We start from the raw sequence: 55069 nt of genomic DNA on the forward strand, positions 1-55069 counted from the left end.
GCGGCCGTCCAGCAGGCCGGCCTCCGCGAGGAGGATGGCTCCGGTGCAGACGGAGACGAGGCGCTCCGCGCGCGGGCCGTGCTCGCGGAGCCAGTCGGCCAGCCGGGGGTCACGCGCCGGACGGCGGGTGCCCTGGCCGCCCGGCACGAGAAGGGTGTGCGGGGCGGGCGCGTCCGCGAGGTCCTGGTCCGGTACGAGGGTCAGGCCGCTGGAGGTGCGGACGGGCGCTGCGCCAAGGGAGGCCGTGCGGATGCGGTAGGTGCCCGGAGTATGCAGCTCGGCGCCCGCGAAGACCTCCAGGGGACCGGTGACATCGAGGCTCTGAACGCCGTCGAAGAGGACGAGCAGGACGGTTCGCTGCGGCATAGCGACGATTCTTGGTGGAAGCGAGGATGGCCGCAATGACGAGTTCCCCACCTTTCCTGCCATCCGGCGCAGGGCACTGGAGGCCGTACCGACCAGTCGGTAACCTGCTCGTCATGACTACTGCCGCCCTCGATCCGCACGCCGGTCGCCGCTGCCACAACGCGCTCAACTCCCTGCACGCGACGTACTACTTCTCGCCCGACCTGGGCAGGGAACTGGGCGCTCTCGGCATCACCCACCCCAGAGCCGTCAACCTCGCCGCGCGGGCGGCCGCGCTGGGACCGGTCGGGCCGGGCACGGTGGCGGCGACGTTCTACAACTACAAGTACGAGCTCGTGGCCCGGTATGTACCCGCCGTGTGGGAGACCGCCGCGCCCGGGCAGATCCTGGCCGCACGCGCGCGTGCCGTCGATGCGACCCTGCGCCGGCTGCTGGGCGAGGACACCGTGGCGTCCGAGGAGATGGCCGAGGCGGCGCGGCTGGCGCTGCGGGCCGCCGAGGCCTGTTCGCGCGCGGCCCGGCCGCTGTACTCCGCGTACGCCGACCTGCCGGTGCCCGAGGAGCCGCATCTGGCGTACTTCCACGCCACCACACTGCTGCGCGAGCACCGGGGCGACGGTCATCTCGCCGTCCTGATGACCTCGGAGCTGGACGGTCTGGAGGCCGTGGTGACCCACACCGCGACCGGCAAGGGCATGACACCCAAGTGGGTGTTCGGCAGCCGCGGCTGGAAGCAGGAGGACTGGGACGCGGCCTGCGGGCGGCTGCGGGAGCGCGGGCTGCTGGAGGAGGCGGGCGAGCTGACGGAGCGGGGCCTCGCGCTACGGGCGGAGATCGAGGCGGAGACCGACCGGCTGGACCGGGCGCCGTACGCGCATCTGGGGGCGGAGGGAGTCGCCCGCCTGACGGAGCTGGGGGCCACCTTCGCGAAGGCCGCACTCCTCGCGGGGGCCTACCCGGCGGATCTGATCGGCAAGCACTGACGAAACCCGGGTACCCGGACCTCGCCCGGCCGCCGCGGCCGGGCGAGAAACAGGGAAAGGGGAATCTCGTGTTCCGCGCCATTGCAGACGTGCTGCGGCAGATCGGCGGCGCAATCGCCACCGTCGTCACACTGCCCTTCCGGGCTCTGGCCCGGCTCTTCGGCGGGGCCTCCGGTTCCGCGCGGGGGCACGGGGCCTGAATCCACCGTCCCGCCTCGCCGGTGGCCGCCCTGATCCCCGACTGTCGGTGCCGCCTGCCACAATTGCGGCGCAACCTCAGTGAGAAGGCGGTACGGGATCGTGACGACACCCGGGTCCAGCGCAGTCGGGACCATCGAAGGCAGGATCGCCGAGGAGCTCGGCGTACGGGAGCGGCAGGTGAAGGCTGCCGTGGAACTGCTGGACGGCGGTTCGACGGTGCCTTTCATCGCCCGCTACCGCAAGGAAGCGACCGAGATGCTCGACGACGCGCAGCTGCGCACGCTCGAGGAACGGCTGCGCTATCTGCGGGAGCTGGAGGAGCGGCGGACCGCGATCCTGGAGTCGGTGCGCGAGCAGGGCAAGCTGACCGCGGAGCTGGAGGCGCAGATCCGCGGTGCCGAGACCAAGGCGCGGCTCGAGGACATCTACCTGCCGTACAAGCCCAAGCGCCGCACCAAGGCGCAGATCGCGCGTGAGGCCGGTCTCGAACCGCTGGCCGAGGGGCTGCTCGGCGACCCGGGCGTCGAACCCCTCGCGGCCGCCGCCGCGTTCGTCGACGCCGACAAGGGTGTCGCCGACCCGCAGGCCGCACTGGACGGCGCCCGCGCGATCCTCACCGAGCGGTTCTCCGAGGACGCCGACCTGATCGGCGAGCTGCGCGAGCGCATGTGGGTGCGCGGGCGGCTGGCCGCCAAGGTGCGGGAGGGCAAGGAGGAGGCGGGCGCCAAGTTCGCCGACTACTTCGACTTCGCCGAGCCCTTCACCGAGCTGCCCTCGCACCGCATCCTCGCCATGCTGCGCGGCGAGAAGGAGGAGGTCCTCGACCTCGTCCTGGAGCCGGAGGAGCCCACGGACGGCCCCTCGTCGTACGAGGGGATCGTGGCCGGGAGGTTCCAGATCGCCGACCGCGGCCGTCCCGGCGACAAGTGGCTCAAGGACACGGTCCGTTGGGCCTGGCGCACCCGCATCCTGGTGCACCTCGGCATCGACCTGAGGCTGCGCCTGCGCACGGCCGCCGAGGACGAGGCGGTACAGGTGTTCGCGGCGAACCTGCGCGACCTGCTGCTCGCCGCCCCGGCCGGCACGCGCGCGACCCTGGGCCTGGACCCCGGTTTCCGTACGGGTGTGAAGGTCGCCGTCATCGACGCCACCGGCAAGGTGGTGGCCACGGACGTCATCTACCCGCACGTCCCGGCGAACAAGTGGGATCAGGCGATCGCCAAGCTGGCCCACCTCGCGAAGGAGCACGCGGTCGAGCTGGTCGCGATCGGCAACGGCACGGCGTCCCGCGAGACCGACAAGCTCGCCGGTGAACTCATCGCCAAGCACCCCGAGTTGAACCTCACCAAGGTGATGGTCTCCGAGGCGGGCGCGTCCGTGTACTCGGCGTCCGCGTTCGCCTCGCAGGAACTGCCCGACATGGACGTGTCACTGCGCGGCGCCGTCTCCATCGCGCGCCGGCTCCAGGACCCCCTCGCCGAGCTGGTGAAGATCGACCCCAAGTCGATCGGCGTCGGCCAGTACCAGCACGACCTGTCCGAGGTGAAGCTGTCGCGCTCGCTGGACACGGTGGTCGAGGACTGTGTGAACGGCGTGGGCGTGGACGTCAACACGGCGTCGGCACCGCTGCTCGCCCGTGTCTCCGGCATCACCTCCGGTCTGGCCGAGAACATCGTGGCGCACCGCGACGCCAACGGCCCGTTCAAATCCCGCACCCAGCTGAAGGGCGTGGCGCGGCTCGGCCCGAAGGCGTACGAGCAGTGCGCGGGCTTCCTGCGCATCCGCGGCGGCGACGACCCGCTGGACGCGTCCAGCGTGCACCCGGAGGCGTACCCGGTCGTCCGGCGCATGGTGAAGACGTCCGGGCAGGAGGTGGCGTCGCTCATCGGCAACACGGGTGTGCTGCGTTCGCTGAAACCGGGTGAGTTCGTGGACGAGACGTTCGGTCTGCCGACCGTGACCGACATCCTCAAGGAGCTGGAGAAGCCCGGGCGCGACCCGCGGCCCGCGTTCAAGACGGCCACCTTCAAGGAGGGCGTCGAGAAGATCTCCGACCTGTCGTCCGGGATGGTCCTGGAGGGGGTGGTCACGAATGTGGCGGCCTTCGGGGCGTTCATCGACGTCGGTGTCCACCAGGACGGGCTGGCGCACGTCTCCGCGCTGTCCAAGACGTTCGTGAAGGACCCGCGGGATGTGGTGAAGCCGGGGGACATCGTCAAGGTGAAGGTGCTGGACGTCGACATTCCGCGCAAGCGGATCTCGCTGACGCTGCGGCTGGACGACGAAGCGGCGCCGCAGGGTGACGGCGGCGGCGACCGTCGGCAGCGGGGGGCGCGTCCGCCTCAGCAGCGGCAGCAGCAGCGCCAGGGCGGCGGCCGGGGTGGACAGGGCGGCGGCCGTGGCGGGCAGGGCGGCGGTTCGCGTCAGGCTCCGGCGCCGGCCAACAGTGCGATGGCCGATGCTCTGCGCAAGGCCGGGTTGCTGGATCCGAAGGGTAAGCGGTGAGCTGAGGGGGCAGGTCGTGGGGAATCTGCGGGCCGGTTGTGGCTGGTCGCGCAGTTCCCCGCGCCCCTGTTGGACCTAGGGTGGCTGCCATGGTTGCTGCGCACGCCGTCACCTGGGAAGTACTGGAGAGCCGCGGGTACGAGACCGCCTGGGTCGAGTTCGCCGGTGGCTCCCTGCGGGCCCGTGGCCGGGCCGTCGGGGCCGTTCCGGAGCCGTACTGGATCTCTTACGAGCTTGAGACCGGTGAAGGGTTCGTGACCCGGCGGCTGGTGGTCACCTCGGAGACCGAGACCAGTACCCGCACTCTCGATCTGCGGCGCGACGACGCCGGGCGGTGGACCGCGGACGGCGAACCGATGCCCGGCGTGGAGGGTGCGCTCGACTGCGATCTGGGCCTGTGCCCGCTCACCAACACCATGCCGGTGCTGCGGCACGACCTCCATCGGGCACCCGGCGAGCAGGAGTTCCTGATGGCGTGGGTCTCGGTGCCGGGCCTGGTGGTACGGCCGTCGCAGCAGACCTACACCCATCTCGGGCGCACCGACGGCGGCGGCCATGTCCGGTTCTCGTCCGGCGAGTTCCGCAGTGACCTGGAGTTCGACGCGGACGGCTGCGTCGTCGACTATCCCGGGCTGGCGACGCGCCTGCGCTGAAGCGGCGCTTTCAGCCGTTCCAGCGGGGGTTCCGCCCGCTGACGGCGAGTGCCCGCTCGAAGGCGGGGGCGTCGGACGGCAACGGCACGGGCGGGCCGTAGCTGCCATTGGCACGTGCCTGCCCGGCGAGCTCCTCGACCACGCCGAGCGCCGTCCGGGCGGTGTCCGGGCCGAGGTCGAACGCGCGGCCGGTGGCGCGTGCCAGGTCCCAGCCGTGCAGGGCGAGTTCGTTCAGGGTGATCGACGCGGCGAGCGAGGCCGGCATCTCCCCCGGGCCGAACTCGGTGGTGCCTTCGTAGGACGCCGGATCCGCCCAGGCCGCCGCGGCCCGGCCCACGGCATCGGACAGTTCCTGCGGTGTCATGGCCAGGGCGGTGGCGTCCTCGCCGGGCTGCGCCTCCTTGCGGGCGGCGCGTGCGGCGGACAGGAGGGTCCCGCCCAGGTGGTCGACGAGCTGGGCGACGGTGAACTTCTCGCAGGGGGTGCGGTCCTGGAGCTGTTCGTCACGGATGCCGGAGGCCGTCACGGCGACGGCCTCGGCGCACTCGCGGATGGCGGGGTGCAGTGTGCTGTGCTGGGTGGCGTTCACGGGTTCTCTCCCTGTAGGGGTTCTCTGGCGGACCGGCCGGCATACGGCTGCGGTACGGCTGCGCTCACCCGGTGAAGAAGGGCGCGCTCTCACCGGTCTCGGCGTACTTCTTGAGCTGCACGAACTTGGTCGCCCAGCCTTAGGTGAAGTCGCGGTAGGCGTCGTCGACGGCGGGGAAACCGCCATGGGTGAAGCGCAGGGTGACACCGCCCTCCGGGCGGGCCAGGATCTCGTAGACCTGCTCGGTTCCGGTCCACGGGCCGTTCTCGCCCGCCAGGACCAGCCGCTTGCCGGGCTCCGCCTCGGTGACGCGCAGCCCCCACGCCCCGGGCACGCCCGGAAACTCCAGCTCGTGCAGGCTTCCCACACCCTCGCCGGCAGCGGCCGTGCTGGTGAACCAGCCCTGGATCCCCTCGGCCGTGGAGATCGCCGTGTACACGGTCTCCGGGTCGGACTCGATGGTCAGTTGCATCGCGATGTCGGGCATGACCTGTGTCCTTCCGTGGGCGCTCAGGGCATGGAGCCCGGACACCCGTCCTTCGATTTAGCCACTACTAAAATGTAGCTGCAGGGCTCCCCCGAATTCAAGTGGCGACTAAAATGAACTCCATGGATGCCGTACAGGTGGTCGCCGAGCCCCGGCGACGCGAGATCCTCCGCCTGGTGTGGGACGAGGAGCGGTCGGCGGGCGAGATCGCCGACCGGTTCGACGTCACGTTCGGAGCGGTCTCCCAGCACCTCAGGGTGCTCAGGGACGCCGGTCTGGTCACGCTGCGCCAGGACGGCAAGAAGCGCTTCTACCGGGCCGACCGCGAAGCCCTGGGTCCGCTGGCCGCGTATCTGCAGTCCATGTGGGCGGACAGGCTGGACACGCTCGCCGAGCTGTCGGAGGCTGCGGAACGCGCGGAGCGCGGCGAAGGGACGGACACGTGAGCGTCGATGCGGTCACCCTGGAGCGGCTGATCGCCGCCCGCCCCGAGACGGTGTTCTCCTTCTTCACCGACCGGGACAAGTGGCTGTCCTGGATGGGCGCGGACGGCACTTTCAGCTTCGAGCCCGGTGGCGGGTACCGGACGCGGGTCAACGGCGACAACGTCGCGGAGGGCCGTTTCGTCGAGATCGACCCGCCGAAGCGGGTGGTGTTCACCTGGGGCTGGGTCGACGGCGCGATGTCCGTGCCGCCCGGCTCCACCACGGTCGAGATCACCCTGGAACCGGTCGCCGAGGGCACCCTGCTCCGCCTGGTCCACCGCGGCCTGCCGTCCCCCGAGGCGTGTGCCGCGCACCAGGAGGGCTGGACGCACTACACCGGCCGTCTCGCGACGGTGGCGGCAGGCGGCGACCCCGGTCCGGACGACTGGATGTGAGGCGCGGCCTGTCCGACCCGCTCAGCTCTGCCCGGGAGGCGGAGCCGTGCCGCCGTTCATCCGGGCGCGGTTCTCCGCGAGCAGTTCCTGAACGCGCCGCTCGACCTCCGCGGGGTCCACACCGAGGGAACGGCCGATGTGAGCGGCCCACACCTCCGAGCGCACATTGGTCTCGAAGTCGAGATCGGCGCGGACGTTCTCGCGGGCGGCCTGGCGGTTCTGGCTCACCATCACGAAGGTGGACAGGAAGATCGCTTCCAGGCTGACGATCATGGTGAGCAGCCCGAAGGGGTACGGGTCCCAGACCGGCCCCTTGCCGAAGACCCCCTCGTTGCACACGATCCACACCGCGAACCACAGGGCGTGCAGATAGACGAACGCCATGGTGCCGGCGAACGCGGTGATCGCGTCCGCGATCCGGTCCTGGGTCCCGCGCATCCGTGCAACGACGTCCTGCTCGTGCACGATCCGCACCGTCGGCCGCTTCGCCGCAGCGCCCATGGTCTCCCCTTTGCTCGGCGGAATGTGCCGCGATGTGCCGTTGATCACCTGTGGCACCGTCGTGACGGGTCGCGCCCCGCGGCGGAGCCGCTGAGGCGACAGCCCCGCGCCCCCTTTGGGGCGCTGCGCTGAGCCGTAGCGGAATTCATCCGCCCTGCTCAGCGCTCCATGACTTTTCCGTCCGCCACCTCCAGGCGGCGGTTCACGTGGACCGCGTCCAGCATGCGTCGGTCGTGGGTGACCAGGAGGAGGGTGCCCTGGTAGGCGTCGAGGGCCGACTCCAGCTGCTCGATGGCCGGCAGGTCGAGGTGGTTGGTCGGCTCGTCGAGGACGAGGAGGTTGACGCCCCTGCCCTGCAGCAAGGCCAGGGCGGCGCGCGTGCGCTCGCCCGGGGACAGGGTCGCCGCCGGGCGCAGCACATGGTCGGACCTCAGGCCGAACTTGGCCAGCAGCGTGCGTACCTCGCCCGGCTCGGTGTCCGGTACGGCGGCGCAGAACGCGTCGAGCAGCGCCTCGGTGCCGTGGAACAGCTTGCGGGCCTGGTCGACCTCGCCGACCAGGACGCCGGGGCCGAGGCCCGCGTGGCCCGCGTCGAGGGGGATCCGGCCGAGCAGGGCGCCCAGCAGGGTCGACTTGCCGGCGCCGTTCGCCCCGGTCACCGCCACCCGGTCCGCCCAGTCGATCTGCAGTGAGACCGGGCCGAAAGTGAAGTCGCCGCGCCGCACCTCGGCGTCCCGCAGGGTGGCCACGACGGCACCCGAGCGCGGGGCCGACGCGATCTCCATGCGCAGCTCCCACTCCTTGCGGGGCTCCTCGACCACGTCGAGCCGCTCGATCATGCGCTGGGTCTGCCGGGCCTTCGCGGCCTGCTTCTCGCTGGCCTCGCTGCGGAACTTGCGGCCGATCTTGTCGTTGTCGTTGTTCGCCTTGCGGCGGGCGTTCTTGACGCCCTTGTCCATCCAGGAGCGCTGCATCTGGGCCCGGTCCTGGAGGGCGGAGCGCTTGTCGGCGTACTCCTCGTAGTCCTCGCGGGCGTGCCGGCGGGCGACGTCCCGTTCCTCCAGATAGGCCTCGTAACCTCCGCCGTAGAGCGTGATCTGCTGCTGGGCCAGGTCGAGTTCGAGGACCTTGGTGACGGTGCGGGTGAGGAACTCGCGGTCGTGGCTGACGACGACGGTGCCGGCGCGCAAGCCCTTCACGAACCGCTCCAGACGCTCCAGACCGTCCAGATCCAGGTCGTTGGTCGGCTCGTCGAGGAGGAAGACGTCATAGCGGGAGAGCAGCAGGGAGGCGAGGCCTGCGCGTGCCGCCTGGCCGCCGGACAGGGATGTCATCGGCTGGTCAAGGTCCACCGCGAGGCCCAGGGAGTCGGCGACCTCCTCGGACCGCTCCTCCAGGTCGGCGCCGCCCAGGTCGAGCCAGCGCTCCAGGCTGGTCGCGTACGCGTCGTCGGCGCCGGGTGCGCCGTCGACCAGGGCCTGCGTGGCCTCGTCCATCACGCGCTGCGCCTCGGCGACGCCGGTACGGCGGGCCAGGAAGTCCCGGACGGTCTCGCCGGGGCGTCGCTCCGGTTCCTGCGGGAGGTGGCCGACGGTCGCGGTCGGCGGGGAGAGCCGCAGCTCCCCCAGCTCCGGGGCGAGCAGCCCCGCGAGCATTCTGAGCAGGGTGGACTTGCCCGCGCCGTTGGCACCGACCAGCCCGATCACGTCTCCGGGCGCGACGACGAGGTCGAGCCCGGAGAAGAGGGAGCGGTCGCCGTGGCCGGCGGCGAGGTTCTTGGCGACGAGGGTGGCAGTCATCAGGGCGCCGATTTTAGCCGCCGCGCGCCCCGCCCTCAGCGCGCCATCGCCTCGACCAGCACGCTCCCCGCCGTCCGTGCCACCACGAACGACTCCCCCTTCACCGCCCTGGCGTCCAGGGCGATGCGGTGGCGGCCCGGTTCGAGGACGCCGTCGAAGACCTCGTGGGTGTGGGTCCGGTAGAGGCGGTCGAGACGGTACGCGGTGAGGCGGACCCGGCAGGGCGAGGTGACCTCGACACCCGCCTCGCCGTCTGCCGCCACCAGGTGGGTCAGGCGGCGCTGCTCCGCGGGACTGCGGTCCAGGGCATGTTCGATCTGGGCGACGAGGAGCGGGACGATCGGGGCGAGGCCCTCGACGTACACCACGTCGACGCCCGCCTGTTCGAAGGAGTGGCGTACGGCGGCGCGTTCCTCCCGGGTGATCGCGCGGCCGAAGGCGACGGCGCCGTAGGCGCGCAGTTCGTCGCCGGGGACGCCGCCCACGTCGTGGGCGATGTCGGCGCCGATGCCGATGGTGCGCAGGGCGGCGGCGAGCTTGGCGAGCAGGGCGACTCGGGCGCCGATGAGGAGGACGCGGCGGCGGGTGCCCGGGGGCTCCCCGGCGAGGAGGCCGGCGAGCGCGTCCCGGTACTCCGCGCCGTGGAAGCGGAAGGGCCCGATGCCGTGGTAACCGTTGAGTTCGAGGTCGGCGTGTTCGTCGGTCTGCCAGGCGAAGTCCCGCCAGACGTAGTCCTCCCCTTCTTGGCCCTCCCGCTCGATGATCGCGGTGACCGCGCCGCAGGCCAGATCGGCGCACTCGGGGCAGCCGTAGATGACGTAGCGGCCGCCCGGAAGCGGTGGCTCCGCCTCCAGCAGAAGGCCGCGGACCTGTTCGGTGAAGATCGCGGGTGGGATGTCGGAGGCGAGCGGGGAGACGGCGTCGAGGTCGGAGAGCTGGAACAGCAGCGGGCGTCCGTCGACGATGAAGTCCACGAAGTCCCGGTGCACTTGGTAGTCACCGTTGGCGAGGACTCCACCGGCACGCATCGCCGGTGCCAGGCCGAAGGTCGCGTACTCGGCAGACATGCTGTGAGTATCCCCAGAGTGGGAGCTGTCTGAGCACGGCATGACATATTCCGCTAACGTCCCCGCGTGGAGAGCGCACGGAACAACGATGTCATCGTGGTCGGCGCCGGGGTCCTCGGGCTGACCACGGCCCTCGTCCTCGCCGAACGCGGCATTCGGGTGCGGGTGTGGACGCGGGATCCCGTGGAGGCGACCACCTCGGCGGTTGCGGGCGCGCTGTGGTGGCCGTACCGGATCGAGCCCGTCGCGCGGGCGCGCGCATGGGCCCTGCAATCGCTCGACGTGTACGAGGAGTTGGCGGCGCGGCCCGAGTCGACCGGCGTACGCATGGTCGAAGGGGTACTGGGCGAGGCGGATCTCGACCGGGCCGAGGCCTGGGCGGCGGCCCGGGTGCCCGGGCTGCGGGCGTCGACGACCGAGGAGTACGCCGGGAGAGGGCTGTGGGCGCGGCTTCCGCTCATCGACATGTCGACTCATCTTCCTTGGCTGCGGGAGCGCTTGGTGAAGGCGGGCGGGGTGGTGGAGGAGCGTACGGTCGCCGACTTCGCGGACGTGGACGCGCCGGTGGTCGTCAACTGCACCGGGCTGGGGGCGCGTTCGCTCGTGCCGGATGCGTCCGTGCGGCCCGTGCGCGGACAGCTGGTCGTCGTGGAGAACCCGGGCATCCGCACCTGGCTCACCTCCACCGGGGTGGACGGAGAAATGGCGTGTTTCTTTCCGCAGCCCGGACGGCTGTTGCTGGGCGGTACGGCCGAGGAGGATGCCTGGTCGCTGGAGCCGGATCCGGCGGTGGCCTCGGCGATCGTACGGCGGTGTGCCGCTTTGCGGCCCGAGATCGCGGGGGCGCGGGTTCTGGAGCATCGGGTCGGGCTGCGGCCCACGCGGGATGCGGTGCGGTTGGAGGGTGAGGTGCTGCCCGACGGGCGGGTGTTGGTCCACAACTACGGGCATGGTGGGGCCGGTGTGACCGTGGCGTGGGGGTGTGCGGGGGAGGCGGCCGGGTTGGCTTGCCCGGCCGCCTAGCGCTCCGCGGGGTGCGCTGTGTGTCGACTGCGGCTGCGTCGTGGCTGGTCGCGCGGTTCCCCGCGCCCTTTGAGGGGCGCTACCTGGCCGCTCAGCCGTCTCCGGGTACACGATGTGCGGCGCTCGGATCGCGTACGCCCTTCAGGGGCGTTGCCGCGGGTGCGGCAGGTGGCTTGCCGGAGGTGGCCCGGGTGAATGCCGGTGCGCCTGAGACCAGCGGGAGGTCGGCCGAGGTGTGGGTCAGGTCCAGGGTGAGGGTGGGCTTGTCGGCCGGTGGGTCGATGAGGTCCTTGTCCGTGCCCGCGACGATCAGGGCGAGGCGGTGGCCGGCCGGGACGACGTGGTCGGTGGCCGCGAGGTCCAGGGTGACGGTGTACGCCTTGCCCGGGGTGAGCGGGACGCCCTTGAGGTCGGAGGCGTAGTTGCCGAGGTCGGCCCAGCCGCGGCTGAACACCGTGTAGTCGACCTTCGCCTTCTTGGCCTCGGTGGTCCTGAAGCAGGCGCTGTCGCCCGCCGTGCTCGCGCCCCAGCAGGTGCGGTCGGTGAGGGTGGTGATGCCCTCGGCGGAGTCGGCGTAGTCACGGATGGTGTCGGGGCCGAGGTCCACGAGGACGGCGGACAGGTGAGCCGTCCTGGTCGTCGGGGTCGCGGTGACGGTCACCTTGGAGGAGCCGGACAGGCGCAGCTCGTGGGTGAGGGGCTTGGTGACGAAGCCGGCCTTGTCGGGGGTCGACGTGTCGGTCTTCGCGGCCCAGTCGGTCTCGCTCAGCTGCGGGTTGTCGGTGAAGGTCTCGGTGCCGTCGCCCTTGGTGAGGCCGAGGGTGCCGACGCCCGCGCGAGTGCCCTGGTCCGGGCGCAGGGTCGTGGTCCGGGTGCCGCGCGGGGGCCAGGTCTGCGAGGTCACCCACTGGTCGGGGTGGCGTTCGATGTCGGCCATGGGCTCGCGGTCGATGCCGTTGTCGTAGCCGAGGAGTTCGTGGTCGAACCAGCGGTGCAGGGTGTCGGCCCAGGCGCCGCGGCGGAAGTCGAAGGGGTCGACGTGGCCGGTCTGGGAGAGCCAGATCTTGCGCTCGACGCCGTTCTTGGCGAGAGCGTCCCACCACTGACCGAAGTTCTTGGTGCGGACGTTGAGGTCCTGCATGCCGTGGGTGAGGAAGACGCTGGCCTTCACCTTGCTCGCGTTCCTGACGTAGTCGCGCTCGGTCCAGAACGGCGTCCAGTCGCCGGTGCGCGGGGCCCCGTCGACGAGCTTCTGCTGCACGGCGGCGCACTTGCCCCGGGCGCCGGGGTTGTCGACGTAGTCCGAGAGCGAGTCGGGGCCCGAGTCGGAGAACGGGGCGCCCTTGGCGAAGTAGTAGTCGTACCAGGAGGAGATGGCGCTGATCGGGACGATGGTCCTGAGGCCCTTGACACCGGTCGCGGCGACGCCGTTGGCGATCGTGCCGTCCCAGCTCTTGCCGATCATGCCGGTCTTCCCGTTGGTCCACGTCGCGCTGGCGGTCGTGGCGCCGGTGCGGGTCGTGTACGCCTTGGCCCTGCCGTTCAGCCAGTCGACGACGGCCTTCGCGGACTGGACGTCGGAGCGGCCGCCCACGTCGACGCAGCCGTCGGAGCGGTTGGTGCCGGCGAGGTCGACGCCGACGAAGGCGTAGCCGCGGGGCACGAAGTAGTTGTCGTAGAAGAGCGGCATCTGGACGACGTGGCCGTTCGCGTCGTACGTCTTCTTCTGGCTCTCGTTGCCGCGGCCGCAGCAGGAGTAGTAGGGGCTGGCGTCCATGATGACCGGGATCCTGCGGCCCTGCTGTGCGGGTTCGCGGGGACGGACGATGTCGACGGCGACCCGGTCGGCCTTGCCGTCTCCGTCGCCGTCGAGTCCGGTGTCCACCCATACGGCCTCGCGGATGGCGTTGCCGTAGGAGTAGACGGGGCGGCTCTCCTGCGGGGCACTGTGAGCCGCCGCCGGGGTGAGGAACGCTGCCGCGAGGGCGGCGACGGTCGCCGCTGCGAGCGGTCTCCAGGTCGTGAAGCGCATGCGTATGGGCATGCGCGGACGGTACATCGGTCAACTCCTGTGCAGAAGAGTGCAATCGGACGCCGGCGAGGCCCCTGAGGAAGCGGGGGCAGCAGCGCATGTCGGCCGAATGGCGATCGTGTGACACGTGGGGCCATGGACATGCCCGGGGACACAGGGACTGAATAGGCTCCGAACAGACCTCGTACTCCTACGACTTGGAGCTTTCGTGCACCGCAGAATCATCACGCCGGGCGCACTCGCTGCCGCGTCCCTGATGCTGGCGATCCCGGCGTCGGCCGCGAGCTACTCCCCCGGCGCACCGGGCATCGGCGACCCCTACTACCCGGACTACGGCAACGGCGGATACGACGTCTCCCACTACGACCTGCGGCTCCAGTACCAGCCCGCCACCGACGAGTTGGCCGGTACGGCGACGATTCTGGCCAGGACCACGCAGGATCTGTCGAGCTTCGACCTGGACTTCCTGCTGGACGTCAGCGAGGTGCGGGTCAACGGCGCGAAGGCGTCCTTCGCGACCTCGGGTCAGCACGAGCTGGTGGTGACGCCGAAGGCGCCACTGGCCAAGGACACGCCGATCACCGTGGTGGTCCGCTACAGCGGGGTGCCTTCCACGAAGAGCGCGTACGGCTTCAACACCTGGCACCGCACACCGGACGGGGCGGTCGCGGCGGACGAGCCCGAGGCGGCCTGGTGGTGGTTCCCGAGCAACGACCACCCGCTGGACAAGGCGACCTACGACGTGTCGGTGGCCGTGCCGGACGGCACTCAGGCCATCTCCAACGGCACGCTCCAGTCGACGAGTTCGAAGCTCGGCTGGACCCGTTACAACTGGCGCGAGAACAAGCCGCAGGCGACATATCTGGCCACGCTCGCGGTCGGCAGGTTCGACATCACGACCAGCACCTCCGAGGGCGGCGTGCCGGTCGTCAACGCCTACAGCAAGGACCTCGGCGACAACGACGGGGCCGCGCGGGCGAGCGTGGAGCGCACCGGGGAGCTCGTCGACTGGCTGAGCGGCTACTTCGGGCCGTATCCCTTCAGCTCGGCCGGCGGGTACGTGCCGAACACGACCACCGGGTACGCGCTGGAGACCCAGACCCGCGTGTACTACAGCCCGAAGCAGTTCGCGAACGGCTCCAACACCTCGGTGGTCGTGCATGAGCTGGCGCACCAGTGGTACGGCGACAGCGTGTCGCTGAAGGGCTGGAAGGACATCTGGATCAACGAGGGCTTCGCGCGGTACGCGCAGTGGCTGTGGTCCGAGCACGAGGGCGAGGGCACGACGCAGCAGCTCGCCGACTACGTGTACGCCTCGCACCCGGCCGATGACGCGTTCTGGACCGTCAAGCCGGGTGACCCCGGGGCGGACAACCAGTTCGACATCGCTGTCTACGACCGGGGGGCGCTGGCGGTTCAGGCACTGCGGAACGCAGTCGGCGATGACGCGTTCTTCGCCATTCTGAAGGGGTGGCCGCAGACGCACGCGTACGGGAACGCTTCCGTCGCCGACTTCCAGGCCTACGCCGAGCAGGTGTCGGGGAAGTCGCTGTCCTCGTTGTTCGACACGTGGCTGTTCCAGCCGACGAAGCCGGCCGCACCGGCGGCGCGTTCGGCGTCGATCGCGAAGACGGCGGCGGCTCCCGCGCAGCCGAGGTCGTGGAAGAAGATCGAGGCGACGAACGACGTGCACGGGCACGGCGAGCAGTAGGGCGGGGGCGGCGGGGCCGCTGCCCTACGGCCGCGGCTCCGTCCCCGCCGCCAGGGCGAGCAGCGCGTCCCGGCTGATCGCCTCCGTCTGCGTAGAAGGGATCGTGCAGGCATAGGCGCCGGCGATGGCGCCGTACAAGGCGCAGCGCTGTGGAGTTTCGCGGTTCAGCCAGCCGTGCAGGAAGGCGGCGGCGAAGGCGTCGCCTGCGCCGTTGGAGTCCACCACCGGGGCGGGCGGCGCGACGGGCGCGATGCGGGTCAGCTCTTCGTCGGCCAGGAGGTACGCGCCCTTCGCACCGGCGGTGGCGACGACGACCTCGGCCCGGCCGCGGTCCGCGATCCGGCGCATCGTGCGTTCGGGGTCGGTGAGAGCGGTCGCGGACAGGAAGACGACGTCCGCCGCGTACGCGAACGGTTCCTGGTAGGTGTTCCTGCCGTCCCAGTCGTGCAGGTCGGTGGAGATGGTGGCGCCCGACTCGCGCAGGAGTGGCAGGGTGTCGGCGCAGGGCTGGGTGATGGCGACGTGCGCGTGGCGGCTCGCCCCGGCGAGCGCGCGTACGGTGTCCTGCGGGAAGTGGTCCTCGCCCTGTGTGCGGCTCACGTCGTACAGCGACAGGCGTCTGCCGTCGGGGCCGACCAGGTTGACCGCGCGCTTGGTGCCGGCGGGGTGGGGGACGGCGGTGAGCGCGATGCCGTGGTCCCGGTGCAGGGCGCGGACCAGGTCGCCCTCGGGGTCCTCGCCGAGCATGTCGAGGTGATGGACACGCAGCCCGAGGGCAGCGAGCCCCAGGGCCACGAAGTCGCCGGTCTGTCCGGCGCGGGTGCGGATACCACGCTCGATCATGTAGCTGTCGGCGTACGGCAGCGGAAGCTCCGGCACGTACACGATGGTGTCCACGCCTGCGCCGCCCAGCACGAGGACGTCGGTGTCACGGCTCAACTCTGGCCCTCCCCATTGTCGTAGACGGTGGCCTTGACGCCCCGTTTCACGAGCCGCTCGGTTATCAGCGGTTCGATGCGGGACCATTTGCCGCCGGCCAGTCCGCAGCCTATCCGGGGCATGGCGCTTCGCTGGTGGGGCGGGGCTCTCTCGCCGTGGGCCATCCGGACAGGGCGTCCGCAGTTCGTACATGGCTGGTCGCGCAGCTCTCCGCGCCCCCTTGGGGCGCGTGCCCGGCCGCGCGACGCCAGAAGCGGGGCGGCATCCACCCCGGAGTCCTGCTCGGGTTACTTCGTCAGCCCGTTCAGCTCCCGCTCCTCCACCCGACCGACCCTGCGACGTACCGCGAACCAGCCGCCGACCAGCAGCGCGGCGATCACAGGGATGAGGAGCAGGGTCTTGCGGCCGACCTCGGGGTCGTTCCACATCAGGGCCAGGACGGCGACGAGGAAGGCGATCGTGGTGATCTCCGTGACCGGGCTGCCGGGGAGGCGGAAGGACGGCCGGATGAGCAGGCCGGCCTTGGCGCGGCGGACGAAGACCAGGTGGCAGATCATGATGATCACCCAGGTCGAGACGATGCCCAGGGAGGCGACGTTCAGCACGATCTCGAAGGCCTGGCTCGGCATGAGGTAGTTGAGGCCGACGCCGAGCACGCACACCGCGCAGGTGAGCAGGATGCCGCCGTAGGGGACCTGGCTGCGGTTCATACGGGCCGTGAACCTGGGCGCCGAGCCCGCCGTCGCCATCGAGCGCAGGATGCGGCCCGTCGAGTACAGGCCCGAGTTCAGCGAGGACATCGCGGCCGTCAGCACCACCAGGTTCATCACGTCGCCCGCCGCCGGGATGCCGATCTTCGACAGGACGGTGACGAAGGGGCTCTGGTCCGCCGAGTACACCGAACCCGGGAGCAGCAGGGCCAGCAGGACGACCGAGCCGACGTAGAAGAGGCCCACCCGCCACATGATCGAGTTGACCGCGCGCGGGACGACCTTCTCCGGCTCGGCGGTCTCGCCCGCGGCGACGCCGACCAGTTCCAGGGCGGCGTACGCGAAGATCACGCCCTGCATGACGAGGACGACCGGCATCAGGCCGTGCGGGAAGACCCCGCCGTGGTCGTTGATCACCGACAGGCCCGGCGTGTGGCCGCCGACCTCGTGCCGGGTGGCCAGCAGGAAGATGCCGATCAGCATGAAGCCGACGAGCGTGGCCACCTTGATGATCGCGAACCAGAACTCCATCTCGCCGAAGATCTTCACCGAGATCAGGTTCACGGCGAGCACGACGGCCAGCGCGATCAGCGCGAGCGTCCACTGCGGGACGCTCGTGAACATGCTCCAGTAGTGCGTGTAGAGCGCGATCGCGGTGATGTCGGCGATTCCGGTCGTCGACCAGTTCAGGAAGTACATCCAGCCGGCGACGTACGCACCCTTCTCGCCGAGGAACTCGCGCGCGTACGACACGAAGGAACCGGAGGAGGGGCGGTACAGGACCAGCTCGCCCAGGGCGCGGACGACGAAGAAGGCGAAGATGCCGCAGACCAGGTAGGCGAGTGCGAGGGCCGGGCCCGCGTTGTGCAGGCGGCCGCCGGCGCCCAGGAAGAGGCCGGTGCCGATCGCGCCGCCGATGGCGATCATGTTGACGTGGCGGGCCTTGAGGTCCTTGCTGTAGCCGGCGTCGCCCGCGTCCGCGGGCGCCTGGGCCGCGTCGGTCCGGGTGGCGGCCTGTGCCGTGTCCACGGCGTCCTTGCTCACAGGTGGTTCCACTCTCTGGTGCGCCCGAGCGGATCGCGCTCGGGTGTCCGGACGTTCTCGGTCGGCGCTCTCGGTGGAAGGCGCGGACCAACGCGGCACCTTCCCCCAGCAGGCGGTGCGCATGCGATGGCGTAGATCACAGAGCGGCACTTCTCACAAGCCCCACGAGCGGCTCGTACCGGGTTTCGCAGTACTGGTGTGACAGCGATACTGCTGCGCATGACGACCGACACCGACGGGCACACCGGCAGCGACACCGCGGGGCCGACGCTCACCATCGACGAACTGGCCGCGCGGGCCGGCGTCACCGTCCGCACGGTCCGGTTCTACGGCACCAAGGGGCTGCTGCCGCCGCCGGTGATCGGTCCGCGCCGGGTGGGCCACTACGGGCAGCAGCACGTGGCCCGGCTGGCGCTCATCGAGGAACTGCAGCACCAGGGCATGACGCTGGCGGCGATCGAGCGCTACATGGCGCAGCTGCCGCCGGATCTGAGCCACCACGATCTGGCGATGCACCGGGCCGTGGTGGCGTCCTGGGCACCCGACACCGTGGAGACCGTGAGCGCGGCGGAGCTGCGGCGCCGGGCCGGGCGGCCGCTGGCCGATGACGAGGTCGAGCGGCTGTGCGCGATGAACGTGATCCGGCGCGACGGGGAGTCGTACCGCGTCGACTCCGGCCTGCTCCGGCTCGCCGTGCAGCTCCTCGACGTACCGCTGTCCGAGGCGGCGATCCTCGCGGCGCGCAAGGTGCTGATCGAGCACTCACGGGCCGCCGCGCACGAGCTGTCGCAGTTGTTCAGGGGAGAGGTGTCGGAGCGGGCGGAGGAGGACGTGAAGTCGCTGTCCGCGCACATGCAGCCCATCGTGGTGCAGGCGCTGCTGACGACCTTCCAGCGGTCGCTCAAGGAGGAGGTGCACCAGTGGCTGGACGCCTCACTCGACGTCTCAGAGGAAGGCATCTCAGAGGAAGGCATCTCAGGGGAGGCCGTCTCAGAGGACGGCCGACCCTCCTGACACGTCGAGCGTCTGCCCGGTCAGGACGCCGCCGGCCTCGTCCGCCACGCAGAGGAGGGTGGAGACCACGGCGGCGGACGCGTGAGGTGCACGCGCTGGTCGGGGAGAACGGCGCGGGCAAGTCGACGCTGGTACGGATCCTGTCGGGGGTGCTGACGGCGGACGCGGGGACGATGCGGTCGGCCCCGGACACCCGCGTCGCCGTCGTCTCCCAGGAGCTGAGCCTGTTCCCCGACCTGACGGTGCGGGAGAACCTGTTCCCGCAGGGGCCCCGCGGCGCTTCGGCTTGCTCGACCGGGGCGCGATGGACCGGGCAGCCCGGCCGGTCCCGGCCGAACCGGGGCTGGACGTCGCCCTCGGCACTGAGCTCGGTGAACTCCACCTGGCGGACCTGCAGTTGACGGAGATCGCGCGGGCACTGCTGCGGGGGCCCCGGCTGCTGATCCTCGACGAGCCGACGTCGGCCCTCCCGGCCGCCGCCGTCGACCGCGCCGAACGGGTGCTGCGCACCCTCACCGGGCGGGGCATAGCCGTCCTGTACGTCACCCATTTCCCGACAGAGGTGATGCGCTTCGCGCACCGCGTGACGGTCCTGCGTGACGGTCAGGTCGCCCTGGCCGGTGTGCGCCGCACCCAGGTCCACGTACCGGAGCTGGTCACGGCGATGCTGGGCGACCGCCCGGAACAGCCGCAGCGCCGCAGCCGGGCCGTCGTCGACCTGCCACGCCGGTGCTGCTGTCCGGGGTGAGCGTGCCGGGCCGGCTGACGGACGTGACCTTCACGGTGCGGGCGGGCGAGGTCGTCGGGTCGCGGGGCTGCAAGGGGCGGGCCACCCCAGCGCCGCCGCAACTCTGCGCAGACGGTTCGCGCCTCGTTGGCTATGGCGGCGTCATTTGGGACCACCGAGGCGCCTCGAATCGGCCCCCACTTTGTGACGATCGCTGCTCGTGAAGGAGGGCGTTACGTGTCGAGCGATTGCGCGGCGAAGACGTCTTCGATCCGCCACTGCCGGCTGGTCAGGCCCTGCTGGTGGTGATAGCGCAGGCAGGTGTCGAGGGCGGCGTGGTTGGCCGCGATGCCGTAGGGCCACCAGTCCTCAGGGAACTCTTCAGCGTTGCGATCCACCAGGGCGTTCATCCACGGAATCATGGTCTGGACCTGGTAGAGCCTGCGGTTTTGGCGGTAGCGTTCGGCAGCGGCGTCCTTCGCCCGGGAAAAAGCACGGTAGACGCCGTGCGCGAGTCCGGGATGGTCCCGCAGCAGTTCCCGCCGGATGACGATGGTGTGCATGATCGGGAAGATGCCGGTACGCCGGTAGTAGTAGCGCTCCAGCGGCTCGAAGTCGGGGAACAGCCGGGTGACGTTCGGGGATCCGTCGAGCACGCACTGCGGGACATTCGCCGAGAACAGCGCATCGATCTCGCCGGCGTCGAGCATCGCGCTCAGCGTCTTCCCCTCGGGTGCGACGCGCACGTCGACTTCGGACGGGTGCGGATGGGGGATGAAGTCGAAGGGGGGCGCGGGGTGTTCAAGGCCGCCGATCACCCAACGGCTCTCCTCGGGTTTGAATCCGTACTCGTCCATCAGGATCCCTTTGGCCCACACACCGGAGTCCTGACCGTAGACGCCGAACTCGCCGATGGTCCTGCCCGCGAGATCGCTCGGTTCTGTGATCCCGCCGTGGGCGTTGACGTAGATACAGGAGTGACGGAACACACGGTTCGGGAAGACCGGCAACGCCACGAACGGCAGTCCGGTCTTCAGCAGCCGCAGGTAGAACGTGAGACCGAGCTCGGCGACGTCGAACTCGTCTCCGCGGATCAGCCGGTCGAAGAGCTCCGGCAGAGTCGGCGCGGTTTTCATCGTGACGTCGATACCGTCGGTGCTCACGGTTCCGTCGAACAGTGCCCGTGTCGTGTCGTACGGGAAGCACCCGACCGTGAGGGCAGGGGCGGTGGCCATGAATACTCCTCCTCGTCGGTTCTGCTGCTTCCAGCGTCGGCCGTCGCGGTGTGCGCTGTCCAAAACCCTTTGGGAACGTCCGATACCGCCCGGGTATCGTGCTTGAGGTGGACCTTCGCTCGCTCCGGTACTTCATCACCGTCGCCGAGGAGCGCCACATCGGCCGGGCGGCGAACCGCCTGCACATGACGCAGCCTCCGCTCAGCCGCGCGATCCGGCAGCTCGAGGACGAACTCGGCGTCCTCCTGTTCGAACGCACCCCCAAGGGCGTCACCCTCACACCCGCTGGAAAGGTTCTGTACGACGAAACGGGGGCGTTGCTGGGGCGAGCCGACCGGATCCGCAGGCGAGTGGCCGCTGCGGCGGGCACGGCACCCCTCGCCATCGGGACCCTGGCCGACGCGGCCGAACAGGTCGGCGACCGACTGGTCTCGCTCTTCCGGGCCCGCTATCCGCACGTCCATGTCAGCATCCACGAATCCGGCCTCGGCGACCCGACAGCCGGACTCCGCGCCGGGCTGGTCGACGTGGCAATCACCCGAACTCCCTTCGACGACACCGGCATCAGCATGCACGTCCTGCGCTCGGTACCCGTCGGCGTAGTCATGCGTGATGATGACCCGTTCGCCGGTCACGCCTCGGTCTCGTCGACCGACCTCGCCGGCCGCCGGTGGGTCCGGCTGCCGGAGGGCGCCGATCCGGCGTGGGCGGCGTACTGGACCGGCAGTGGAGACAACGACAACGGCGCGTCGCCGGTCATGCGAACGATCCAGGAGTGCCTGCAAGCGGTCCTGTGGAACGGCACATCGGCTCTCGCTCCCATCGATCAGCCGCTGCCCGCCGGTCTGGTCGTCGTCCCGCTGGATGATCGCCCGCCCAGTGATCTCGTCGTGGCGTGGCCAAGGACGGTATGCAGCCCGCTGGTACGCGGCTTCGTCCAAGTCGCAAAGCACTGCCGGCACACCTGAAACAGGCACCGGTGCTCCTGGACTCGGGTGTGTCGTTCACCGTCACCACCGATGGCTCCGTCCAGGTCTGCGGCCTCGCGAGGCTGAACTCCTTGCCGTGCTCGGGCGGCCGGCCGCCCTCGGGCGGACTGGCGGCGTCCCACAGCAGGTTGTGGCCGATCTCGGCCGGGCGGCGCAGTTCGTAGCGGTCGCTGCCGACGGCGGCCTGGACGAGCGAGGTGTGCGGGGCGGCGAGGCGCTGCAGGTAGCGGCAGGCATCGTCGCCCCCGACGGTATGGACGTGTTCGCGGGCCCGGCTGTCCAGCCGCTCGGGCAGGTGTTCGGCGAGCAGTGGGGCGGGAAGCATCGCGGGCAGGGCGACGTCGAGGGGGACTCCGTGGCTCATGGCGAGCAGGCCGGCGACCAGGCTGACGAGCGCGACGGCCGCGGCGGAGAACCGCGGAAACCCGGGGACGGAGCCCAGGGTGGATGCGCTGGGCGGGGCGCTTGGTCAGCCGGCGCAGGGCAAGGCGCTGCGTACGCGTCGCGCCGGGGTTGAGCACCGCGATCCGGGGGGATCTCGGGCGGGCTGCCGTCGCCGGCGACGGTCCAGGCGAGCCGCCCCCAGGGGGTGCGCTCGTGGACGAGCACCGGCTCGCAGGCGGCCGAGCAGCTGTGGTCGCGGACGCGACCGGTCCGCAGGGCGCGGGAGCGTTCTCTTTCCCACCGGCCCGGGTCGCCGGTGAAGGGGCACTCGTGGTGCCCGGACGCTGCCGGGAGTGGTCACTGCCGCAGCGGTACGTCCACCAGCAGGGGCCTCGTCAACTGAAGGGGCACTCGTCGTGCCCGGCCGCTGCCGGGGGTGGTCACTGCCGCAGCGGTACGTCGACCAGCAGAGGCCTCGTCAGCTCGCCCGCCCCGGCGACCAGTTCCCGCAGATGGTCCGCGCTGTCCGCGCGCACCGCGTCGACCCCGAAGAAGCGCGCCGCCTGTGTGAAGTCCAGTGACCCCAGCTCCGTGCCGGGGCAGACACCCTGGTTGCCCATCGCCTCGTAGGTGTCCTGGAGGGTCCGGTAGACGCCGTTGCTCATCACCACGAACAGGACGGGGACGTTCTGGCGGGCGGCGCTCCACAGTCCCTGGAGGCCGAAGAGGGTGCAGCCGTCGCCCAGGACGGCCACGACCGGGCGGCCGGGTTCGGCGAGGGCGCGGCCGACGGCGGCGCCGATGCCCCAGCCGAGGCCGCCGCCGACGGTGTGCGAGTAGCTGCCGGGGCGGTCGAGGCGGACGAAACGGCGCAGCAACAGGCCCATGGTGATGGCCTCTTCGACGACGACGGCGTCGGACGGCAGTCCACTGGCCACGGAGTGGGCGGCGGCCCAGGGAGCGAGGGGGGCCGCGGAGTAGGCGGCGCGGGCGGCGGACTCGGCGCGGTCGCGTTCGGCGGTGTGCCGCTCGCCGGCGCGCAGGGCGCGGGCCTTGGCGGTGTGAGCGGGCACACGGTCGGGCAGCAGCTCGGCGAGGCGGTGCAGGGAGGGGGCGAGGGCGCCCACGAGTCCGGCAGTGGCCGGGAAGTTGCGGCCGATCTCGTGCGGGTCCGAGTCGAGCTGGACGACCGTGAGGCCGGGCGGCAGTGCGGGCCCCGGGGTGTAGTGGTGGGGTGTGAAGGCGTGCGCTCCGGCGATCAGCACGGTGTCGTACGAGGCCAGGGCGGCGCGGATGGCGTCGTGGCGGGGCGGCAGCATCCCGGCGTGGAGGGGGTGCGTGGTGGGGAAGTTGAGGCAGTCGGCCATAGGCTGGTGGTGGACGACCGCCCCGCATGCCTCCGCCGTGCTCACGAGCGCGGCGACGGCGTCCTCGCGGCCCACTCCGTCCCCGGCGACGATCCCGGGGCGGGCGGCGGCGCCGAGCAGGTGGGCCGCGCGTTCGAGCCCGTGGGCCGGTCCCGGCTGAGGTGTGGGGGTACGGGCCGGGACTTCGACCTCGGTGTCCTCGCCGAGCACATCCATGGGGACGGACAGGAAAACCGGCCCGGCGGGCGGGCGTACGGCCAGGGCGAAGGCGCGGCGCAGGGCGAGTGGCAGGTCGTGGGCGTGCTGGATGTCGAACGTGGCTTTCACCGCGGGTGCCGCCAGGCCGATGAGGTCGCCGGAGAGCATGGGGTCCTGCTGGAGGTGGCGGCGGTCCTGCTGGCCTGCCGTCACCACGAGGGGGGTGCGGGAGCGGCGGGCGTTGAGCAGGCCGATCAGGCCGTTGGCGAGGCCGGCGGCGATGTGCAGGCTGACGAAGGCCGGACGGCCGGTGCCGCGGGCGTAGCCGTCGGCCATGGAGACGACCGAGCCCTCGTGGACTCCCAAGACGTACTCGGGGGCGTCGTGGGCTTCCGCCAGGGCGGCCAGGAAGGGGAGTTCGGTGGTTCCGGGGTTGCCGAAGACGCGGTCCACGCCCTCGCCGCGCAGGATGTCCAGGACGGCGAGGGCGGGACGGTATCCCATGGGGGGCTCCTCCGGGGGCGGCGACCTTGTGAGCCTTTCGTGGGTCAGCGTGCGGGGCGCGGCCGCGGGAGGCAAGGGGGCCGTGTCGCTCAGCGGTACGAGCCCACCGGCGGATCTCGCCCCGGCCGCGCCTACCCCTCCCGTACCGGGAGCCGGCCCCGGACCCCCGCTCCTCGAACGCCGGAGGGGCTGATTTTGATCTCGTCAGCCCGTCCGGCGTTCGAGGACGAGGCCGTTCAGCCGAAAGCGGGGGTCTGGGGGCGGCAGCCCCCAGGGCACGGGAGGTCACGCGTCCGTGAACCGCTCCCCCTTCTCCGCCTTCTCCACCAGCAGCGCAGGCGGCGCGAACCGCTCCCCGTAGCGGTCCGCCAGTTCACGCGCGCGTGCCACGAAGCCCGGCAGGCCGCCCTCGTAGCCGTTGATGTACTGGAGCACACCGCCCGTCCACCCGGGGAACCCGATCCCGAAGATGGAGCCGATGTTGGCGTCGGCCACCGACGTCAGAACCCCCTCCTCCAGGAGCTTGACCGTGTCGAGCGCCTCGGAGAAGAGCATGCGTTCCTGCATGTCCTTGAACGGCACGGTCTCGGACGGGATCTCATGCCCCGGCTTGGTGAAGTGCTCGCGCAGCCCGGGCCACAGGCCGACCCGCTTGCCCGCCTCGTCGTAGTCGTAGAAGCCCGCTCCCCCGCTGCGGCCCGTGCGCCCGAACTCGTCGACCATGCGGTCGATGACGGCCTCGGCGGGGTGTGCCGGCCAGGTGCCGCCCGCCTCCTCGACGGCCCGCTTCGACTCGTTGCGGATCTTGCGCGGGAGGGTGAGCGTCAGTTCGTCCATCAGGGAGAGGACCTTGGCCGGGTAGCCGGCCTGGGCCGCCGCCTGCTCGACGGACGCGGGCTCGATGCCCTCGCCGACCATCGCGACGCCCTCGTTGATGAAGTGGCCGATGACTCGGGAGGTGAAGAAGCCGCGGGAGTCGTTGACGACGATCGGGGTCTTCTTGATCTGCCGGACCAGGTCGAAGGCCCGGGCCAGCGCCTCCTCGCCCGTCCGCTCGCCCTTGATGATCTCGACGAGCGGCATCTTGTCGACGGGCGAGAAGAAGTGCAGTCCGATGAAGTCGGCCTGGCGCTCGACGCCTTCGGCAAGGACGGTGATCGGCAGGGTGGACGTGTTGGAGCACAGCAGCGCGTCCGGCTCGACGATGTGCTGGATCTCCTGGAAGACCTTGTGCTTGAGCTCCGGGTTCTCGAACACGGCCTCGATGACCGCGTCGCAGCCCGCCACGTCCTGCGGGTCGGCGGTCGGCGTGATGCGGGCGAGCAGTGCGTCCGCCTTCTCCTGCGTCGTACGGCCCCGGGAGACGGCCTTCGCGCACAGCTTCTCGGAGTAGGCCCTGCCCTTGGCCGCCGCTTCCGGCGACACGTCCTTCAGGACGACGTCGATGCCGGCGCGGGCGCACGAGTAGGCGATGCCCGCGCCCATCATCCCGGCGCCGAGGACGGCCACCTTGCGGACCGGGCGGGAGTCGATGCCCTTGGGGCGGTTGGCGCCGGAGTTGACGGCCTGGAGGTCGAAGAAGAAGGCCTGGATCATGTTCTTGGACGTCTGGCCGGCCGCCAGCTCCACGAAGTACCGCGCCTCGATGACCTGCGCCGTCTCGAAGTCGACCTGCGAGCCCTCGACGGCCGCGGCGAGGATGTTGCGCGGCGCCGGGTAGGGCGCGCCGTTCGTCTGCTTGCGCAGACTGGCCGGGAAGGCGGGCAGGTTGGCCGCGAACCTGGGGTTGGCGGGGGTGCCGCCCGGGATGCGGTAGCCGGGCCTGTCCCAGGGCTGCTGCGACTCGGGGTTGGCGTCGATGAAGGCGTGGGCCTTGGCGAGCAACTCGTCCTGGGTGGCGGCCACTTCGTCGACCAGGCCGTTCTGCAGGGCGCGCTGCGCATTGTACTGGGTGCCCTGGAGCAGCACCTTCAGCAGCGCGTCGGCGATGCCCAGCAGGCGTACGGTGCGCACCACGCCACCCCCGCCGGGGAGCAGGCCGAGGGTGACCTCCGGGCAGCCGATCTTCGTGCCGGAGGCGTCGAGGGCGACCCGGTGGTGACAGGCGAGGGCGATCTCGTAACCGCCGCCCAGGGCCGCGCCGTTGATCGCGGCGACGACCGGCTTGCCCAGGGTCTCGATGCGGCGCAGGTTGCGTTTGATCGCCATGCCGCCGTCGAAGAGGTCCTGCGCGGTCTCGGGGGTGACCCGGATGAGGTCGCGCAGGTCGCCGCCGGCGAAGAAGGTCTTCTTGGCGGAGGTGAGGATGATGCCGCGGATGGAGTCCTTCTCGGCCTCCAGGCGGTCGGTGATCACGGCGAGGGAGTCGCGGAACGCCTGGTTCATGGTGTTCGCGGACTGGTTCGGGTCGTCGAGGACGAGGGTGACGACGCCGGTACGGTCCTGTTCCCAGCGGATGGTGGTGCTCTGCGTCATGACGGGGGTCTCCGTAGAAGTCTCTGAAGTCTCTTGGTTCCGCCGGGTGTTCAGATGCGCTCGACGATCGTGGCGATGCCCATGCCGCCGCCGACGCAGAGGGTCGCGAGGCCGTAGCGCTTGTCCTGGCGCTCCAGTTCGTCGACGAGGCTGCCGAGGATCATCGCGCCGGTCGCGCCGAGCGGGTGGCCGAGGGCGATCGCGCCGCCGTTGACGTTGACCTTGTCCAGGGACAGGCCCATGTCCCGCGCGTAGCGCAGGACGACCGCCGCGAAGGCCTCGTTGATCTCGACGAGGTCGATGTCGTCGATGGTGAGGCCGGCCCTGGCGAGGGCCTTGCGGGTGGCGGGGGCGGGGCCGGTGAGCATGATGGTCGGCTCGGAGCCGGAGACGGCGGCGGCGACGATCCGCGCGCGGGGCCGCAGCCCGTACCGCTCCCCCACTTCCTTCGAACCGATCGCGACCAGCGAGGCGCCGTCGACGATGCCGGAGGAGTTGCCCGCGTGGTGGACGTGGTCGATCTTCTCGACCCAGTGGTACTTCTGCAGTGCCACCGCGTCGAAGCCGCCCAGGTCGCCGATGTCCGCGAAGGACGGCTTCAGCCTGGCGAGGGAGTCGGCGGTGGTGCCCGGGCGCAGGTGCTCGTCGTGGTCGAGGACCGTCAGGCCGCTGCGGTCCTTGACCGGGACGACGGAGCGGTCGAAGCGGCCCTCCTTCCAGGCGGTCGCCGCCCGCTCCTGGGACATCGCCGCGTACTCGTCGACGTCACGACGCGAGAAGCCCTCGATCGTGGCGATCAGGTCGGCGCCGATGCCCTGGGGCACGAAGTTGACGGCGAGGTTGGTCATCGGGTCGTTGAACCAGGCGCCGCCGTCGGAGGCCATCGGCACCCGGGACATGGACTCGACACCGCCCGCGAGGACCAGGTCCTCCCAGCCGGAACGGACCTTGGCGGCAGCCATGTTGACGGCTTCCAGGCCGGACGCACAGAAGCGGTTCTCCTGTACGCCGGCGACCGTGTCCGGCAGGCCGGCGGCGACTGCGGCGATACGGGCGATGTCGGAGCCCTGGTCGCCGACCGGGCCGACGACGCCGAGCACGATGTCGTCGATCGCGGCCGGGTCGAGGCCCGGGAAGCGGTCGCGGATCTCGTGGATGAGTCCGACGACCAGGTCGATGGGCTTGGTGCCGTGCAAGGAGCCGTTCGCCTTGCCGCGGCCGCGCGGGGTACGGATCGCGTCGTACACGTACGCTTCGGTGCTCACGAGGAAGCCTTTCGGGGGTGAGGGTCAGCCGGGGGGTGTGGCCGAGCGGGAGGGCTTCAGCCCAGCAGGGAACGGCCGATGATCTCCTTCATGATCTCGGTCGTTCCGCCGTAGATGGTCTGGATACGGCCGTCGGTGAAGGCCCTGGCGACCGGGTACTCGGTCATGTAGCCGTAGCCGCCGTGCAGTTGGAGGCAGCGGTCGGCGACCCGCTTCTGCAGCTCGGTCGCCCACCACTTGGCCATGGAGGCGTGCACGGCGTCGAGCCCGCCGTCCGAGTGGTCCTCGACGCAACGGTCGAGGAACGCGCGCGTGACGGCACACTCGGTGGCCATCTCGGCCATCTCGAAGCGGATGTGCTGCTTGGTGGCGAGCGGCCGGCCGAAGGCCTCGCGCTCCTTGACGTACTCCGTGGTGATCTCCAGCAGGTACTCGGCGGCCGCGATCGCGGCGACGGCGATGCTGAGGCGCTCCTGCGCGAGGTTGGTCATCAGATGGCCGAAGGCGCCGTTGAGCGTGCCGAGCAGGTTCTCCTTGGGCACGCGCACGTCGGTGAAGAACAACTCGGCCGTGTCCTGCGCCTTCTGGCCGATCTTGTCGAGGTTGCGGCCGCGCTCGAAGCCCTCCGTCCCCCGCTCGACGACCAGCAGCGACAGCCCGCGCGCGCCGCCCTCCGGTGTCGTCTTCGCGACGACGATCACCAGGTCGGCCAGGATCCCGTTGGAGATGAACGTCTTGGCGCCGTTGAGCACCCAGTGGTCGCCCCGGTCCTCCGCGTGCGTACGGATGCCCTGGAGATCGGAGCCCGCGCCCGGCTCGGTCATGGCGATGGCGGTGATGATCGACCCGTCGCAGAAGCCGGGCAGCCAGCGCCGCTTCTGCTCGTCGGTGGCGAGGCCGGTGAGATACGGGCCGATGACGTCGTTGTGCAGCCCGAGGGCGAGCCCGGGAGCACCCGCACGAGTGAACTCCTCGGCGAGTACGGTGGCGTAGCGGAAGTCGGAGGTGCCGCCGCCCCCGTACTCCTCGGGCACGGCGAGTCCGAGCAGGCCCTGCTTGCCGGCGGCCCGCCAGGCGTCGCGGGAGACGATGCCGTCCTTCTCCCACTGCTCGTAGTACGGCAGCACCTCCCTGGCCAGGAAGGCACGCACGGTCGCGCGGAACGCGTCGTGCTCGGGGGCGAAGATCCGCCGTTTCATTCGAGGCCTTTCAGGAGGTCGGGGACGTCCCAGTCGCGTGCCACGTCGGTGGTGTCGGCGCCGGGCTGCGCGGGGCCGGTGCGTACGGCCGTGGGGGTGGCGGAGAAACGGGGGGCGGGGGCGGGCTGGGTGATGCCGCCGTGGCCGGTGAAGGTGCCGCGGGCGGTCAGGTGCGGGTGGTGCGGGGCCTCGCGCAGCGACAGGACGGGCGCCACGCACGCGTCGGAGCCCTCGAAGACGGCCGTCCACTCGTCCCGGGTGCGGGATGTGAAGCGGGCCGCGACCGCCTCGCGCAGCTCGCCCCAGCGGGTCCAGTCCTTGCGGGCGTCGGCGTGCTCCGGGATGCCGAGGACGCGTACGAACTCGTCGTAGAACTGCGGCTCCAGAGCGCCGACGGCCATGTACTTGCCGTCGGCCGTCTCGTAGGTGCCGTAGTACGGGCAGCCGCCGTCCAGGAGATTGGCGCCGCGCCGGTCCTGCCAGCCGCCGGCGGCGAGCATGCCGTGGATCATCGCGGCGAGGTGGGAGGTGCCGTCGACGATGGCGGCGTCGACGACCTGGCCGGCGCCGCCCGCGCGCGCGTGGTGGAGGGCGGCGAGGACGCCGACGACCAGGTAGAGGGAGCCGCCCGCGTAGTCGCCGAGGAGGTTGGCGGGGACGGCCGGGGGACCGTCCGGGTCACCGATCATGCCGAGGGTGCCGGTGAGCGCGATGTACGCGATGTCGTGGCCGGCGCGGTGCGCGAGGGGGCCCTGCTGGCCCCAGCCGGTCATCCGGCCGTAGACGAGATTCGGGTTGCGGGCGTGGCAGGCCTCGGGGCCCACCCCGAGGCGCTCGGCGACCCCCGGGCGGTAGCCCTCGATCAGGATGTCGGCGCGTGCGGCGAGGTCGAGGACCCGCGCGGGGCCGTCCGCCGACTTCAGGTCGACGATCACCGAGCGCTTGTTGCGGTTGGTGATGTCGTACTCCGTGTCGATCGCGAGGCCCACGCCGCCGGGGCGGTCCACGCGGACGACGTCGGCGCCCAGGTCGGCGAGGAGCATGGCGGCGAACGGACCGGGCCCGATACCGGCCAGTTCCACCACGCGCACGCCGGTCAGCGGGCCGTGTCCAGGCGTCTTTGCCTCTGCCATGCAGTCCCCAGGGGTTGTGACACAACTGCTGTAACACTAGTGATGTTAGGAACACGTTCCACCGGACACAAGACCCGGGAGAGCAAGCGCTTAGCCAAGTTGTGCCGGAGGAGGCGAGCGGATCAGCGTGCGTCCAGTTCGGTTCCCGGCCGCTTCGGCGCGATCATCCGGTGGTTGGCCGCGCCCGGCGGCCGGAGGGGGAACCCGCGCACTTTCTCCCGCTTCTTCAGGGCGTTCCTGGGCACGGTCACCGCTTACCTCCGGGCTCGTCGTCGGGCTCCGCACCCTTCACGCTAGCCTCGGCCACCGACAACGGCGCGTGCTGCGGACCGAGGGGTGCCATGAGCAGGCTGAACAGGACGGACCGTCCGTACGACATCGTGCTCTTCGGAGCCACGGGCTTCGTCGGGACGCTCACCGCGGAGTACCTCGCCGCGCATGCGCCCGACGGCCTGCGCTGGGCGATCGCGGGCCGCAGCGAGCAGAAGCTGGAGCAGCTGCGCGAGCGGCTGCCCGGCACCGGCAAGGTCGGCGTGCTGCGGGCGGACGTGGCCGATCCGGCCTCGCTGCGCGAACTCGCCGAGCACGCGCGCGTGGTGGCCACGACGGTGGGCCCGTATGTGACGTACGGCGAGGAGCTGGTCGCCGCCTGCGCGGACAGCGGTACGGACTATCTCGACCTGACCGGTGAGCCCGAGTTCGTGGACCTCATGTACGTCCGGCACGACGCACGCGCGCGTGAGACCGGTGCACGGCTGGTGCACGCCTGCGGGTTCGACTCGATCCCGCATGACCTGGGCGCGTACTTCACCGTGCGGCAGCTGCCCGAGGGGGTGCCGCTGGCGGTGGACGGGTTCGTGACGGCGGACGCCACCTTCTCCGGCGGGACGTTCGCGTCGGCGCTGAACCAGTTCTCGCGGGTACGGCCGATGCTGGCCGCCGAGCGGGACCGCAGGCGGCACGAGCCGCGCCTGGTGGGACGGCGGGCCGGAGCCCCCACCGGTGCACCGCGGTTCGCGAAGGAGGTCGGTGCGTGGGCACTGCCCCTGCCGACCATCGACGCGCAGATCGTGGGCCGCTCCGCGAAGGCCCTGGAGCGGTACGGCCCCGACTTCCGCTACCGGCACTACGCGGCGGTGCGGCACCTGCCGGTCGCCGTGGGCGGGATAGCGGCCGTCGGCGGCCTCTTCGCCGCCGCCCAACTGCCGCCCGCCCGGCGCTGGTTGTCCGGCCGGCTCAAGCCCGGCGACGGGCCGAGCGCCGAGAAGCGCGCGAAGAGCTGGTTCCGGGTCCGCTTCGTGGGCCGGGGCGGCGGCCGGCAGGTGCTCACGGAGGTCGCGGGCGGCGACCCCGGCTACGACGAGACGGCCAAGATGTTCGCCGAGTCGGCGCTGTCCCTCGCCTTCGACGACCTGCCCGAGACGGCCGGCCAGGTCACCACGGCGGTCGCGATGGGCGACGCCCTCACCGAGCGGCTGCGGCGGGCGGGGATCACCTTCCGGGTGGCGTCGAGCCGGTGAATCGGCACTGCTGAGGGGCAGGCGCGCCCGGGACCGGCGCGCCTGCTCAAAGGCTCCTCCTGCGGACGAGGGAGCACCCCGGGGGGGGCCCCGGGAAGAGCGCCGGGCCCGAGTGGCCGACGGAAGGGCCGGGCACCACGAGGCAGCCGAGTCGCGGCCACCGCAGGCCCCTGGGCGGCCTCCCCGTGCCACCGGCGGCCCGCGCGTCGCCTTCCCGGCAGGTGTCCCCCTCAGGGTGGCGAGGTCGGGGTGCCGAGGCGGCGCCGCAGGAACGGCTCCTGGGACAGTACGGCGCCCACGCTGAGCGCTACGGCGATGGCCACGGAGACGACGATCAGCCAGGACAGCAGGACGAAGACGGAACCCGCGGAACCGTAGTCCGACAGTGCCCGGTTGAGCGCCCTCGGCATGTAGAAGTGTGCGGTCACGGACAGACAGCCGACCGCGATCGCCGTGAGCACCGCGCCTGGCAGCAGGGGCGCCCAGCGGACGACTCCGCCCAGCAGAAGATGCTGGGTCCACCACCACATGGCCGCCTGCACGACGAGGACGATCGGAATTCCCAGCCACGCGCCCAGGCCGAACCCGTCACGCAGCAGCCCCTGTGCGACCAGCGCCCCGAGCCACAGGACGATCCATGCCAGCCACCTCCACGGAGCGACTTTCGTTCTTCCCTGGGGCAGCAGCCAGGCCCGTCTGCACAACCGCTGCACCGCGCGGCTCACCGCGGTGGCCGACAGCAGCACCATCAGCCCGCCGACCACGCCGATCGCCTGGCGCGCATCGTCGGCCGGGGGCTGGAACACCTGCTCCACCTGGGACTTCGACTGCCCGGTCAGGCCGAAGACGGCGCTCACCGATTTGACGACCTGGGTCTGCACCGCCTCGGGCCCGTACGCGCCCAGCACGAACAGCAACGGGACCGCGGTCAGGAAGCACTGCGCCGCGATGCGGGTGGCGGAGTCGAAGATGTTGACCGACACCAAGCGGTCCAGAAGCCCTGTGATGACCGGGAAACGTGTCTCCAGCCGCGCGTGGACCGCTTTCAGCCAGGCCGTCAGTTCCCCGAGACGGCCACGCCACCGTGACGCACGCGAGTCCGCGCCCGTATCCCCGCGCCGCATCAGCCGCGAGTCCCCATCGCCACTCCCTTCCGATCTCCAGAGTGCGCGATCGAGCGGGCCACGGCACCCCGCGGCACAAGGAGCGCACCGGGGGGCGGCGCCGGCTCACCGGTCACAAGAGATGCAGGGGGTCACAGCCGTGCATAGGCTCGACCCGTACGGCGCCTGAGGGGATCGCCCATGGTCTTCGACCTCCTGCTCATCGCCCTCGCCATCACGCTCGACCCGCTCCCCCTCATGGCGTTCGTCCTGGTGGTGGCATCCGTCAGAGGCGTTCGAACGGGGCTCGCCTTCCTCGCGGGATGGATGGCGTGTTTCATCGCGGTGATCGCTCTGGTCCTGACGCTGACCGGCGGACAGCCGCCGGCTCCGAGGTCGCCTCCGTCCACGGCGAACCTCGTGATCAAGGTCGTCATCGGAGTGTCGCTGGTCGTGTACGGCCTCCGCAGACACCGAAGGCCCGTTCACCACGGTCCGTCCGACGCGGTCACCCCGCCGCCGAAGGGGAAGTCGTCCTCGTTCCTCACCTCCCGGATGGACCGGGGCGCGCTCTGGCCGGCGGCGGGACTCGCCATCCTTCTGCAGCCGTGGGGCCTCGTCGCCGCCGGTGCCGTGACCGTCGTCGAGGCCGACGGCTCCGACCCCACGACCTGGCTGGTGCTGGCCGCGTACTGCATCATCGCCACGGCCACTCTGCTCGGCGCGGAGCTGTATGTGGTCTTCAAGCCGGCATCCGCCCAACGCCGACTACGGGAACTGCGCGCTTGGATGCAGGGCCACGCGGAACAGGCGATCGTGTACGGCAGTGTCGTGGTCGGCCTGTTGCTGGTGGGAAAGAGTGTCTACGAGCTGGCCGGCTGACGTGACGGCGAGCCGCCGAGCAGGCCCTCAGGACCACCCCGCCACCGTGTAGATCATCCCGGCGATCCAGCCGAGCCCCGCCAGCACGGCGAGGATGAGCGCGGCCGTCACGGCACGCTCGACGGGACGGTTGGGGTCGGCGAGGGGCTTCTGGGCACGGTGCGTCGTCATGCGGCCCAGCCTGCCGACCGGTGCACCACGCCCACATCCGTACGGGTACTCAGTCCGGCTACTCAGAACACCCGTTCAGCGGCTCCGGCGGCCGGTCGCCGAGCGCGTCCGCGATCCGGTCGAGCGCGCCGGGGCGGCCCTGCCGGCCGGCTCCGCGAGGCGGCACGGGGTCCGCTGCTCGTGCGTGACCTGCTCCCCGGCCGCCCAGCACCGGCGGACCGGATCGAACACCCCACGTCCACGGTTGCACCGGTCCCGGTCGCGAGCTCCAGGGCCGTCCCGGTCTCAGGCGTCCGCCGCTGCCTGTCGGTCGCCGCCCAGTGGATTCCTCGGGGCGGTGGCCTCCCGCAACGCCTTTCGGCACAGGGCGTCCGCCCTGCGGGTCGTCTCCGGCAGACGGTAGGCCGGGGTCAGTGCCAGCGTGTGAGCGCAGGCGTTGTCGAGGCTCATGCGGTGGCCGACGGACACGAAGACCGGCTTGACGGCGTCGCGGGTGCGCAGGGCGCGGCCGACCTCCTCGGTGTCCGCGAGGAGGGGTGAGGTGCTGCCGCGCGGGGCGGCCGGGTCGTCGTGGGCGAACGTGAAGGGGTTCTTCGCGACGCCGATCGTCGGCAGGTCCGTCAGGACGCCGAGATGGCTGGCGAGGCCGAAGCGGCGTGGGTGGGCGAGGCCGTAGCCGTCGCAGACGACCAGGCCGGGCGGGCACGGCAGGGCGTCCAGAGCGGCGAGAACCGTGGGGATCTCACGGAAGGCGAGCAGGCCGGGGACGTACGGGAAGGAGATACGGCCCACGGCCGTGGCCTCCGCGACCACCTCCAGGGTCGCCGCGTCCAGGACGACCGCCGCGGCCGCGACGACGTCCCGCTCGTCGTCGTAGGCCACGTCGACTCCGGTGACATGTCCGGTGCCGGGCGGCGGTCCCGGCTCGTCGAGCACCACCCGTGTCCGCAGTTCGTCCTGTACGGCGCGGGCGTGTTCCTCGGTCGCGGGCCGGCCCGCGGGGATGCGTACGGTCGTCATGATGGGGACGAGCCTACGACCCTCTGATCGGGAGGATCGGGATAAGGCGAGTTCCTCACCCGCGGGCGTGCGAACCCCCGCGACGGCCGGATGACCTCGCTGTCGCGGGGGACGAGGAGTTCGCAGAGGGCGCCGGAGCCGGAGCGGTACCGGAAACGTCCGGTTGAGCCGCGCGGCTCAGCCCTTCTTCGCGTTCAGCGCGCGCTGCAGCTGCCCCTTGTTCATGTTCGAACGGCCCTCGATGCCACGTTGCCTGGCCTCGTTGTACAGCTGGTCGCGGGTGGGGCCCTGGGAGCCCTGGCCGGACCGCTGGCCACCGCGCTTGCCGGATGACATGTCCTTGGTGGAGCTGCGGCTCGCGGTCTTGGACTCGCCGGACCGGGCGCGCTCCTTGTTCACCGTCCGCGCCGCGATCTCCTTGGCGCGCCCGGTGCTCTCCCCCCGGTCCTGCGCGCTCTTCTTGATGTGCTCGTACTGGCGCTCACGCTTGGAGCTGGAACCTGCGGGCATGCTCGCTCACTCCCTTCGCAGTCCGCGACCGAGTACCCGCGTTCACCCCGTGGTCACCGCTCCAGACGAGCCACCCTCCCCTGCTCCCCCGCCGCCCAGCAGCCCAGGTCCGCCGTGCAGTCCACGGTGTCGTACGAGCCCGTGTCGACGGTCCGCCAGGTGCGGCCGCCGTCGGTGGTCAGATCGGTGCCGGTGGGGCCGACCGCGAGGGCCGCGGTGCGGCTGTGCGGGAGCCAGGCGGCTCCGGAGCGGTAGGCGGGCTGCGGAGTGGCGGCGGGCTGCCAGGTGCGGCCGCCGTCGTGGGTGAGGGCGGCGGCCTGCGGGGAGGACTGGTCGGGCCGGTAGTCGCCGCCGACCGCGAGTCCGTGGGTGCGGTCGCGGAAGGCGAGTGCGAAGACGCCCTTCGCCGGGTCGCCCGCCGGGACGGGTGTGTCGGTGGCCGTCCAGGTGAGCCCGCGGTCGGCGGAGTGCAGCACGCGCGCGCGTGCACCGCCGCCGGTGGCCAGCCAGACGTCCGAGGGGCCGGAGGCGACCAGACACTGGCCGCTCGCCGCGAAGCCCGCCTCGCCGTCCAGGGCGGCCGGCATGCCCTGGCTCGGAAGCACCTTCCAGGAGCGGCCGCCGTCGCCGGTCGACAGGATGCGGAACCTGCCGTCGACCGGGTCGCTCATGGCGAGGCCGTGGCGGCGGTCGAAGAAGGTGAGGCAGTCGTAGAAGGCCTTGGTGTCGGTGTTGCGGAAGGACTCGGTCCAGGTCGCTCCGCCGTCGTCGGTCCGGTACACGCGGGATGCCTCGCCCTCGCCGATGGCCAGCACCACGGCCCGCCGCGCGTCGAACGCCTCGATGTCCCGGAACTGCAGGTCGCCGGCGCCCGGCGGCGAGACGTTCCGCCAGCTCGCCCCGCCGTCGGTGGTGCGCAGCACGGTGCCGCCGGTTCCGGCCACCCAGGCGGTGTCCCGGCTGACGGCCGACAGCCCCCGGAAGCGCACGCCGGCCGCGCCGGTGTCCTTGAGTTCCCAGTGCGGCGCCCGGTGCTCCGGCTCCCGTGCCTGTGCGGGTACGGCGGTCAGGGCGGCCAGCGCCGCCGAGCACACCGCCCCCGCGGCCACCGTGCGAAACGTACGTCTCATTCGTCGCGTGTTCCCCATACGCCTCATGGCGGGCGAAGCTAGCCGACGCCCCGGGCCCCGTCCAGATGGCGGCGCTCGCCACAACTGCCCGTCGGGGCACGGGAAATGGACTGCGTCACTCCTGTGCATGAACGCGGTGACGCAGGTCACTCGAAATCGGTGTGCACGGATTGGCTGATTCCAGCGTCTCTAGCAGTGCCCGGCCCAATCCACCCCCGGAAGTCCGTCCAGACGTCACAAGGGAGCAAGGCGTTGTCCACCGTCATCGAACAACCCGTGGAGGCCCGCCTCGTCGCCGCCGCGCCGCGCATGCCGAGCATCCCGGCGAAGCTGCACTACGACCGCAGCGACCCGTTCGCGGTCCGTATGACCTTCCCGGCCCCGGCCACCCTGGAGGGCGTGGAGGTCTGCTGGACGTTTGCCCGCGACCTCCTCGCGGCCGGTCTGCACGAGCCCGAGGGCCACGGCGACGTGCGCGTGCGGCCGTACGGCTACGAGCGCACCGTCCTGGAGTTCCATGCCCCCGAGGGCACCGCCGTCGTGCACGTCCGGTCGCACGAGATACGCCGGTTCCTCGACGCCACGAGCGCGCTGGTGCCGGTGGGTCTGGAGCATCTCCAGCTGGATATGGACCATGACCTGGCGGAGCTGATCCGGGACGCTTGCTGAGCGCTCCGCGGGTGGGCGCGCGATGGGCCGTGTGTCGTCTGCGGGTGCGTTGCGGCTGGTCGCGCAGTTCCCCGCGCCCCTTTGGGGCGCTCATCGCGTCGGCAGTAGCCTCTTGTTCAGTTCGGTGTAGTCCAGCCCGTCCTCCTGCGCCCCGTACGTCCCCGTCTCCAGTAGCTCCCGTGTGGCGTGGTGGACCAGGGCGCGTGCTGACCGTCTCCGGGGCGGTCGGCCCCGGGGCGAGGATGCCGTCGGCGCCCGCGGCCAGGAAGGCCGTGGCCAGCTCCAGGGTGACGTCCACTCCGCCCGCGTCCCTGAGGAAGGTGTCGATCCGGGCGTTGACGAACAGCGGCACCCTTTCCCCGTCGGCGGCCTCGCGGGCGGACCCGATCCTCTCGGCCGGCTCGCCGACCGGGCGCAGCGGCCCGGCTCCGGCCTCGTACGGCGCGTCCTCGATGTTCACGCCGACCGCGACGGCGGCGAGGGCCCGGGCACGGTCCAGCCGGTCGCCGTCCGCCGGGCAGAGGCCCAGCAGAGCCCCGCGCTGGTGGCGGCCGGCAGGAATCGACATCCGCGTGAGCCGTCGGAGGCGGGGCTGCTCAGTCCCCTGTCGCCACGGCGACCGCCGTCAGGGAGGCGGTCACCGCCGTGTGCACCTCGGTGACGACCTTCCGCAGCGCGGGCGCCGCCGCCCCGCTGCGCTCGGTCAGCTCCGCCACGCGCGCGTGGTGGCGTTTGCGGTCGTTGCCCGGCACCAGGGCGGGCAGCTCCGCGGCGGCGGCGAGGGCGACGACGGCCGCGTCCCGGTCGGAGACCTCGGCGACCGGCGCCGGACCCTCCAGCACCTGCCGTGCCTCCTCGTGCAGCGCCTCCACGACGTCCGCCCGCGCCAGTACGTGCTGCACGCTCGGGAAGACCCCGAGGACACGCTTCCGCCGCGCCCGCAGATACCCGTCCGCCGTCAGTTGCTCCCGTACGGCGTCGAGGGTCACGCGGGCGTGCAGCGTCACCCAGGTCCGCCAGCGGTGCGGTCGGGACTCTCGGACCAGTTCCAGGAGCCCGTCGAGGACGGCGTCCCCGGTGAGGGAGTCCATGTCGGCGGGCGTGGCGATGCCGTCCTCGTCGACGAGCAGACCTCGCTGGGCCAGTTCGGTGAGGGCGCCGGCCCGCACCAGGTGGTGGAGGCGGGTGGCGCCGGTGACCTCGTTGGTGTGGGTGTCCCAGGCCAGCAGATAGAGCCGGGCGGGCAGTGAGAGCGGGCCGTCGGGCACGGGGACTCCTTGCTGCGGTGCGGTCGGGGATGACGTTAATCCGTTGACAGCCCTCGAAGCCGCTCCTACGGTGTACAGCGGTTCTGTTGCCGTCGATTGGAGAAGGACGTTGCTCGTCTGAGGTCTGAGACACCGTGTCACACACCTGAGGTGTGTGCGCCGCGTGCGACCTCGGCGTTCGAGCCGTCCTGACGGAGCAGGGCTTTTTCGTGCCCCAGGGCTCTCCTCTCCCGCCGTAGGTCTCCGGTGTCTCCATACGCGTTTGCCCCTGACCGCACCGAGCAACCGCGAGGCCCGTATGTCTACTTCCATCACTTGCACGTCCCTTTCGTTCACCTGGCCCGACGGCACCCCCGTCTTCGAGGGCCTCGATGCCGCCTTCGGTCCCGGCAGGACAGGGCTCGTCGGCGTCAACGGCTCGGGTAAATCAACCCTGTTGAAGCTGATCTCCGGTGAACTGGCCCCGGCCGACGGTGCAGTTCGCGTCGCGGGGGAGGTCGGCCACCTCCCGCAGAACGTCACGCTCGACACCCAGCTGAGCGTCGACGAGGTGCTCGGCATCGCCTCACAGCGGGCCGCGCTGCACGCCATCGAGGCGGGCGACGTCGCCGAGGAGCACTTCGAGACGGTCGGCGACGACTGGGACGTGGAGGAGCGCGCGCTCGCCACGCTCGGCGAACTGGGGCTCGGGCACATCGAGTTGGACCGCACCATCGGGGAGGTGTCGGGTGGCGAGTCGGTGCTGCTGCGGCTGGCGGCACTGCTGCTGCGCCGCCCGGACGTCCTGCTCCTGGACGAGCCGACAAACAACCTCGACCTGTACGCACGCAGGCGGCTGTACGCGGCCGTGGAATCCTGGTCGGGAGTGATGGTCGTGGTCAGCCACGACCGCGAGCTCCTGGAACTGGTCGACCAGATCGCCGATCTGCGCTCCGGGGCGGTCACCTGGTTCGGCGGCAACTACTCCGCCTACGAGGAGGCCCTCACCACCGAGCAGGAGGCGGCCGAGCGGATGGTGCGCGTCGCGGAGGCCGACCTCAGGAAGCAGAAGCGCGAACTGGTCGACGCCCAGGTCAAGTTGGCCCGCCGCAAGCGGTACGGGCAGAAGATGTGGGACCAGAAGCGTGAGCCGAAGATCGTCATGGGGGCGCGCAAGCGCGCGGCGCAGGAGTCCGCGGGCAAGCACCGCATCATGCACGAGGAGCGGCTCACCGAGGCGAGGGAGCGGCTCGACGAGGCGGTGGACGCCGTGCGGGACGACGACGAGATCCGCGTCGACCTGCCGTACACCGCCGTGCCGCCGGGCCGCACCGTCCTGACCCTCATGGACCTGGAACTCGCGTACGGCGCGCGCGTGGCCGGCGGGCTCGTTCTGCGCGGCCCGGAGCGGGTGGCGCTGATCGGGCGCAACGGCGCGGGCAAGACGACACTGCTGCGGACCATCGCCGGGGAGCTGGCGCCGGTGGCGGGCGAGGCGCACGCGCACGTGCCGCTGCGTTTCCTGCCGCAGCGCCTGGACGTGCTCGACGGCGAGCTGTCGGTCGCCGAGAACGTCGCCAGGTTCGCGCCGGGGGCCACCAACAACCGGATCCGGGCGCGACTCGCCCGCTTCCTGTTCCGGGGCGCCCGCGCCGACCAGAAGGCGGCCACCCTGTCCGGCGGCGAACGCTTCCGGGCGGCCCTGGCCGCGCTGATGCTGGCCGAACCCGCACCACAGCTGCTGATGCTCGACGAGCCGACCAACAACCTCGACATGGCGAGCGTGCGGCAGCTGACGTCGGCCCTGGAGTCGTACGAGGGGGCGCTGATCGTGTCCAGCCACGACCTGCCGTTCCTGGAGTCGATCGGGATCACCCGGTGGCTGCTGCTGGACGGCGAACTGCAGGAGACGACGCCGGAGGCGATCGGATAGCTCCCGATCGCGCGTCTCAGGAGGGGCACAGCCTGGCAACGAGGGTTTTGCCGTCGTGGATCGGCGCTGCATGATGGCGGACCGGGCGTCGCGTCATGGGCGCCCGGTCTGCCGTCCCGCCGATTCGGAGTCCCCTCGTGCCCAGCAAGAAGGCCCTCGTCCGCCGCCCGAGCCCCCGCCTCGCCGAAGGGCTGGTGACGCACATCGAGCGGGAGAAGGTCGACTTCGATCTCGCGGTCGAGCAGTGGGAGGCGTACGTCGAGGCGCTGCGCGAGCACGGCTGGGAGACGGTCGAGGTGGACCCGGAGGACGACTGCCCGGACTCGGTGTTCGTCGAGGACACGGTCGTCATGTACAAGAACGTCGCGCTGATCACCCGGCCCGGGGCCGAGTCCCGGCGGGAGGAGACGGCCGGCGTCGAGGAGGCCGTGGCGCGCCTGGGCTGCTCGGTGAACTGGATCTGGGAACCGGGCACCCTGGACGGCGGCGACGTGCTGAAGATCGGCGACACGATCTACGTCGGCCGGGGCGGCCGCACCAACGCGGCCGGTGTGCAGCAGCTGCGGGCCGCCTTCGAACCGCTGGGGGCGCGGGTCGTCGCCGTACCCGTGAGCAAGGTGCTGCACCTGAAGTCGGCGGTCACGGCGCTGCCCGACGGGACGGTCATCGGGAACATCCCCAAGGTGGACCGGCCCTCGCTGTTCCCGCGCTTCCTGTCGGTGCCCGAGGAGTCGGGCTCGCACGTGGTGCTGCTCGGCGGCAGCAAGCTGCTGATGTCGGCGAGCGCGCCGAAGTCGGCGGAACTGCTCGCCGATCTCGGTCACGACCCGGTCGTGGTGGACATCAGCGAGTTCGAGAAGCTGGAGGGCTGTGTGACATGTCTCTCGGTCCGACTGCGGGAGCTTTACGCCTGACGGGTGCGCCGATCACCCTTTCAGCCCTGGGACCTGCGGTCCGGGGGCTTTCAGGCATTCCTTGGAAGTCCTGGGAAACGCGTCCTGATCAGGGATCTTTACGCGGCGCTTAACCTACGTCTTCGTAACCTACGGTTTCGTAGCCTACGATCCCGTAGGTTCCGGCACCGCTCGCCGGTCTGTCCCGCTTTGTTACGCGTCCCTCTGGAGTTCCCGTGACGATCACTTCCCCGCACCTCGGCAGCCCCGCCGTCTGGACCGACGCCAAGCTGCTGTACGCACTGGAGGAAGTGGTCGAGACGGAACTCAACCGGCATCTGAAGGTCGCCAAGGACTGGATGCCGCACGAGTACGTGCCGTGGTCGGACGGCCGCAACTTCCCCGGCCTGTTCGAGGACGGCGAGGCCTGGGACAAGGAGCAGTCCAAGGTCACCGAGATCGGCCGTATCGCGCTGGTCGTGAACCTGCTCACCGAGGACAACCTGCCCAGCTACCACCACGAGATCGCCTCGCTGTTCGGCCGGGACGGCGCCTGGGGCACCTGGGTGCACCGCTGGACGGCCGAGGAGGGCCGGCACGGCATCGTGATGCGCGACTACCTGCTCGCCTCGCGCGCGGTGGACCCGGACAAGCTGGAAGCGTTCCGCATGCAGCACATGTCGGAGGGCTTCGAGTCGGACAACCGCCACTCGATGCTGCACTCGGTCGCGTACGTCGCCTTCCAGGAGCTGGCCACCCGCGTCTCGCACCGCAACACCGGCCACCAGTCGGGCGACCCGGTCTGCGACCGCATGCTGGCCCGCATCGCGACCGACGAGAACCTGCACATGGTCTTCTACCGCAACCTTCTCAAGGCGGCCTTCGAGCTCGCGCCCGACCTCACCATGCAGGCCGTACGCGACGTGATCGTCAACTTCCGGATGCCCGGTCACGGCATGCCCGGCTTCGAGCGGTTCGCCGCGCAGATGGCCATCGGCGAGGTCTACAACATGCGCATCCACCACGACGACGTGCTGCAGCCGGTCCTCCGCTTCCTGAAGATCATGGAGATCGACGGCCTGGGCCCCGAGGGGCAGCAGGCCCAGGACGAACTCGGCCTGTTCATGGGCGGGCTGGACGCGGAGGCCCTGAAGTTCGACGAGAAGCTGGCGGCACGCAAGGCGCGCATGGCGGCGCGCGCCGCAGGCTGACGGCACACCCGACCGCCGGCCATGACGCGGCCGGTACGCACGCGCGTACCGGCCGCGTCAGTGCGTCGTGCGCCTGAGCTGCAGGCGCTCCTTCTCCGACAGGCCGCCCCAGACGCCGAAGCGTTCGTCGTTCTGCAGGGCGTACTCGAGGCAGGCGGGGCGCATCTCGCACATGCCGCAGATGCGCTTCGCCTCGCGCACCGAGCTGCCCGGCTCGGGGAAGAAGAAGTCCGCCCCCGTCTGTGCGCACAGCGCCTGGGCCTGGGACTGCCAGGCGAAGTCGGCAGAGGTGATGGTGTCGATGTGCATGGACGAGATCGTGCCGCGGGCCGAAAAACGTTCGATCAACGCGTCATCAACGCCGCCCGGCGGGGCCCCCGGCCACCCTGATGGTGGCGCCCGGACGCACCGCCGCGCACGGCGGCGCGCGGAAGGCGGCGCAGAGAACGATTCCGGCAGCGATTGTCGGTGGGCGGTGCAAGACTCGGCAGTGCAGAGAACGGGACCCTTCCGAGGAGGGCGAAGATGCTCACCACCCGTTTCGTCAACGGCGCTCCCAACTGGATCGACGTCAGCACCTCCGACATCGACGGCGCCATCTCCTTCTACGGCGGCCTCTTCGGCTGGCGGTTCCAGTCGGCGGGGCCCGACGCCGGCGGATACGGCTTCTTCCAGCTGGACGGGAGGACCGCGGCGGGCGGTGTGCAGACCACGCCCGAGCAGGGCCCGCCGTCCTGGACGGTGTACTTCCAGAGCGGAAACGCCGAGGCCACCGCGAAGGCGGCGGAGCAGGCGCACGGCAGCGTGCTGATGCAGCCCATGGACGTGATGGGCGAGGGGCACATGGCGGTCCTCGCCGACAAGGCGGCCGTGCCGTTCGGCATCTGGCAGCCCGGCCGGACCAAGGGCGTGGACGTCGCGAACGAGGCCGGCGCCCTGTCCTGGGTCGAGCTCTACACCCCGGACATCGCCGCTGCCGCCTGGTTCTACCACGAGACGCTCGGCCTGGAGACGGCGGCGGCGGACTTCCCGGGCGGTACGTACACCACCGTCAACCCCGCCGGCGGCGGCGAGGACTCCATGTTCGGCGGCATCGTCCCGCTCGCCGACGACCCGTCGGAGGACCGCGCGTACTGGCTGCCGTACTTCGAGGTCGCGGACACGGACGCCACGGTCGCCAAGGCAGCGGAACTGGGCGGCGAGGTCCGCGTCCCGGCCACCGACATCGAGGGCGTGGGCCGTTTCGCCAAGCTCGCCGACCCCTACGGCGCCCGCTTCGCGGTGATCAAGAGCGCACCCCCGCAGACGTGAGGGAATGACGGCGCCGGGCGGTCCCGGCCGGACGCCGGTGGGCGCGCACGATCACCGGCGCCTGCCGGCGCCGGCAGGCTCAGAACCCGACCGAGCGTCACGACGCCGGCGCCCGGTCAGGCCAGCGGGACCGCCGCGCGCGCCTGCGCGACGGCGGCCGCCAGCTGTTGCTGTACATCCTCGGGCAGCGGCGTTCCCTGAACGGTGCCGACCAGGTCCTGGGCCAGACGGTGCAGCTTGGTGTTGGTGTTCTGGGAGGCCGTGACGAGCACGGTCCACGCCACCTCGGGGCTCAGGTTGAAGGAGGCCATCAGGATTCCGCGGGCCAGGTCTATGGAAGGCCGGGTCTGCATCGCCCGTCGCAGCTCGGCGACCTCCTTGCGCAGCTCGTGATCGACCGCCTCCGGCGCCTTCGGGCTGTCACCGACGGCATCGGGCTCTGCGCTCCCGGCAGCGGAGCCTGGGTGCACGAACAACTCCCGGGCGCCGGTCAGCTCCAGGAGCCGGTCGACCGGAGGGCCGCTGACGCCGATGATGACCGTCTTGCCCTGGTCGAGCGCCTTTCGCCGCAGACCCAGTAGGAGGTTGAGACCGGAGCAGTCGCAGAACCCGACCGCGCTCAGGTCCAGATCGATACCGCTCGCCGAGTTGTCCAGCGCCTCGTCCAGGCCGCGTTCGAGTGGTCGGCCGCCGTGGTCGAGTTCACCGCACACCCGGACGTTCATGCGATCGCCGTCCGGTACCACGTCGATCGTCACCAGGCATGGCTGCGCAGAGTGCGCAGGCTCCGGCATGGCCTCTCTCCCTCGTGTGTTCACCTGTCTCCGCTCCCAAGGTTCCCCCCTCCATCCGCACACGTCAAGAAATACATGAAATCCAGTGCGTGCTTTTGAATGCGTGAATGTCGTATCGCTACAGTTGGAACATGGATGGAGTGCCCGAGCCACACACCGGATGGACGTTCGTCACCAATCACGCGCGCGTACTGGCGGCCATCGCTGACAACCACAGCGCCCGGATCCGCGATATCGCCGCGCACTGCCGCCTCACCGAACGCGCCGTCCAGAAGATCATTTCCGACCTCGAACAGGCGGGGTATCTCTCCCACACCAGGGAGGGACGCACCAACACCTACCGGATAGATCCCAGTAAGATCCTGCGACATCCCGCCGAGGCGGGACTGACGGTGGCGTCACTGCTCTCCCTGCTCGTGCAGGCCGAGACCGCCCGCTCCACCGCCTCCGCATCCGCCTCCGACGACGGCACACGGCCCCACGCCGCGACCTGACGACAGCACCGCCCGACTGAGCGGTCCCGGTGCAGTCCGGCGCGGTACCCGCCCCCCTGAGGGGCGCGGCGAACTGCGCGACCGGCCCCCTCGGCCCGTGCGCGGCGAAGGCTCATGTCGATACGGCTCAGGCCGAGGCGCGTCGCACCAGTGTCGTCGGCAGGACCACGCTGGACGGTGCACCCCCGACGCCCTGGTCGGTGCTGCGGGGACCGAGGCGGCGCAGCAGCAGCCGGGCCATCAGCCGCCCCATCTCCTCGATGTCCTGACGGACCGTCGTCAGCTGCGGATCGGCCTGCTCGGCCACGGGCAGCATGTCGTCGAAGCCGATCACGGCGACATCGTCGGGCACCCGCCGCCCACGCTCACGCAGCACGCGCAGCGCGCCCACCGCGGAGAGGTCGTTGGCGGCGAACACGGCGTCCAGATCGGGGCGGCGGTCGAGGAGTTCCCGCATCGCCCGCTCACCGCCCGCCGGGGTGAAGTCGCTCTCGACGATGAGCCGGGGGTCGGCATCGACCATGACGTCCCGGAAGCCGTCGAGCCGGTCCGCCGCGGATGTCTGGTCGAGGGGCCCGGTGATGTGCGCGATCCGGGTGCGGCCGAGCCCCGCGAGATGGCGTACGGCCTCGCGGGCGCCGCCCCGGTTGTCGCTGTCGACGTACACCACGCCGCTTCGGCCGTCGCTCCAGCCGGGCCGCCCGCCGAACACCGTCGGCACACCCGCGTGCTGGATCAGGCCGGGCAGCGGGTCGTCGAGGTGCAGGGAGAAGACGAGCGCGCCGTCGACATGGCCCCCGGCGAGATAGCGGCCGACGCGGGCGTGGTCGCCGCGGCCCTCGGTGAGCAGCAGCACGAGCTGGTTGTCATGGGCCGTCAACTCCTTGCTGATGCCCCTCAGTTGCAGCGCGAAGAAGGGGTCGGCGAAGACACGGGTCTCCGGACTCGGCGATGACCACGGCCACGGCGTCGTGCCGCCTGGTCACCAGGGAGCGGGCGGCCTGGTTGGGCACGTATCCGAGTTCCTCCACCGCCCGCCGGACCCGTGCGACGAGGGTTCCCTGACCCCGTCCCCGCCGTTGACCACCCGCGAGACGGTGGCCCGGGACACGCCCGCCCGGGCGGCCACGGCCTCCAGCGTGGGGCGCGGCGCTGTGTCGGTCACTTCGGCTCCTGCTGCTGCTCGGCGGTTGCCGATCAGGATAGCTCCGGGGCGGACGGAGCTGTGAGAGCGCTCTCGGATCTTCGAAATCCGCGGTGCCGAGCTCTGGCACACGGCCCCGAGCGAACGGCCACGCCTCAGCCGGGGGAGCCTCCATCCGAAACGTCCGGCGGTGGCCCCTTCTTCGCCCTGCTCGGCTGCACCCGCTTCGGCTCCCCCGGCATCTTCGGATACTCCGGCGGATACGGCAGATCGCCCAGCCCGTGGTCGCGCTCGTCCCTTCGTGCGAGTTCCAGCAGGGGCTCCAGCGAGAAGCGGTGGTCGTCCATGTCCGCGTGCACGTCGCCGAGTTCGGCGAAGCGCGCGGGCATGGTCGCGATGTCGAAGTCCCGGGGGTGGGCGACCCCGACCTCGTCCCAGGCCAGGGGCGCCGAGACCGGGGCGTGCGGGCGTGGCCGTACGGAGTAGGCGGAGGCGATGGTGCGGTCCCTGGCGGTCTGGTTGTAGTCGACGAAGATGCGCTCGCCCCGCTCCTCCTTCCACCACTTGATGGTCACGTGGTCCGGCATCCGGCGCTCCAGCTCCCGGCCCACGGCGATGGCCGCGCGCCGGACCTGAGTGAAGGTCCAGCGCGGCTCGATCGGCACGAAGACGTGCAGGCCGCGGCCGCCGGAGGTCTTGGGGAAGCCTCGCAGGCCGCCGAACTCGTCGAGGACGGCCCGCAGTTCGTGGGCGGCTCGCACGGCGTCGTCGAAGTCGGTGCCGGGCTGCGGGTCGAGGTCGACGCGGAGTTCGTCGGGGCGGTCGACGTCGTCGCGGCGCACCGGCCAGGGGTGGAAGGTGAGCGTGCCGTACTGGGCGGCCCACAGGACGGCGGCCTCCTCGGTGGGGCACATCTCGTCGGCGCTGCGGCCGCTGGGGAAGGTGATGTGGGCGGTCGGGATCCAGTCGGGCATGTTCTTCGGCGCCCGCTTCTGGAAGAAGTTCTCGCCGGTCACGCCCTCCGGATAGCGCTCCAGGGTGGTGGGGCGGTCGCGCAGGGCGCGGAGGATGCCGGGGCCGACCGCGATGTAGTACCGGGCGAGGTCCAGCTTGGTGAAACCGCGCTCCGGGAAGAAGATCTTGTCCGGGCTGGACAGGCGGACGGTGCGGCCGCCCGCTTCCAGTTCCACCGCTTCGCCCATGCGGCCACGGTAGGCGCACCCCATGAACCTCGCATACCGGGCGGCAAGCGGCGTATGCGAGCAGAATCGGATCCATGGATCTGCCGGTGATGCCGCCCGTGAAGCCGATGCTCGCCAAGTCGGTGGCGAGGATTCCGCCGGACATGCACTACGAGGCGAAATGGGACGGCTTCCGGGCGATCGTGTTCCGCGACGGCGCCGAGGTCGAGCTCGGCAGCCGTACAGGCAAGCCGCTGACCAGGTATTTTCCCGAGCTGGTGACCGCACTGAAGGAGCGGGTGCCCGAGCGGTGCGTACTGGACGGTGAGATCGTCATCGCACGGGAGGGGCGGCTCGACTTCGACGCGCTCACCGAACGCATCCACCCCGCGGACTCCCGGGTCCGGATGCTGGCCGAGAAGACCCCTGCGTCGTTCGTGGCCTTCGACCTGCTGGCCCTGGCCGACGAGCCGCTGCTCGACGTGCAGCTGACCGACCGGCGGGCGCTGCTGGAGCGTGCGCTGGCCGAGGTCACCGCGCCGGTCCACCTCGCTCCGGCCACGACCGACATCGACGTGGCGCAGAGCTGGTTCGAGCAGTACGAGGGGGCGGGCCTGGACGGCGTCATCGCCAAGCCGCTCACGCTGCGCTACCGCCAGGACGAGCGGGCCATGTACAAGATCAAGCACGAGCGCACGGCGGACGTCGTCGTCGCGGGCTACCGCTTCCACAAGAGCGGCCCGATCGTGGGTTCACTGCTGCTCGGCCTCTACGACGACCGGGGCGCCCTGCAGCACGTCGGCGTGTCGGCGGCGTTCCCGATGAAGCAGCGCGCGGAACTGGTAGAGGAGCTGGAACCGCTGCGCATGCCGGACTCGGCGGGCCACCCCTGGGCTGCCTGGTCCGACGAGGCGGCGCACGAGACGGCCCGGCTGCCGGGCGCGCCGAGCCGCTGGTCGGGCAAGAAGGACCTGTCCTGGGTGCCGCTGAGACCGGAGCGGGTGGCCGAGGTGGCGTACGACCACATGGAGAACGGGGCGCGCTTCCGGCACACGGCCCGCTTCCGCCGCTGGCGCCCGGACCGGACCCCGGAGAGCTGCACGTACGCGCAGCTGGAGGAGCCCGTGCGCTACGACCTGGGCGAGATCCTCGGCTGACTCAATTGCTCCTCAACGGCTGAACGGCTCAACGGCTCAACGGCTCAACGGCTCAACGGCTCAACGGCTCAACGGCTCAACGGGCAGCTTCCCTGAGTCGTGGTGTGGGCGAGCCTCGGCACGGCCGGCGTGTTCGAGGCGTTGACGCTGTTGGCGACCCAGGACAAGGCGGTCAGGGCGGCCAGCCCCTGGCAGGACGACCCGTATGACGCGGTGGTGTCACTGGCCCAGTTCACGGTGCCCATGCTCGCCTTGGTGATCGCGTTGCGGCTGCTCGCCTGGCGGGCGCCGGGTGGTGCGGACCGGGCACGGCAGACGGTGCGAGCGGCGGGGGCGATGACCACGCTGATCGGGCTCACGGTGGTGTCCGAGTGGGCCGCGGTCATCGCCAGGACGCCGGCCGTGGTGGCGGGAAGGTGGCCATCAGTGCTCGTCAGCGGGCTGGTCGCCTGCTCGATACTCACCGCGGTATCAGCGGTGCTGCTCGTGCGATGGCGCCGTGGGCGGGGCCCCTCCGGCAGGTGGCGGTACGACTGGCTCGGCGACGCCGTCTTCGTCTGCCGGCGGATTCCCGTACTGCGGCGCTGGGCCGGTCCGGATGCCGCAGTAGGGGTACGCCGCCGCGCGATGACCGTGTTCGTCACGCTGAGCATGCTGGCTGCCGTGGCCGTCACCGCCGCACAGGCCGTCGGCGAGCGCTGGACGGATCCGCTGCTCATCGTCTGGTTTCTGATCGTCGTGGCGACCTCCGATCTCGCGTTCTGCGTGATCAGCAACGCGGTCGCAGGGTTCATCGCCCGGCCGCCGCGCACCCGGCGCCGCCGCATCGCCGAGGCATCGGTGGTAGCCGGGTGCATCGCGATCAGTGTGGCGACGGCGTTCCGTGACGCGTTGTGGCACGTGTTCGGGACGGGACTGCTGACGTCCGTTCCGGCCGTGGCCGCTCTCACGCTCGGAGCTGGTCTGGCCACGTCCGTGGGCACGGCCATGCTCCTGCTCGCGTGCTTCCCGCGCGACTCCTCCTGACCGGGCCGCCGCCCCGCCGGGGCGGCGCCATCCCCTTGCGACGTCCGGGTGTACACCGGTGAAAGGCGTGACGATGGAACCGTCCACAGAGCACGAACAGGCAGTACCGATGATCTGCGCCAGTGAGCTGTCCAAACGGGACGGACGCAGACAGGCCGTCAGCGGGCTCGGCTTCACCGTGGGAGCCGGCCAGATCTGCGCGCTGCTCGGCCCGAACGGAGCGGGCGAGACCGCACTTGCCACCGCCCTCACCCTGGCCGGACTACCAGCGGCAGTCGCCTTCTCCGCAGTGCTGCTCCACCGCCTGCTCACCTTCTGGCTTCCGGTACTTCCCGGCTGGGCCGCCTTCACCTGTCTGATGCGCAAACGGCTGCTATAGGGACGTCACAGTGAAGTGCCGGCGAACATCGCCGTCACGTGTCCTTGGCGCCGTGCGCCGGGCCCGAGGTCGTACCGATGTGGTCTGGGGAAACGCAACGGCTCAGGGCTGCATCAGCACCTTGACCGCGCCGTCCTGCTTGCGCTGGAACATCTCGTACGCGTGCGGAGCGTCGGTGAGCGGCAGCCGGTGGGTGGCGAAGTCGTCGACCCCGAGCGGGTCCTCGTCCGTCAGGTACGGGAGGATCTCGTCGCTCCAGCGGCGCACGTTGGCCTGGCCCATGCGGATCTGGATCTGCTTGTCGAACATGGTGAGCAGGGGCATCGGATCGGCCGTGCCACCGTAGACGCCGACGAGGGACAGCGTGCCGCCGCGGCGGACCAGTTCGATGGCGGTGTGCAGGGCGGCGAGGCGGTCGATGCTGAAGCGTTCGGCGAGCGGGCCGGCCAGCTTGCGGGGCAGCAGGGCCGAGGCCTGCTGAGCCAGCCGTGCGGCCGCGCTGCCGTGGGCCTCGGTGCCGACGGCATCGATCACGGCGTCGGGGCCGCGGCCGTCGGTCCGGTCGCGGATCGCGGTGACCAGCTCCTTCTCGTTGTCGAAGCTCCTCAGGTCGAACGTCTCCACGCCCCGCGCGTGTGCCCGGCGCAGCCGGTCGCCGACCAGGTCCACCCCGAACACCCGCTCCGCGCCGCGCACTTGGGCGACCCGACAGGCCATGTCCCCGATCGGCCCGAGACCGAGCACGGCCACGCTGCCGCCCTCCGGGATCCCCGCGTACTCGACCGCCTGCCAGGCGGTGGGCAGCACGTCGGAGAGATAGACGAAGCGGTCGTCGGGCGGCCCCTCCGGGACCTTGATCGGCCCGTACTGAGCCTGCGGCACCCGCAGATACTCGGCCTGGGCGCCCGGCACCGCGCCGTACAGGCGGGTGTAGCCGAACAGGGCGGCGCCCATGCCCTCGCCGGTCACCTGTGTGGTCTCGCACTGCGTGGGCAGCCCCGTGAGGCACATCCAGCAGTCGCCGCAGGCGATCTGGAACGGCACCACCACCCGGTCGCCCGCCGCCAGGTCGGGCACCCCGGCCCCGACCTCCTCGACGATGCCCATCGGTTCGTGTCCGAGGATGTCGCCCGGTGTCATGAACGGTGTGAGCACCTCGTACAGATGCAGATCGGAGCCGCACAGCCCCGTCGAGGTGATGCGGATGACGGCGTCCGTCGGCTCCTGGATCCTCGGATCGGGCATGTCCTCCACCCGTACGTCCCGCTTCCCCTGCCAGGTCACAGCCTTCATCGCGTGGCGCTCCCTCCGTCGCATCGGTGTGTCTGCTCCCGCGGTGCCGCCCGGGTACCCGCCCCGCCGCCTCCCGAAGCGGGATCGGGGACGAGGCCGGAAACCGGCCCCGGAGCGGGGTCAGGGCCAATGGGCGTATCGCACGCGCACAATCAGGACCAAACGGGTATGGCCATCTATGAACGTATAAGCGCACAATCACTGAAACGGGATGTGGTGGCCACGGTGAGCACGGGACGGTTGGCGCGTCCGCGACGCGCCTCGATGACAGTGGCGCTGCTGGCCGCCGCGGCAACGGCCGCGCTGGCGGCAGGCTGCACGGATCAGCACGGCCCGACGCAGGACGGACGCGGCCGGGTGCAGACGCCGGCCCCCAAACAACCGAAGCAGGTGGCCCGTGGCGCCCCCGTACTCGCCGTGAAGATCGACAACGCGCCCGAGGCCCGGCCCCAGACAGGGCTCGAATCGGCGGACATCGTGTACGCGGAACAGGTCGAGGGCGGCCTGAGCCGCCTGATGGCGGTGTACGCGAGCACGTTGCCGAAGGTCGTCGGGCCGGTGCGCAGCGCCCGCGAGTCGGACCTGGAGCTGCTGCGCCAGTTCCACCGTCCGACGCTCGCCTTCTCCGGTGCGCAGCACAAGCTGCTGCCGCTCATCAACAGCGCGCCCCTGCAGGCGGAGCCGCCCGAAAAGGCGTCCGGCGCCTACTTCCGCGGCACCGGCACACCCGCACCGCACAACCTCTTCCTGCACCCCGCCCGCCTGATGCCGTCGCCACCGGGCGCGAAGGCCCTGACGACCGGTTTCCGCTACGGCGCCGCACCCTCCGGCGGCAGACCCGAGAACACGCGCACCATCCGCTACCCCGCCGCCGGCTTCACCTTCACCTGGTCCCCGGGCCTGCACCGCTACCTGGTCGCGATGGACGGGAAACCCACGACGGCGGCCGGTGGAAAGCGGGTGGCGCCGGCGACGGTCGTCGTGCAGTACGTGAAGGTGCGCCAGTCCGCCTTCCACGACCGGCTCGGCAGCAACACCCCATACACCGAGACGGTCGGTTCCGGGAAGGCGCTGGTCCTGCGTGACGGACGGCTCTACGACGTCCACTGGCAGCGCGTGAAGGCCACCGACGGCACGCGGTTCACGACGAAGGACGGCAAGCCGGTCGACTTCGCGAAGGGCCAGGTGTGGGTCGTCCTGACCAGGGCCACGCGATAGGTCCGGCGCGCTCAGCCCTGCGCCACGAGGGGTTCCGCCGGGTTGCGGAGCCCCTCGGCCGCATCGGCGACCCGCCGGATGAGATCGAAGAACACCGACTGTTCCTCGGCGGACAGCGGCGCCAGGAACACCTGGTTCATCCGCGCCGTGCGCACGGTCAGCTTGCGGTGCGTGCGCACACCGTCGTCGGTCAGGCGCAGCAGGAAACGGCGGCCGTCCTGCGGATCACGCACCTTGTCGAGCAGCCCGCGGCGCCCCAGGCGGCTGATCACCTCGGCGATCGTCGACCGGTCCAGCCCCACCCGCTCCCCCACCGTGCGCTGGTCCAGGCCCGGCTCGGCGACGAGCGCGTTGAGGACCGCGAACTGCGGCGAGGTGATCTCCTCCGAGACCATCGTGTTCCACAGCAGGTAGTGGGCCTGCTGCAGCCGCCGGGCCAGGTGCCCGGGGTGGGTGGTGAGATCCACCGCGGCCATGTGCGCTCCCGAGGTCGAAATCGTTGGTGCACTGAACGATACCCGGACCTTCTGTCCACTGTCTGTAGTTGTGCATACGCTGCTGACCTTGCACTTCCCCTGGGTCTTGACGCTGCCGCGCGACAGTGGCAGCGTGAAGGAAACTTCACGGAAATAGTCAGTGCCCTGATTAATTCGGGACCGGGCGCTCGGACGGGATGGGGCTTCACGGATGGACAAGGTGGTCGCCACGGCCGGGGAGGCGGTGGCCGATGTGCCGGAGGGCGCGTCGCTGGCGGTCGGCGGGTTCGGGCTCAGTGGTGTGCCGAACGTGCTGATCGGGGCGTTGTACGAGCGGGGGGTGGGCGGCCTGTCGGTGGTGTCCAACAACTGCGGTGCGATGGAGTCGGGGCTGGCGGTACTGCTGGCGGCGGGTCGGATCGCGCGGGTGACCGGGTCGTACATCGGGGCGAACAAGGAGTTCGCGCGGCAGTATCTGGCCGGGGAGCTGGAGGTGGAGCTGATTCCGCAGGGCACGCTGGCGGAGCGGCTGCGGGCGGGCGGAGCCGGGATCCCGGCGTTCTTCACGCCGGCCGGGGTGGGCACGCAGGTCGCGGACGGCGGGCTGCCCTGGCGCTACGACGGCTCCGGTGGGGTGGCGCTGGCGTCGCCGCCGAAGGAGGTGCGCGAGTTCGACGGCACGGAGTACGTGCTGGAGCGGGGCATCCGCACCGACTTCGCGCTGGTGCGGGCGGCGAAGGGCGACCGGCACGGGAACCTGGTGTTCAACAAGTCCACCCGCAACTTCAACCCCCTCGCCGCGATGGCCGGGCGGGTGACGATCGCCGAGGTCGAGGAACTCGTCGAGCCCGGCGAGATCGACCCGGACGCGGTGCACCTGCCGGGCATCTTCGTGCAGCGCGTCGTCGCACTGAGCCCGGAGCAGGCCGCGGACAAGAAGATCGAGCAGCGGACGGTGAGCAGCTGATGGCCTGGAGTCGTGAGCAGATGGCCGCGCGGGCGGCGCGTGAGCTTCAGGACGGGCAGTACGTGAATCTCGGCATCGGGCTGCCGACGCTGATCCCGAACTATCTTCCGGCGGGGGTGGAGGTGGTCCTGGAGTCGGAGAACGGCATCCTGGGCACCGGTCCCTACCCGGCCGAGGACGCCGTCGACCCGGACCTGATCAACGCCGGCAAGGAGACCGTCACGGTCCTGCCCGGGGCGTCCTTCTTCGACTCGGCGTTGTCGTTCTCGATGATCCGGGGCGGGCACATCGACGTCGCGGTGCTGGGTGCGATGCAGGTCTCCGCCGCGGGGGATCTGGCGAACTGGGCGATTCCCGGGAAGCTGATCACGGGGATCGGCGGGGCGATGGACCTGGTGCACGGGGCCCGCACGGTCATCGTCGTCATGACGCACACGGCCAAGGACGGCTCTCCGAAGATCCTTGAGGAGTGTGCGCTGCCGCTGACCGGCAGGGCATGTGTGAACCGGGTCATCACCGACCTGGCTGTCCTGGACGTCACCGAGGAGGGCCTGGTGCTGGTGGAGACCGCGCCGGGTGTGACGACCGAGGAGATCGTGGCGAAGACGGCCGCCAAGGTACGCATCCCGGAGGAGATCCAGTCATGAAGGACGTGTACATCGTCGACGCGGTGCGCACCCCGATCGGCCGCTACAACGGCGCTCTCGCTGCGGTACGCCCGGACGACCTGGCCGCCCACGCCATCCGTGAACTCCTGGCCCGGACACCGCAGTTGGACCCCTCCCGGATCGAGGACGTCTACGTCGGCAACGCGAACGGGGCGGGCGAGGAGAACCGCAACGTCGCCCGCATGGCCGCCCTGCTCGCGGGGCTGCCGACCTCCGTGCCCGGGGTGACCGTCAACCGGCTGTGCGCGTCGGGGTTGGAGGCGGTCGTCCAGGCCGGCCGCGCGATCGCCGTCGGCGACGCCTCGATCGCCGTAGCGGGTGGCGTCGAGTCGATGACGAGGGCGCCGTACGTCCTGCCCAAGAACGACAGGCCGTTCCCCGCCGCCCACACCGAGCTGTACTCCACCACGCTGGGCTGGCGCATGGTCAACCCGCGGATGGACCCGCAGTGGACCATCCCGCTCGGTGAGTCCGCGGAACTGATCGCCGACAAGCACAAGATCACCCGCGAGCAGCAGGACGAGTTCGCCCTCGCCTCCCATCAAAAGGCCGCCACAGCGCAGCAACAGGGCTTGTTCGAGGCCGAGTTGGCGCCGGTGCCGGTCCCGCAGCGCAAGGGCGACCCGGTCGTCATCGCCGCCGACGAGTGCGTACGGCCGGACGCCTCCCTCGCGGCGATGGCCAGGCTGAAG

The 55069-nt window shown here is 71.1% G+C and carries 54 protein-coding genes and 3 pseudogenes (2 of these 57 cut by a window edge); 27 read left to right on the forward strand and 30 right to left on the reverse strand.

From position 1 onward, the window contains the following. A protein-coding gene (locus LJ657_RS22725) for a GlxA family transcriptional regulator (RefSeq protein ID WP_232650568.1) crosses the window boundary here: on the reverse strand, nt 1–366 show its beginning. Its footprint begins 603 nt before the window's first position; the window shows 366 of its 969 coding nt (coding positions 1–366); it begins with the start codon at nt 364–366; its stop codon lies beyond the left edge, outside the window. A gap of 113 nt (nt 367–479) precedes the next feature. Here LJ657_RS22725 and LJ657_RS22730 point away from each other — a divergent pair, with 113 nt between their 5' ends. The 4 genes from LJ657_RS22730 to LJ657_RS22740 all read left to right on the forward strand — a co-directional run bounded on the left by LJ657_RS22730 (nt 480) and on the right by LJ657_RS22740 (nt 4708). After that, entirely contained in the window at nt 480–1349 is an 870-nt protein-coding gene (locus LJ657_RS22730; protein WP_232650569.1) for an SCO6745 family protein, read from the forward strand. A gap of 68 nt (nt 1350–1417) precedes the next feature. Then, nucleotides 1418–1549, forward strand: a complete 132-nt coding sequence (locus tag LJ657_RS48190) for an LPFR motif small protein (RefSeq protein WP_308117073.1) — start codon at nt 1418–1420, stop codon at nt 1547–1549. A gap of 100 nt (nt 1550–1649) precedes the next feature. Further along, complete coding sequence (locus tag LJ657_RS22735; RefSeq protein ID WP_232650570.1) at nt 1650–4055, forward strand: Tex family protein; 2406 nt, start codon at nt 1650–1652, stop codon at nt 4053–4055. 89 nt (nt 4056–4144) lie between these two features. Continuing rightward, the gene (locus tag LJ657_RS22740; protein WP_232650571.1) at nt 4145–4708 is read left to right on the forward strand and encodes a putative glycolipid-binding domain-containing protein; all 564 of its coding nucleotides are present in this window, start codon (nt 4145–4147) and stop codon (nt 4706–4708) included. Nucleotides 4709–4718: 10 nt separating this feature from the next. On the opposite strand, the gene LJ657_RS22745 is transcribed toward LJ657_RS22740, so the two are convergent. Together LJ657_RS22745 and LJ657_RS22750 are read right to left on the reverse strand one after the other, a co-directional pair. Further along, nucleotides 4719–5297 carry a TIGR03086 family metal-binding protein gene (locus LJ657_RS22745; protein ID WP_232650572.1) on the reverse strand — a complete coding sequence of 193 codons (579 nt, stop codon included), beginning with the start codon at nt 5295–5297 and terminating at the stop codon, nt 4719–4721. 139 nt (nt 5298–5436) lie between these two features. Further along, the gene (locus LJ657_RS22750) at nt 5437–5784 is read right to left on the reverse strand and encodes an SRPBCC family protein (protein ID WP_232650573.1); all 348 of its coding nucleotides are present in this window, start codon (nt 5782–5784) and stop codon (nt 5437–5439) included. Nucleotides 5785–5906: 122 nt separating this feature from the next. Between LJ657_RS22750 and LJ657_RS22755 the strand changes: the two genes are divergently transcribed. Both LJ657_RS22755 and LJ657_RS22760 read left to right on the forward strand, forming a co-directional pair. Further along, nucleotides 5907–6230, forward strand: coding sequence for an ArsR/SmtB family transcription factor (locus LJ657_RS22755; RefSeq protein ID WP_232650574.1), 324 nt, complete (start codon nt 5907–5909; stop codon nt 6228–6230). Continuing rightward, nucleotides 6227–6664 (forward strand): SRPBCC family protein, encoded by a 438-nt coding sequence (locus LJ657_RS22760; protein WP_232650575.1) that lies wholly within the window; start codon nt 6227–6229, stop codon nt 6662–6664. The genes LJ657_RS22755 and LJ657_RS22760 overlap by 4 nt, the downstream gene beginning before the upstream one ends. Nucleotides 6665–6685: 21 nt before the next feature. Here LJ657_RS22760 and LJ657_RS22765 read toward each other — a convergent pair whose 3' ends face one another. The 3 genes from LJ657_RS22765 to LJ657_RS22775 form a co-directional block, all read right to left on the reverse strand. Next, on the reverse strand, nt 6686–7165 hold the full coding sequence (locus LJ657_RS22765; protein ID WP_232650576.1) for a DUF1003 domain-containing protein: 480 nt from the start codon (nt 7163–7165) through the stop codon (nt 6686–6688). A gap of 158 nt (nt 7166–7323) precedes the next feature. Continuing rightward, nucleotides 7324–8964 (reverse strand): ABC-F family ATP-binding cassette domain-containing protein, encoded by a 1641-nt coding sequence (locus tag LJ657_RS22770; protein WP_232650577.1) that lies wholly within the window; start codon nt 8962–8964, stop codon nt 7324–7326. A gap of 35 nt (nt 8965–8999) precedes the next feature. Continuing rightward, nucleotides 9000–10031, reverse strand: a complete 1032-nt coding sequence (locus LJ657_RS22775) for an oxidoreductase (protein WP_232650578.1) — start codon at nt 10029–10031, stop codon at nt 9000–9002. A gap of 66 nt (nt 10032–10097) precedes the next feature. Between LJ657_RS22775 and LJ657_RS22780 the strand changes: the two genes are divergently transcribed. Further along, on the forward strand, nt 10098–11054 hold the full coding sequence (locus tag LJ657_RS22780; RefSeq protein ID WP_232650579.1) for an FAD-dependent oxidoreductase: 957 nt from the start codon (nt 10098–10100) through the stop codon (nt 11052–11054). A gap of 91 nt (nt 11055–11145) precedes the next feature. Here the strand turns inward: LJ657_RS22780 and LJ657_RS22785 are convergent, their stop codons facing one another. Beyond that, complete coding sequence (locus tag LJ657_RS22785; protein ID WP_232650580.1) at nt 11146–13098, reverse strand: Xaa-Pro dipeptidyl-peptidase; 1953 nt, start codon at nt 13096–13098, stop codon at nt 11146–11148. 196 nt (nt 13099–13294) lie between these two features. On the opposite strand from LJ657_RS22785, the gene LJ657_RS22790 reads away from it, so the two are divergent. Next, a complete protein-coding gene (locus LJ657_RS22790; RefSeq protein ID WP_232650581.1) occupies nt 13295–14797 on the forward strand; it encodes a M1 family metallopeptidase in 1503 nt (500 codons plus the stop codon). A gap of 24 nt (nt 14798–14821) precedes the next feature. On the opposite strand, the gene LJ657_RS22795 is transcribed toward LJ657_RS22790, so the two are convergent. The 3 genes and pseudogenes from LJ657_RS22795 to LJ657_RS22805 form a co-directional block, all read right to left on the reverse strand. After that, the gene (locus tag LJ657_RS22795; protein WP_232650582.1) at nt 14822–15736 is read right to left on the reverse strand and encodes a PfkB family carbohydrate kinase; all 915 of its coding nucleotides are present in this window, start codon (nt 15734–15736) and stop codon (nt 14822–14824) included. Continuing rightward, nucleotides 15733–15858: pseudogene (locus tag LJ657_RS22800) on the reverse strand (Appr-1-p processing protein); the annotation flags it as partial. The pseudogene LJ657_RS22800 and the gene LJ657_RS22795, both read right to left, overlap by 4 nt. A gap of 165 nt (nt 15859–16023) precedes the next feature. Beyond that, nucleotides 16024–17490 (reverse strand): amino acid permease, encoded by a 1467-nt coding sequence (locus LJ657_RS22805; RefSeq protein ID WP_232650583.1) that lies wholly within the window; start codon nt 17488–17490, stop codon nt 16024–16026. A 219-nt stretch (nt 17491–17709) separates the two neighbouring features. Between LJ657_RS22805 and LJ657_RS22810 the strand changes: the two genes are divergently transcribed. From LJ657_RS22810 to LJ657_RS22820, 3 genes are all read left to right on the forward strand, one after another. Beyond that, a complete protein-coding gene (locus LJ657_RS22810) occupies nt 17710–18504 on the forward strand; it encodes a MerR family transcriptional regulator (RefSeq protein ID WP_232650584.1) in 795 nt (264 codons plus the stop codon). 86 nt (nt 18505–18590) lie between these two features. Next, nucleotides 18591–18905, forward strand: a complete 315-nt coding sequence (locus tag LJ657_RS22815; RefSeq protein WP_232650585.1) for an ATP-binding cassette domain-containing protein — start codon at nt 18591–18593, stop codon at nt 18903–18905. Continuing rightward, a complete protein-coding gene (locus LJ657_RS22820; RefSeq protein WP_232650586.1) occupies nt 18809–19252 on the forward strand; it encodes a sugar ABC transporter ATP-binding protein in 444 nt (147 codons plus the stop codon). The genes LJ657_RS22815 and LJ657_RS22820 overlap by 97 nt, the downstream gene beginning before the upstream one ends. A gap of 212 nt (nt 19253–19464) precedes the next feature. Here LJ657_RS22820 and LJ657_RS22825 read toward each other — a convergent pair whose 3' ends face one another. Next, nucleotides 19465–20466 carry a substrate-binding domain-containing protein gene (locus LJ657_RS22825; RefSeq protein ID WP_232650587.1) on the reverse strand — a complete coding sequence of 334 codons (1002 nt, stop codon included), beginning with the start codon at nt 20464–20466 and terminating at the stop codon, nt 19465–19467. Between the two features lie 107 nt (nt 20467–20573). Here LJ657_RS22825 and LJ657_RS22830 point away from each other — a divergent pair, with 107 nt between their 5' ends. Further along, the gene (locus LJ657_RS22830; RefSeq protein ID WP_232650588.1) at nt 20574–21434 is read left to right on the forward strand and encodes a LysR family transcriptional regulator; all 861 of its coding nucleotides are present in this window, start codon (nt 20574–20576) and stop codon (nt 21432–21434) included. 845 nt (nt 21435–22279) lie between these two features. On the opposite strand, the gene LJ657_RS22835 is transcribed toward LJ657_RS22830, so the two are convergent. The 6 genes from LJ657_RS22835 to LJ657_RS48195 form a co-directional block, all read right to left on the reverse strand. After that, nucleotides 22280–23908, reverse strand: coding sequence for a thiamine pyrophosphate-binding protein (locus tag LJ657_RS22835; protein ID WP_232650589.1), 1629 nt, complete (start codon nt 23906–23908; stop codon nt 22280–22282). Between the two features lie 285 nt (nt 23909–24193). Beyond that, a complete protein-coding gene (locus tag LJ657_RS22840) occupies nt 24194–26383 on the reverse strand; it encodes a 3-hydroxyacyl-CoA dehydrogenase NAD-binding domain-containing protein (protein WP_232650590.1) in 2190 nt (729 codons plus the stop codon). A gap of 50 nt (nt 26384–26433) precedes the next feature. Beyond that, nucleotides 26434–27648 carry an acetyl-CoA C-acetyltransferase gene (locus LJ657_RS22845; protein ID WP_232650591.1) on the reverse strand — a complete coding sequence of 405 codons (1215 nt, stop codon included), beginning with the start codon at nt 27646–27648 and terminating at the stop codon, nt 26434–26436. A 56-nt stretch (nt 27649–27704) separates the two neighbouring features. Next, nucleotides 27705–28847: an acyl-CoA dehydrogenase family protein gene (locus LJ657_RS22850; RefSeq protein ID WP_232650592.1), complete on the reverse strand. Its 1143-nt coding sequence runs from the start codon at nt 28845–28847 to the stop codon at nt 27705–27707. Beyond that, a complete protein-coding gene (locus LJ657_RS22855) occupies nt 28844–29980 on the reverse strand; it encodes a CaiB/BaiF CoA transferase family protein (protein ID WP_232650593.1) in 1137 nt (378 codons plus the stop codon). Before LJ657_RS22855 ends, LJ657_RS22850 begins: the two co-directional genes overlap by 4 nt. 122 nt (nt 29981–30102) lie before the next feature. After that, nucleotides 30103–30231, reverse strand: coding sequence for a hypothetical protein (locus tag LJ657_RS48195; RefSeq protein ID WP_269786801.1), 129 nt, complete (start codon nt 30229–30231; stop codon nt 30103–30105). A gap of 90 nt (nt 30232–30321) precedes the next feature. On the opposite strand from LJ657_RS48195, the gene LJ657_RS22860 reads away from it, so the two are divergent. Continuing rightward, nucleotides 30322–31500 carry a saccharopine dehydrogenase family protein gene (locus LJ657_RS22860; protein ID WP_232650594.1) on the forward strand — a complete coding sequence of 393 codons (1179 nt, stop codon included), beginning with the start codon at nt 30322–30324 and terminating at the stop codon, nt 31498–31500. A 230-nt stretch (nt 31501–31730) separates the two neighbouring features. Here LJ657_RS22860 and LJ657_RS22865 read toward each other — a convergent pair whose 3' ends face one another. Continuing rightward, a complete protein-coding gene (locus tag LJ657_RS22865; RefSeq protein WP_232650595.1) occupies nt 31731–32483 on the reverse strand; it encodes a YhjD/YihY/BrkB family envelope integrity protein in 753 nt (250 codons plus the stop codon). A 321-nt stretch (nt 32484–32804) separates the two neighbouring features. Here LJ657_RS22865 and LJ657_RS22870 point away from each other — a divergent pair, with 321 nt between their 5' ends. After that, nucleotides 32805–33485 carry a GAP family protein gene (locus tag LJ657_RS22870; protein ID WP_232650596.1) on the forward strand — a complete coding sequence of 227 codons (681 nt, stop codon included), beginning with the start codon at nt 32805–32807 and terminating at the stop codon, nt 33483–33485. Between the two features lie 27 nt (nt 33486–33512). Here the strand turns inward: LJ657_RS22870 and mmpA are convergent, their stop codons facing one another. From mmpA to LJ657_RS22890, 4 genes are all read right to left on the reverse strand, one after another. Continuing rightward, nucleotides 33513–33656, reverse strand: coding sequence for a morphogenic membrane protein MmpA (gene mmpA / locus LJ657_RS22875; protein WP_232650597.1), 144 nt, complete (start codon nt 33654–33656; stop codon nt 33513–33515). 285 nt (nt 33657–33941) lie between these two features. Then, entirely contained in the window at nt 33942–34676 is a 735-nt protein-coding gene (locus LJ657_RS22880) for an endonuclease V (protein WP_232650598.1), read from the reverse strand. A gap of 177 nt (nt 34677–34853) precedes the next feature. Beyond that, nucleotides 34854–35186, reverse strand: a complete 333-nt coding sequence (locus tag LJ657_RS22885; protein WP_232650599.1) for a plasmid stabilization protein — start codon at nt 35184–35186, stop codon at nt 34854–34856. A gap of 53 nt (nt 35187–35239) precedes the next feature. Then, a complete protein-coding gene (locus LJ657_RS22890; protein WP_232650600.1) occupies nt 35240–36316 on the reverse strand; it encodes a WD40/YVTN/BNR-like repeat-containing protein in 1077 nt (358 codons plus the stop codon). A 252-nt stretch (nt 36317–36568) separates the two neighbouring features. Between LJ657_RS22890 and ssgD the strand changes: the two genes are divergently transcribed. Next, the gene (gene ssgD / locus LJ657_RS22895; protein WP_232650601.1) at nt 36569–36985 is read left to right on the forward strand and encodes a spore wall synthesis regulator SsgD; all 417 of its coding nucleotides are present in this window, start codon (nt 36569–36571) and stop codon (nt 36983–36985) included. 265 nt (nt 36986–37250) lie between these two features. On the opposite strand, the pseudogene LJ657_RS48665 reads toward ssgD, so the two are convergent. Beyond that, nucleotides 37251–37553: pseudogene (locus tag LJ657_RS48665) on the reverse strand (isocitrate lyase/phosphoenolpyruvate mutase family protein); the annotation flags it as partial. A gap of 28 nt (nt 37554–37581) precedes the next feature. After that, complete coding sequence (locus tag LJ657_RS22905) at nt 37582–38253, reverse strand: GOLPH3/VPS74 family protein (protein WP_232650602.1); 672 nt, start codon at nt 38251–38253, stop codon at nt 37582–37584. Between the two features lie 298 nt (nt 38254–38551). Between LJ657_RS22905 and LJ657_RS22910 the strand changes: the two genes are divergently transcribed. From LJ657_RS22910 to LJ657_RS22920, 3 genes are all read left to right on the forward strand, one after another. Continuing rightward, the gene (locus LJ657_RS22910) at nt 38552–40165 is read left to right on the forward strand and encodes an ABC-F family ATP-binding cassette domain-containing protein (RefSeq protein ID WP_232650603.1); all 1614 of its coding nucleotides are present in this window, start codon (nt 38552–38554) and stop codon (nt 40163–40165) included. A gap of 137 nt (nt 40166–40302) precedes the next feature. After that, on the forward strand, nt 40303–41079 hold the full coding sequence (ddaH, locus tag LJ657_RS22915) for a dimethylargininase (RefSeq protein ID WP_232650604.1): 777 nt from the start codon (nt 40303–40305) through the stop codon (nt 41077–41079). Nucleotides 41080–41294: 215 nt separating this feature from the next. After that, the gene (locus LJ657_RS22920; RefSeq protein WP_232650605.1) at nt 41295–42269 is read left to right on the forward strand and encodes an acyl-ACP desaturase; all 975 of its coding nucleotides are present in this window, start codon (nt 41295–41297) and stop codon (nt 42267–42269) included. A gap of 57 nt (nt 42270–42326) precedes the next feature. Here the strand turns inward: LJ657_RS22920 and LJ657_RS22925 are convergent, their stop codons facing one another. Continuing rightward, nucleotides 42327–42578, reverse strand: a complete 252-nt coding sequence (locus LJ657_RS22925) for a WhiB family transcriptional regulator (RefSeq protein ID WP_232650606.1) — start codon at nt 42576–42578, stop codon at nt 42327–42329. Between the two features lie 216 nt (nt 42579–42794). Here LJ657_RS22925 and LJ657_RS22930 point away from each other — a divergent pair, with 216 nt between their 5' ends. Continuing rightward, nucleotides 42795–43580: a VOC family protein gene (locus LJ657_RS22930; RefSeq protein ID WP_232650607.1), complete on the forward strand. Its 786-nt coding sequence runs from the start codon at nt 42795–42797 to the stop codon at nt 43578–43580. A gap of 116 nt (nt 43581–43696) precedes the next feature. Here the strand turns inward: LJ657_RS22930 and LJ657_RS22935 are convergent, their stop codons facing one another. Further along, a complete protein-coding gene (locus tag LJ657_RS22935; protein WP_232650608.1) occupies nt 43697–44374 on the reverse strand; it encodes an ANTAR domain-containing protein in 678 nt (225 codons plus the stop codon). A 131-nt stretch (nt 44375–44505) separates the two neighbouring features. Here LJ657_RS22935 and LJ657_RS22940 point away from each other — a divergent pair, with 131 nt between their 5' ends. Further along, nucleotides 44506–44868: a helix-turn-helix transcriptional regulator gene (locus LJ657_RS22940; RefSeq protein ID WP_232650609.1), complete on the forward strand. Its 363-nt coding sequence runs from the start codon at nt 44506–44508 to the stop codon at nt 44866–44868. 127 nt (nt 44869–44995) lie between these two features. Here LJ657_RS22940 and LJ657_RS22945 read toward each other — a convergent pair. Together LJ657_RS22945 and ligD are read right to left on the reverse strand one after the other, a co-directional pair. After that, a pseudogene (locus tag LJ657_RS22945) lies at nt 44996–46033 on the reverse strand (LacI family DNA-binding transcriptional regulator). 134 nt (nt 46034–46167) lie between these two features. Beyond that, nucleotides 46168–47214: a non-homologous end-joining DNA ligase gene (gene ligD / locus LJ657_RS22950; protein ID WP_232650610.1), complete on the reverse strand. Its 1047-nt coding sequence runs from the start codon at nt 47212–47214 to the stop codon at nt 46168–46170. A 74-nt stretch (nt 47215–47288) separates the two neighbouring features. Here ligD and LJ657_RS22955 point away from each other — a divergent pair, with 74 nt between their 5' ends. The 3 genes from LJ657_RS22955 to LJ657_RS22965 all read left to right on the forward strand — a co-directional run bounded on the left by LJ657_RS22955 (nt 47289) and on the right by LJ657_RS22965 (nt 49755). Next, entirely contained in the window at nt 47289–48350 is a 1062-nt protein-coding gene (locus tag LJ657_RS22955) for an ATP-dependent DNA ligase (protein ID WP_232650611.1), read from the forward strand. A 99-nt stretch (nt 48351–48449) separates the two neighbouring features. Beyond that, complete coding sequence (locus LJ657_RS22960; RefSeq protein ID WP_232650612.1) at nt 48450–49376, forward strand: hypothetical protein; 927 nt, start codon at nt 48450–48452, stop codon at nt 49374–49376. Nucleotides 49377–49449: 73 nt separating this feature from the next. Continuing rightward, nucleotides 49450–49755, forward strand: a complete 306-nt coding sequence (locus LJ657_RS22965; RefSeq protein ID WP_232650747.1) for a hypothetical protein — start codon at nt 49450–49452, stop codon at nt 49753–49755. 102 nt (nt 49756–49857) lie between these two features. Here the strand turns inward: LJ657_RS22965 and LJ657_RS22970 are convergent, their stop codons facing one another. Further along, nucleotides 49858–51048, reverse strand: coding sequence for a zinc-dependent alcohol dehydrogenase (locus LJ657_RS22970; RefSeq protein ID WP_232650613.1), 1191 nt, complete (start codon nt 51046–51048; stop codon nt 49858–49860). A gap of 264 nt (nt 51049–51312) precedes the next feature. Between LJ657_RS22970 and LJ657_RS22975 the strand changes: the two genes are divergently transcribed. Beyond that, nucleotides 51313–52266, forward strand: coding sequence for a DUF3048 domain-containing protein (locus LJ657_RS22975; RefSeq protein ID WP_232650736.1), 954 nt, complete (start codon nt 51313–51315; stop codon nt 52264–52266). 11 nt (nt 52267–52277) lie between these two features. On the opposite strand, the gene LJ657_RS22980 is transcribed toward LJ657_RS22975, so the two are convergent. Then, on the reverse strand, nt 52278–52742 hold the full coding sequence (locus LJ657_RS22980; protein WP_099932670.1) for a MarR family winged helix-turn-helix transcriptional regulator: 465 nt from the start codon (nt 52740–52742) through the stop codon (nt 52278–52280). A gap of 211 nt (nt 52743–52953) precedes the next feature. Here LJ657_RS22980 and LJ657_RS22985 point away from each other — a divergent pair, with 211 nt between their 5' ends. The 3 genes in view from LJ657_RS22985 to LJ657_RS22995 are tightly spaced (each overlapping or abutting the next) and all read left to right on the forward strand, a layout consistent with a single transcriptional unit that may run on beyond the window. Continuing rightward, entirely contained in the window at nt 52954–53709 is a 756-nt protein-coding gene (locus LJ657_RS22985) for a CoA transferase subunit A (protein ID WP_232650614.1), read from the forward strand. Next, entirely contained in the window at nt 53709–54356 is a 648-nt protein-coding gene (locus tag LJ657_RS22990; protein ID WP_232650615.1) for a CoA transferase subunit B, read from the forward strand. The genes LJ657_RS22985 and LJ657_RS22990 overlap by 1 nt, the downstream gene beginning before the upstream one ends. Beyond that, nucleotides 54353–55069 carry the 5' portion of a thiolase family protein gene (locus tag LJ657_RS22995; RefSeq protein WP_232650616.1) on the forward strand. It continues 486 nt past the right edge of the window, so only the first 717 of its 1203 coding nucleotides appear in the window; it begins with the start codon at nt 54353–54355; its stop codon lies beyond the right edge, outside the window. Before LJ657_RS22990 ends, LJ657_RS22995 begins: the two co-directional genes overlap by 4 nt.

It is taken from the genome of Streptomyces guryensis (genome assembly GCF_021261325.1).
Classification (GTDB): domain Bacteria; phylum Actinomycetota; class Actinomycetes; order Streptomycetales; family Streptomycetaceae; genus Streptomyces; species Streptomyces guryensis.

Bases quoted from the DNA above. Each gene is read 5' to 3' on its own strand.
- LJ657_RS22730 (WP_232650569.1), top strand. From the start codon at position 480: ATGACTACTGCCGCCCTCGATCCGCACGCCGGTCGCCGCTGCCACAAC.
- LJ657_RS22740 (WP_232650571.1), top strand. From the start codon at position 4,145: ATGGTTGCTGCGCACGCCGTCACCTGGGAAGTACTGGAGAGCCGCGGG.
- LJ657_RS22750 (WP_232650573.1), bottom strand. From the start codon at position 5,784: ATGCCCGACATCGCGATGCAACTGACCATCGAGTCCGACCCGGAGACC.
- LJ657_RS22755 (WP_232650574.1), top strand. From the start codon at position 5,907: ATGGATGCCGTACAGGTGGTCGCCGAGCCCCGGCGACGCGAGATCCTC.
- LJ657_RS22765 (WP_232650576.1), bottom strand. From the start codon at position 7,165: ATGGGCGCTGCGGCGAAGCGGCCGACGGTGCGGATCGTGCACGAGCAG.
- LJ657_RS22770 (WP_232650577.1), bottom strand. From the start codon at position 8,964: ATGACTGCCACCCTCGTCGCCAAGAACCTCGCCGCCGGCCACGGCGAC.
- LJ657_RS22775 (WP_232650578.1), bottom strand. From the start codon at position 10,031: ATGTCTGCCGAGTACGCGACCTTCGGCCTGGCACCGGCGATGCGTGCC.
- LJ657_RS22785 (WP_232650580.1), bottom strand. From the start codon at position 13,098: ATGCCCATACGCATGCGCTTCACGACCTGGAGACCGCTCGCAGCGGCG.
- LJ657_RS22810 (WP_232650584.1), top strand. From the start codon at position 17,710: ATGACGACCGACACCGACGGGCACACCGGCAGCGACACCGCGGGGCCG.
- LJ657_RS22820 (WP_232650586.1), top strand. From the start codon at position 18,809: ATGGACCGGGCAGCCCGGCCGGTCCCGGCCGAACCGGGGCTGGACGTC.
- LJ657_RS22825 (WP_232650587.1), bottom strand. From the start codon at position 20,466: ATGGCCACCGCCCCTGCCCTCACGGTCGGGTGCTTCCCGTACGACACG.
- LJ657_RS22835 (WP_232650589.1), bottom strand. From the start codon at position 23,908: ATGGGATACCGTCCCGCCCTCGCCGTCCTGGACATCCTGCGCGGCGAG.
- LJ657_RS22840 (WP_232650590.1), bottom strand. From the start codon at position 26,383: ATGACGCAGAGCACCACCATCCGCTGGGAACAGGACCGTACCGGCGTC.
- LJ657_RS22850 (WP_232650592.1), bottom strand. From the start codon at position 28,847: ATGAAACGGCGGATCTTCGCCCCCGAGCACGACGCGTTCCGCGCGACC.
- LJ657_RS22855 (WP_232650593.1), bottom strand. From the start codon at position 29,980: ATGGCAGAGGCAAAGACGCCTGGACACGGCCCGCTGACCGGCGTGCGC.
- LJ657_RS22860 (WP_232650594.1), top strand. From the start codon at position 30,322: ATGAGCAGGCTGAACAGGACGGACCGTCCGTACGACATCGTGCTCTTC.
- LJ657_RS22870 (WP_232650596.1), top strand. From the start codon at position 32,805: ATGGTCTTCGACCTCCTGCTCATCGCCCTCGCCATCACGCTCGACCCG.
- mmpA (WP_232650597.1), bottom strand. From the start codon at position 33,656: ATGACGACGCACCGTGCCCAGAAGCCCCTCGCCGACCCCAACCGTCCC.
- LJ657_RS22880 (WP_232650598.1), bottom strand. From the start codon at position 34,676: ATGACGACCGTACGCATCCCCGCGGGCCGGCCCGCGACCGAGGAACAC.
- LJ657_RS22885 (WP_232650599.1), bottom strand. From the start codon at position 35,186: ATGCCCGCAGGTTCCAGCTCCAAGCGTGAGCGCCAGTACGAGCACATC.
- LJ657_RS22890 (WP_232650600.1), bottom strand. From the start codon at position 36,316: ATGAGACGTACGTTTCGCACGGTGGCCGCGGGGGCGGTGTGCTCGGCG.
- LJ657_RS22910 (WP_232650603.1), top strand. From the start codon at position 38,552: ATGTCTACTTCCATCACTTGCACGTCCCTTTCGTTCACCTGGCCCGAC.
- LJ657_RS22925 (WP_232650606.1), bottom strand. From the start codon at position 42,578: ATGCACATCGACACCATCACCTCTGCCGACTTCGCCTGGCAGTCCCAG.
- LJ657_RS22930 (WP_232650607.1), top strand. From the start codon at position 42,795: ATGCTCACCACCCGTTTCGTCAACGGCGCTCCCAACTGGATCGACGTC.
- LJ657_RS22935 (WP_232650608.1), bottom strand. From the start codon at position 44,374: ATGCCGGAGCCTGCGCACTCTGCGCAGCCATGCCTGGTGACGATCGAC.
- LJ657_RS22940 (WP_232650609.1), top strand. From the start codon at position 44,506: ATGGATGGAGTGCCCGAGCCACACACCGGATGGACGTTCGTCACCAAT.
- ligD (WP_232650610.1), bottom strand. From the start codon at position 47,214: ATGGGCGAAGCGGTGGAACTGGAAGCGGGCGGCCGCACCGTCCGCCTG.
- LJ657_RS22955 (WP_232650611.1), top strand. From the start codon at position 47,289: ATGGATCTGCCGGTGATGCCGCCCGTGAAGCCGATGCTCGCCAAGTCG.
- LJ657_RS22965 (WP_232650747.1), top strand. From the start codon at position 49,450: ATGGAACCGTCCACAGAGCACGAACAGGCAGTACCGATGATCTGCGCC.
- LJ657_RS22970 (WP_232650613.1), bottom strand. From the start codon at position 51,048: ATGAAGGCTGTGACCTGGCAGGGGAAGCGGGACGTACGGGTGGAGGAC.
- LJ657_RS22975 (WP_232650736.1), top strand. From the start codon at position 51,313: ATGACAGTGGCGCTGCTGGCCGCCGCGGCAACGGCCGCGCTGGCGGCA.
- LJ657_RS22980 (WP_099932670.1), bottom strand. From the start codon at position 52,742: ATGGCCGCGGTGGATCTCACCACCCACCCCGGGCACCTGGCCCGGCGG.
- LJ657_RS22985 (WP_232650614.1), top strand. From the start codon at position 52,954: ATGGACAAGGTGGTCGCCACGGCCGGGGAGGCGGTGGCCGATGTGCCG.
- LJ657_RS22990 (WP_232650615.1), top strand. From the start codon at position 53,709: ATGGCCTGGAGTCGTGAGCAGATGGCCGCGCGGGCGGCGCGTGAGCTT.